The organism is Amycolatopsis sp. NBC_00348, from assembly GCF_036114655.1.
In the GTDB taxonomy this organism is placed as follows: Bacteria; Actinomycetota; Actinomycetes; order Mycobacteriales; family Pseudonocardiaceae; genus Amycolatopsis.
The window spans coordinates 10,469,923-10,526,363 of record NZ_CP107994.1 but is presented as its reverse complement, the minus strand read 5'-3'; the positions used below and the strand labels follow the sequence as shown (position 1 = coordinate 10,526,363).

Here is a 56,441-nt window from a genome sequence, read left to right as displayed (position 1 = left end):
CCGTCTCCGAGGACTCCGCCGTGTCCGTGTCGTGGACGCTGATCGCGCTCAGCTGACGCAGGCGGACCCGGAGGTCCACCCGATCCAGCAACGGGCCCGACAAGCGGCCGAGGTAACGGCGGCGGGCCATCGGGGAGCAGACGCAGTCCACGTCCTTCGGCGGGGCGCACGCGCACGGGTTCGACGCGAGCACGAGTTGGAACCGCGCCGGGTAGGTGATCGAGCCCTTGACGCGGGCGATGCGGACTTCGCCCTCCTCCAGGATCGTCCGCAGGGATTCCAGGCGCTGGCTGCCGAACTCGCAGACCTCGTCGAGGAACAGGACTCCGCGGTGGGCGCGGCTGATCGCGCCGGGGGACGCGAGGCCGCTGCCGCCGCCGATCAGGGCCGGCACCGAGATCGAGTGGTGCGGGGCGACGAACGGCGGGACCGTGACCAGTGGCGACGACTTCGACAGCGAACCGTCGACCGAATGCACCGCCGTGACTTCCAAGGACTCCTCGGACGACAACGGCGGGAGCAGGCCGGGCAGCCGCTTCGCGAGCATCGTCTTGCCCACGCCCGGCGGCCCGGTGAGCAGGAGGTGGTGCCCGCCCGCCGCGGCCACCTCCAGGGCCCAGCGCGCCTCCGGCTGGCCGACGACGTCGGCGAGGTCCGGGACCTGCGGTGGCACGACCGGGGCGGGCGGTTCCGGGGCGACCAGGCCGGCTTCGCCCTTCAGCCAGCCCACCAGGTCACGCAGGTGGGTCGCGCCCGCCACCTCGATGCCGTCGACCAACGCCGCCTCGACGAGGGAATCCGCCGGGACGACGGCTCGCTCGTAGCCGGCCGCGCGCGCCGCGAGCAGGCCCGGGAGGACACCGCGGACCGCGCGGACCCGGCCGTCCAAGGCGAGTTCGCCGAGCAGGACCGTGCCGAGCAAGCGCGTCGCCGGGACGGCGCCCGTCGCCGCGAGCACGGCCACCGCGATGCCGAGGTCGTAGGCCGAGCCGACCTTGGGCAGGTTCGCCGGGGACAGGCCGAGCGTCACCTTGCCGTCGGGCCAGGGCTGCCCGGAGTTGCGCACGGCGGAGCGGACGCGGTCCTTCGCCTCGCGCAGACCGGCGTCCGGCAGCCCGACGAGGGTGACGCGGCTCAGGCCGCCGCCGAGGTCGGCTTCGATCTCGATGACGCGGCCGTCGATGCCCAGCAGGGCGACCGACCAGGACTTGGCGATCGGCATCAGAACGCCGCCTCGATGTGCTGCAGCCGCGGGCGGGCGCCGGCTTCGGCGAGGATCGTGACGACGTCGTACCGGATGGGGCACCAGCCGATGCGGAACTCGCGCAGCCAGCGTTGCGCCGCGCGGCGGACCCGGCCGGCCTTCTCCTCGGTGACGGTCTCCGACGGCAGGCCGAACTCGGTTCCGGACCGGGTTTTGACCTCGCAGAAGACGACCCGGGTGCGGTCGGTGAGGACGAGGTCGAGCTCGCCCTCGCGGCAGCGCCAGTTGCGGGCGAGCAGGACCAGGCCGCGGTCCTGCAGGTGCCGCGCGGCCACGTCCTCGCCCCAGGTGCCGAAGTCGCGGCGGTGTCTCGCGAGCTGATCGGTGCCCGTCATCGTGTTTCGTCCCCTCGCCGCGCCGCGGCGGTCACCGGGGCGGTCCCGGTGATCACGGTGCGTGCGTGAACGACGTTGCCAGGGCGCGTGGTGGGGAGACCAGACCCGGATCGCCGGGTTGTGGACAACCGGGGGATGTGGACAACTGCCCCGCCCGGAGCCGGCGTGGGACCGGAAATGTCGGTGCGGCGTGCTAAGGGCACGGACCCCGACAAGGGGCCCGGAGACGACAAAACCGGCGAAACCGCGCCTGGTAGCGCGGTTTCGCCGGTGTGACGGGGAAGCTCAGCCCGAGAACGGGCCGTCTTCGGGAAGCCGGAGGTCCGGCTTGTCCAGCTCCTCGACGTTGACGTCCTTGAAGGTGATCACCCGCACGTGCTTGACGAACCGGGCGGGGCGGTACATGTCCCAGACCCACGCGTCGGACATGCGGACCTCGAAGTACACCTCGCCACCGCCGTCGCGGACCTGGACGTCCACCGCGTTGGCCAGGTAGAACCGCCGCTCGGTCTCCACCACGTACGAGAACTGGCCGACGATGTCGCGGTACTCGCGGTACAGCGAGAGCTCCATCTCGGTCTCGTACTTCTCGAGATCCTCTGCGCTCATGAAATCCGCGCCCCTCCTCGGGATCGTGCTCCTGCTCCGCCGGCGGAGCGTTCATTGTGACCTACGCCGGCGCTCGGGGCATGCAACGGCAGGCTGAGTTGTGGGTCCAAAGCTTCGTCGAGGACGGCGGCCAGGCTCGCACCGGCGTCCTTCTCCATGGCTTTCTCCAGTGCCGCGTAGGTCAGGACGACCGGACGCTCGGGGCGCATGCCGTGCGCGATCGCCGCCGTGGCGACGTTCGTGTACGACCAGCGGTGGACGTCGCTGGGTCCGTGTTCGCGCAGCGCCGACAGGTGGTCCGCCGTGCTGTATCCCTTGTGCACGTCGAAACCGTAGTGCGGCAGGTCGTCGTGGTGACCGGCCATGATGCGGTCCCGTGTCACCTTTGCCAGCACCGACGCGGCCGCGATGGCGGCCACCGTCCGGTCGCCCTTGATCACCGCGGCGTTCGGGGCGGTGAGGCCCGGGACGCGGAACCCGTCGGTGAGGATGTACCCCGGTGCCACGCGCAACGCCGCCGCGGCGCGGCGCATGCCTTCGAGGTTCATCACCCGGATGCCGTAGAGGTCGACCTCGGCGGTCGGGACGACGATCACCGAGTAGTCGACGGCCCGGGCGAGGACCAGGTCGTAGACCCGGTCACGCGCCTTGGCCGTCATCAGCTTGGAGTCCGTCAGCTCGGTGAGCCTCGCCGCGTCGCCTTGCTTGAGCACGCAGGCCGCGATCACGAGCGGGCCCGCGCACGCGCCGGCCCCGGCTTCGTCCACACCGGCGACCGGGCCGAGGCCGCGGCGGTCGAGTGCGCCCTGCAGACCCCAGAAGAGGTCGCCGCGCACCACGGCTCGCGGCGGCCGGATCGGCTCGGCCGCGGTGAGGGGAACGGGAAGTGTCAAGGCTGCATCACCCGTCTGCCGGCACGGTCCGGGTGGCTAGCTTTTCCGCCCGGCCGTCCGGCGCAGTCCGGACTTGAGCTTGCGCCCGAGGAACAGCGCCGGCCAGGCCGCCGCGATCCCGGCTCCGAGCGGGAGCCCGCTCTGCCACTCCGGCGCGCCGAGCGCCACCGGCTGAGCCGATTCCTGCGGGTTGTGGTCGGTGATCCCGCCCCACCGGCCCGGCGGCAGGACGATGATCCGCGCCTTGCCGATGATGTTGTCCACCGGGACCGCACCGTTCACGCCGCCGCCGCCCTGGAACCGCGAGTCGTCGGAGTTGTTGCGGTTGTCGCCCATCACCCAGACCATCCCCGCGGGAACCTTGACCGGTTCGAAGGGCTTCTCGTTCGGGTTGGACGGGTCTTCCCAGTAGACGTACGGCTCGTCGAGCGCCTTGCCGTCCACGATCACGCGGCCCTGCGGGTCGCAGCACTGGACGGTCTGGCCGCCGACCGCGATCACCCGCTTGACGAAGTCGCGCTCGTCCGGCGGGGCGAACCCGACCAGTGAGCCGAGGCCGCGGAGCCCGCGGACCACGATGTTGCTCGACTCCTGCGGCGGGATCTCGTTGTTGATCCACGCCTGCGGGCCCTTGAACACGACCACGTCGCCCGGTCCGGGCTCGGTGAAGTCGTAAGTGACCCGGTCGACGAGGATCCGGTCACCGGTGCATCCGGGGCACCCGTGGAGGGTGGCCTCCATCGATCCCGAGGGAATCATGAAGACCTTCGCCAGGAATGTCTGGATCAGGATCGTGAGCACCAGGGCGATCACGAGCAGGATCGGCAGTTCCTTCCAGAACGACCGTTTCTTGGCGGGCTTGGCTCGCCTGCGGCGGGCGCCCCCGCGCTCTTCGGAGCGAGACAGCCGGGGCTGGTTCTCCTCGGAGCGATCGGGGTCATCCTCAGGAGCGTTCTGGGACACGGGTTCGGCCACGTCGTCAGGCTACCGGTAACCGGGTTGTGACTCAGTTAGCCGTCTCGCGGTTCTCGCGACGCTCCTTGATCTTGGCCTTCTTGCCGCGCAGGTCGCGCAGGTAGTACAGCTTCGCGCGCCGCACGTCGCCGCGCTTGTGGACCTCGACCTCGGCCACGTTCGGCGAGTGCACCGGGAAGGTGCGCTCCACGCCGACACCGAAGGAGACCTTGCGAACGGTGAAGGTCTCCCGGATGCCGCCGCCCTGACGGCGGATCACGACGCCCTGGAAGACCTGGTTGCGCTCGCGGTTGCCCTCGATGACGCGGACGTGCACCTTGAGCGTGTCGCCCGGGCGGAAGGCCGGGATGTCGGAACGCAGTGACTGCTTGTCCAGCGCGTCCAGGGTGTTCATCGGTGGTCCGTCCTCGTCTTCGTATGGCTTGCGTACACATCCCGAAAGGCGCACCGCGCGCAACGATGCTGCTGCGGGCGACCCAAGGGGGCTGATGGCGGGCTCGTGAACGAGGAAGTCCACTCACGCCAACCTGTCAAGTATTACAGACCGGGGTTCCGGCGGGAGAACCGCCCCTAAGCCCGCTCGGGGTCGGCGGCGCTCAAGCCCTCCAGGACCCTGCGATCGTGCTTGTCCAGACTGCCTTCCGGCAGCGCGGCCAGTAGGTCGGGGCGACGGCGGGCGGTGCGGTCCAGGGCCTGGTCACGGCGCCAGCGGTCGATCAGTGCGTGGTTCCCGGACCGCAGCACCTCGGGCACGGGCAGCTCCCGCCACACCTCGGGCCGCGTGTAGCTGGGCCCTTCGAGCAGGCCGTCGGAGAAGGAGTCCTCGGCGGCCGAGCGGGCGTTGCCGAGCACGCCGGGCAGCAGCCGGACGACGGCCTCGACCATGACGAGCACCGCCGCCTCGCCGCCGACCAGGACGTAGTCGCCGATCGACACCTCGTCGACCGGCATCCGGCGGGCGGCGTCGTCGACGACGCGCTGGTCGATGCCCTCGTAGCGGCCGCACGCGAAGACCAGGTGCTTCTCCTCGGCGTACGCGTGCGCGAGCTCCTGCGTGAAGGGGCGCCCGGCCGGCGTCGGCACGACCAGCCGGGTCTCCGGACGGCAGACGTCGTCCAGCGCCGGGCCCCAGATCTGCGGCTTCATGACCATGCCGGGACCGCCGCCGTACGGCGCGTCGTCGACCGCGCGGTGGACGTCGTGGGTCCATTCGCGCAGGTCGTGCACGCCGACTTCGATGAGCCCGCGGTCGATGGCCCGGCCCAGCAGCGCGGCGCGCAGCGGGTCGAGGTATTCGGGGAAGATGGTGACGACGTCGATCCGCATCTCAGGCGTCCAGCAGCCCTTCCGGCGGGTCGAGCACGACCCGGCCGCCGGCGACGTCCACGGTGGGGACGATCGCCCGCACGAAGGGCACCAGCACCTCGCGGCCCTCGACGTCGAGCTCCAGCAGCTCGCCCGCGGGCGAGTGGAGGACCTCGACGACCTTGCCGAGGACGGTGCCGTCGAGCAGCTCGGCCCGCAGGCCGGCCAGCTCGTGGTCGTAGAACTCGTCGGGGTCGGTGGTCGGCGGCAGCGCGTCGGTGTCGACGAGCAGCAGCGCGCCCCGCAGCGTCTCGGCGACGTCGCGGGTCAGGACCTCCTCGAAACGCACCAGCAGCCGCCCGCTGTGTTCGCGGGCGGCTGCGATGGTGAGTTCCCTTTTGCTGCCGTCACGCAGCTTCGTCGTGACGGCCGCACCGACCTTGAACCGCTCTTCCGGCGAATCCGTGCGCACGTCGACCGCGAGTTCCCCGCGGATTCCGTGCGCCTTGGCGATGCGGCCTGCTACGACGTCCATCTGACCGTTCTCTGTGCCTGGATCAGCGGTCGGTGTCGACGACGTCCACGCGGACGCCGCGGCCACCGATGCCGCCCATGACGGTGCGCAAGGCGGTCGCGGTGCGTCCGCCCCGGCCGATCACCTTGCCGAGGTCGTCGGGGTGCACGTGCACCTCGAGCGTGCGGCCACGGCGCGTGGTCAGCAGCTCGACCCGGACCTCGTCCGGGTTGTCGACGATCCCGCGCACCAGGTGCTCGAGGGAATCAGCCAGAAAGCTCACTCGGCCTTCTCACCCTCGGTGGCTTCGGCCTTCTCGGCCTCGGCCTTCTTGGGGGCCGACTTCTTCTTCGGCGTGGTGGCCTCGGTGGTGGGCTCTTCGCCCGCCGCGGCCAGGGCCGCGTTGAACAGGTCCTGCTTGGACGGCTTCGGCTCGGCCACCTTCAGGGTGCCCTCGGCGCCCGGCAGGCCCTTGAACTTCTGCCAGTCACCGGTGATCTCGAGGAGACGCTGGACCGGCTCGGTCGGCAGCGCGCCGACACCCAGCCAGTACTGGGCGCGCTCGGAGACGACCTCGATGAGGCTCGGCTCCTCCTTCGGGTGGTACTTGCCGATCGTCTCGATGGCCTTGCCATCCCGGCGGGTGCGCGCGTCGGCGACGATGATGCGGTAGTACGGCGCACGGATCTTGCCGAGGCGCTGCAGCTTGATCTTGACGGCCACGGGTGTGGGTACTCCTCAAATCTCTCTGGTGCTGGGGTGGGCGCACGCGGTCCGAGTGGGGACACGGACGCGGGCACCCGAAGGTCACAGCTTTCGCGCGGTGAGAGGGTCCGGCGGAAGCAGGCAGTGCACCATTCTGCCAGATGGGGTCCGGGGCCCCTGAAAGCGGCCTGGGAAAACGGCCTCAGAAAGAGGCCACGCCGAGCGCGCCGAGCAGGATGGTGAGCGCCGGGAGGAAGTTGTTCACCTGGTGCGCGACGATGCTCGCGGGCAGCCGTCCGGTGACGAGCCGCGCCAGTCCGATCGGCACCGCGATGACCAGCAGCAACGTGGTCCGCAACGGCTCCAGGTGACTGGCCGCGAACACCGCTGTGCACAGCAGGAACGCGGCGAAGCGGCCCCAGCGTTCACTGCGCCACTGCAGCCGCTCGGCGGCGCCCCAGAGCAGGCCGCGGTAGATGATCTCCTCGCAGATCGGGCCGAGCAGCCAGAGGTAGACGAACATCACGACGGCCGCCGACACGGACATCCGCCGGTCCTCGACCAGCGAGCTGATCGCGGACGTCGCGTTGGCGTCGCCGACCAGCTGCGTCCAGAGGTACGCGGCGACGGTCGTGAAGACGAGGCCGATGCAGCCGTACTTGAACCCGACCCGCACGTCGGACCAGCGCCACTGCAGCCGCAGGTCGGTGAAGGGCCCGTTGCCGCGCACGTAGGTGACCAGCACCGCGACGCCGGCCGCGATCATCGTCGGCAGCATGGTGCCCAGCAGCACGACGCGGATCGGCAGCGGGCCGGGCCCGGTGTCGCCGACCAGCACGGACACGAACGCGGCCGACGCGAGCAGGACGACCTCGACGAGCAGGAACGCCCCGAACCCCCAGCGGTGAGTGGGCGCGGGCTCCAGGAACGCCGCGGCGGCGGGCTCCGGGGGCACCGGCGGGTCTTCGGGGGGCGGCAGCGCGTCCGGAAGGGGTTCCCGAGGCTGGGAAGTGGTCACGCCTGCCCTCCGCGGTCGCTCGGCTCCTCCCCCGAGCCTAGCGGCCGGAAAGTGATCGCACAGTATCCGTCCAGCTACTGTCCACGATCTTCGCAAGCGCTCAGTGCGCGACGAACAGCAGCACGGCGGGCGGCAGGTTGTTGGCGGCGTGCGCGATCACGCCGGCGCTCACCCGGCCGGACAGGTGCCGGGCCAGCCCGATCGCGATGCCCTGCCCGAAGAGCGCGATCGTGCGGGTGGGCTCCCCGTGCAGCTGGGCGAACACGAGCGCGGTGAGCACGAGCACCGCCCACGCCGGGATCCGGTGGAACGACAGCGCCTTCCAGAGCGTGCCGCGGACCAGCAGCTCCTCCGTGAGCGGGGCGCCGATGATGACGATCACCGCGGCCAGCACGAGCCAGACCGTGTCGCCGTCGAAGGTGTCGGCGAGGTCGGTGAGCGGGCTGTCGGAGACGTCGTCGGCACCGTAGACCGCGATCAGCACCAGGTTGAGCAGGTAGCCGACGACCAGCGCGAGCGCGCCGCAGGCGAGGCCGATCCGGACGTCGCGCCAGGTCGGCGTGAGCCCGAAGTCGGCGCGCAGCCCCTGGCCCCAGAGCCAGGAGCCGACGGCCGGGCCGAGGCCGAGCAGCAGGTTGGGCACGAATGCCAGGAGCAGGAGCGGGCCGATGTCACGCAGCTCGAGCGGGTCGAACCCGCCGACGTTGCGGTTGACCCCGGCGGCGATGGCGAGGTTGATCAGGTAGTAGCCGGCGATCCCGGCGAAGAACGCCACGAAACACCAGTGCGCCCCCAGTACGCGCCGTGCGCCGTCGTCGTCCGTCACGCGCCCAACGCTAAAGTGCCGGTCCCGCAAGGAAAACAGCGGGGGTCTACCTGTAGACGACGCCGCCGAGCACGATCTGCGCCGGATGCCGCAGGACGCCGAGGTCGTCACGCGGGTCGCTCGGGTAGACGAGCAGGTCGGCGGGCGCGCCGTCGGTGATGCCGGGGTGGCCGAGCCAGTCGCGGGCGGCCCAGGACGCGCTCGCGAGGGCCTGCTCGCGGGTCATGCCCGCGCGGTGCAGTGCCTCGATCTCGTCGACGAGCCTGCCGTGCTCGACCAGGCCGCCGGCGTCGCTCCCGGCGAAGACGCGTAGGCCCGCTTCGATCGCCGTGGCGACCATCTCGCCGACACCGGCGTGCAGCGCGCGCATGTGAGCCGCGTACGCCGGATACCGGCCCGCCTTGTCCGCGATGCCCGGGAAGTTCTCGATGTTGATCAGGGTCGGCACCAGCGCGACGTCATTGCGAGCCAGCTCCGCGAGCTGGTCGGCACTCAGGCCGGTGCCGTGTTCGAGGCAGTCGATGCCGGCCGCGATCAGGCCGGGCAACGCGGCTTCGCCGAACACGTGCGCGGTGACGCGGGCGCCGTGGTCGTGCGCGACCCGCACGGCGTCGGCCAGGACGTCGTCCGGCCACAGCGGCGCCAGGTCGCCGACGCCGCGGTCGATCCAGTCCCCCACCAGCTTGACCCAGCCGTCGCCGTCCTTCGCCTGCTCGGCGACGGCGGCGGGCAGCTGGGCCGGGTCGTCCAGCTCGATGCCGAGACCCGGGATGTAGCGCTTGGTCAGGGCGAGGTGCTGCCCGGCGCGGATGATCGTCGGCAGGTCGGCCCGGCGCTGCAGCGGCCGGACGTCGATCGGGAGGCCGCAGTCGCGGATCAGCAGCGTGCCCGCGTCGCGGTCGGTGCGGGCCTGCTCGGCCGCCTCCTCGAGCGAGACGGGCCCGCCGATGCCGATACCGGGGTGGCAGTGCGCGTCGACCAGCCCGGGCACCAGGAAGACGTCACGGCCCAGGGTCTCGGCGCCGGGGACCGGCTCGAGCGAGATCCGGCCGCCGGTGATCCAGAGCTCCCCGGACTCGCCGCCGGGCAGGATCACCCCGGCGGCGTGGAGCGCGGTGCTCACTTGTCCTTGGGGTTCTTCGGCAGCTTGAACTTCGTCGGGTCGAAGCCGGGGGCGTCGTTGAGGCCGCCGAGCTTGGACAGGTCGGGCATGCCACCCGGCATGCCGCCACCGCCACCCGGGGGCAGCATGGGCATGCCGCCACCGGGGAAGCCGCCGCGGACCTTGGGCTGCGTCGGGCCGCGGCCCTTCTTGCCCTTCTTGCCCTTGCGCGTCTTGGAGCCGCCGCCCCCGCCGCCGAAGCCGAACCGGCCGGCCATCTGGGCCATCATCTTGCGGGCCTCGAAGAACCGGTTGACCAGGTCGTTGACCTCGCGCACGGTGACGCCGGAGCCGTTGGCGATGCGCAGCCGGCGCGAGCCGTTGATCATCTTCGGGTCGTCACGCTCGGCCGGGGTCATGCCGCGGATGATCGCCTGCAGCTTGTCCAGGTGCTTGTCGTCGACCTGGGCCAGCTGGTCCTTCATCTGACCGGCGCCGGGCAGCATGCCCAGCAGGTTGCCGATCGGGCCCATCTTGCGGACCGCGAGCATCTGCTCGAGGAAGTCCTCCAGCGTCAGCTGGCCGCTGGACAGCTTCGCCGCGGCCTTCTCGGCCTGGTCCTGGTCGAAGGCCTGCTCGGCGTGCTCGATCAGGGTCAGCACGTCGCCCATGCCGAGGATCCGCGACGCCATCCGGTCCGGGTGGAAGGTGTCGAAGTCCTCGAGCTTCTCGCCGTTGGAGGCGAAGAGGATCGGCTGGCCGGTGACCTCGCGGACCGACAGCGCGGCACCGCCGCGGGCGTCACCGTCGAGCTTGGTGAGCACGACACCGGAGAAGCCGACGCCGTCGCGGAACGCCTCGGCCGTGGTCACGGCGTCCTGGCCGATCATCGCGTCGACGACGAACAGGGTCTCGTCCGGCTTGACGGCGTCGCGGATGTCCGCGGCCTGCTTCATCAGCTCTTCGTCGACACCGAGGCGGCCCGCGGTGTCGACGACGACGACGTCGTACTGCGCGTGCTTCGCCTCGGCGATGGCGCGGCGGGCGACGTCGACCGGGTCGCCGACGCCGTTGCCGGGCTCGGGCGCGAAGGTCGTGACGCCGGCGCGCTCGCCGACCACCTGCAGCTGCGTGACGGCGTTGGGGCGCTGGAGGTCGCAGGCGACCAGCAGCGGCGCGTGGCCCTGCTTCTTCAGCCACAGCGCGAGCTTGCCGGCCAGCGTCGTCTTGCCGGCGCCTTGGAGGCCGGCGAGCATGATCACCGTCGGCGGGGTCTTCGCCAGGTTGAGCCGGCGGGTCTCGCCGCCGAGGATCCCGACGAGCTCCTCGTTGACGATCTTGACGACCTGCTGCGCGGGGTTGAGCGCCTGGGAGACCTCGGCGCCCTTCGCCCGTTCCTTGATCCGCGCGATGAAGGTCTTGACCACGCCGAGGGCGACGTCGGCCTCCAGCAGCGCGATGCGGATCTCGCGCGCGGTGGCGTCGATGTCGGCGTCGGACAGCCGGCCCTTGCGCGTGAGCGTCTGAAGGGCGGCGGTGAGCCGATCGGACAGGGTGTCGAACACGGGTGTGCACGCTCCAGCTGGGTCGAGAGTGGCGCGCCGGACCAGGCCGGCCTCTCCAGAGTAGTCGCTGCGGCTTCCCGGCCTCACGGGTACGCGAAAGTCGCCCACGCGATTAGTACACCTACATGTACTACTGTGCGCGCGAGCTCACCTCGAAGTTGGCTTCAAGTTGCGAAATTCACTGGTGAGCCGAGCGAGATTCAGTACATGTGTGTATGACTTCTGCGACCAGAGCCCGGCCGTCGCTCGCCGAACCGACGTCCGACACCGACGAACCGGTCCCGCTCCGGCGGATCGCCGGCCTGTTCCGCCCGCACCGCGGGCCCCTCGCCGCGCTGTTCGCGCTGATCGTCCTGCAGGCCGGGCTCGGCGTCGTCTCGCCGTTCCTGCTGCGCGAGATCCTCGACGACGCCCTCCCCCACCGCGACACGCTGCTGATCAGCGTCCTGGCCGCCGGGATGATCGCCTGCGCGGTCGGCAGCGCGTCGCTCGGCGTCGCGACCACCGGGCTGTCCAACACGATCGGCCAGCACGTGATGAACGAGCTGCGCGTGTCGGTCTACGGCCACCTGCAGCGGATGTCGCTCGGCTTCTTCACCCGGACGAAGAGCGGCGAGGTGCTCTCGCGGGTCTTCAACGACATCGGCGGCGTCGACAACGTCATCACCACGACCGCCGGGTCGATGGTGCAGAACGCCACCACGACGATCGCCATCACGGTGGCGCTGATCCTGCTCGACTGGCAGCTCGCGCTGCTGTCGCTGATCGTCGTCCCGCTGTTCCTCCTGTTCACGCTGCGGCTGGGCAAGAAGCGGCGGACGCTGGCCCGCGGCCGGACCCGGCGGATGGCGCGGCTGACGACGATGGTCGAGGAGTCCCTGTCGGTCACCGGTGTGCTGCTCGCCAAGACGATGGGCAACGAGCGGGTCATGCGGGAGCGCTTCGGCGCGGAGTCACGGGAGATCGCGTCGCTGGAACGCGCGGCCGCACTGGCCGGACGCTGGCAGATCGCGTCGCGGGCGATGAGCCTGACGGTGATCCCGGCCCTGGTCTACTGGATCGCCGGGCTGGCGCTCGCGAACGGCGCGTCGCCGATTTCGCTCGGCACCGTCGTGGCGTTCACCAGCATGCTCAACCGGCTGGTCGCGCCGGCCAGCGCGATGCAGACGATCGGGCAGAACGTGGCGACGTCGAAGGCGCTGTTCGGCCGGATCTTCGAGGTGCTCGACCTGCGCGTGGAGATCGGCGACAAGCCCGGCGCCGGCACCCTGGACGTGCGGCGCGGCGACGTCTCGATGCGCGGTGTCGCGTTCCGGTACGACGAATCCGACACAGCCGGGCCGCCGACACTCGCGGACATCGACCTCGACGTCCCGGCAGGGACGACCACGGCGCTCGTCGGGTCGACCGGCTCGGGCAAGACGACGCTCGCCTACCTGGTCGCGCGGCTGTACGAGGTGAGCGCCGGGTCCGTGGAGATCGACGGCACCGACGTCCGCGACGTCACCCTGGCCTCGCTCGCCGCGGGCGTCGGGATGGTGTCGCAGGAGACCTACCTGTTCCACGACACCGTGCGGGAGAACCTGCGCTTCGCGAAGCCGGGCGCGACCGACGAGGAGATCGAGGCGGCCGCGAAGGCCGCGCACATCCACGACACGCTCGCCGGGCTGCCCGAGGGCTACGACACGGTCGTCGGCCAGCGCGGCTACCGCTTCTCCGGCGGCGAGAAGCAGCGGATGGCGATCGCGCGGATCCTGCTGCGCAACCCGCCGGTGCTCGTCCTCGACGAGGCGACCAGCGCCCTCGACACCCGCACCGAACGCTCGGTGCAGGCCGAGCTGGACCGCCTGGCCGCGGGCCGCACGACGCTGACGATCGCGCACCGGCTGTCCACTGTGGAGCACGCGGACCAGATCGTGGTGCTCCACGAAGGGCGGATCGTGGAACGCGGGACGCACGAAGAGCTGCTGGCGCTCGACGGGCGTTATGCCCGGCTGGTGCGCGGAACCGCCTAATGTGAGGCCCATGCACCCCGATTCCGACGTCACCTCGCGGGTCAGCGCGGATCCCGAGCTGGCCGACCTGGCGGGGCGGGTGCGCGAAGGCGTCGGGCGGCTGAACTGGCGGATGCGCTCCGAGCGCGACCCGAACGGCCCGGGCCCGGCGGTGCTGGCGGTGCTGAGCCGGCTCTACCGGGCGGGCACGCACACGCCGTCGGAGCTGGCCGCGGCGGAACGGCTGCAGCCGCAGTCGCTGACCCGCATCCTGGCCGGGCTGACCGAGCGCGGACTGGTGACGCGCACGCCGGACCCCGACGACGGCCGCCGGTCGCTGATCCGCATCACCCCGGACGGGCTGGCGGTGCTGCGGGAGTACAGCATCCAGCGGGAACGCTGGCTGGCGACGGCGTTGGAGTCGACGTTGTCGCCGACCGAGCGGCAGCTGCTGAAGCTCGCGTCGGAGCTGCTGATGCGGGTGGCGGACGCCTGAGTTCAATCAGCCTGATTGGCCCTGGTCTGAACCCAAGTCGGCACAGCGGTGTCACCCAATCCGACGAAATCCTTGACGATCCGCTCCTCGTCGAAGATCCGCTCGAGGTTGTCCACAACCGCTGAGCCGTAGTCGACGGGAATGATCGTGGCCTCGCGGTTCAGCTCGGTTGCGAGCATGGAGCTGACGATCTGGTCCGACGGCGGAAGGCTGAACCCGATGATCACGAGTTCGTCGGCTTGCTGGAGAGCTTCTGCCGCCTGACGCCAGAGAGCCCGAATCGTGTTGTTGACGTAATACGGGCTCTTGACGGCCGCAGGCGGGACGATCATGGGCACCTTATCGACAGTAAGTTCATCGACACCCATGTGTGATACCAGAGAATCCGCAGGACGCCATGCGTCTATCCGCGCCCCGTACAATTGATCACCCGGCGGACTCGACGGTCCGGAGTACCACCAGTTCAGGGACCCATGCAGCTTCAGACCACCCACGTTCCCGCTGCCGCCGAGGACTCCGGCGATCCGCGTGCCCAGTGGAGCAATAGGAACTGTGTAGATGTCTACCCAGCTGATGCCTTGAACCTCGGCAAGCAACGCCCTTTCGACAAGTAGATCGTAGTTGAATGTGATCACCGTTGTCCCCATCACCTGCCAGTACCGAACGAGCTGGAGCAGCCAATCTGGCGGCGAGTCAGTGGCAGCCCGAGTTTGGAGTGCAGACAGCACCGAATGGAGACCGTTAGCAACGTCGTTGAACGCAGCGCGATTTCGGTATTTATCCCCCTCGGACAACCACGGTGGGTCTTCAAGGAGATAGCTAAGCCACTGTTCGAAGTTGTCTGCCAGCGGCGAGTCGTGACCTGGAAGCAGTGGCACCTTTCGCGCCCTCAAATCGCTCTGGATCGCCACGGAAAGGCCAGCCATAGTCGGCATGTGCTTGCTGATTGCACGACTGAAACCTGAACCGAGCAGATAAACCGAGGACGTCACCGAACCTCCCATGTGACCAGTTCAGCGAGGGTACGCCTGAAGGCTGCCGCGGAGACCCTCGCTCCTCCGCGGCAGCCTTCAGAACTCCCCCTCGTGCGCACCGCCTCCCCGCGATGCGCCGCGGGTTCCGGGAACGGACCGCTCCTCCGTCGGCCCGCCCCGGAACCCTGGTGTCTGGACGGCACACCTCCCCAGGGGCCGTCCCGACCCCCTCACCAGCGGTTCCGGCATCCGCTGGCAGGACGAAGTCTGCCGCGCCCCGGCGGCCACCAGCAGTGGGAGAACCCTCAATTACCCGTGGGTAGTACTACTCAGGACGTCTTCGTGCGTCCCGGGCTGCGCGACGCGGCCCGCTTCGCCGTCGTACGCGCCTTCGCCGCCCTCGCCGCGGCGGCCTTGGCCTTCGTGACGGCCGCGTTGCGCGCGTCCTCGGCTTCGGCCGCGCTCTCCTGCAGCGCCGCCAGCAGCCGCGTGACGCCCTCGGACTGCTCGGCCGCCGTCGGCTGGACGACTTCGGCGCCTTCGATCTTCGCCCGGATCAACGCTTCGAGGGCCTCGCGGTAACGGTCGGGATAGCGGCCGGGGTCGAACTCGCCGGTCAGCTCCTCGACGAGGGTCACCGCGCGGCGCAGCTCGCCGGGCCGGATGTCGACGTCGGCGTGCCGGAACGGGAAGTCCGGGGCCCTGAGCTCATTGGGCCACAGCATCGTCTCCAGGAGGAGCACCTGGTCGCGCACCCGCAGCGCGCCGAGCACCTCACGCCGGCGCAGCGCGACGGTGACCAGCGCGATCCGGCCGGACTGCTGCAGGGCCTCGCTGAACAGCACGTACGGCTTCGTCCCGGCCGGTTCGGGTTCGAGGAAGTAGGTCTTCGCGAACCAGATCGGGTCGACGTCGGCCAGCGGCGCGAAGCCGCGGATGTCGATCGTGCGGCCGGGCATCGGGAGCGACGCGAGCTCGTGGTCCGACAGCAGCACGACGTCGCCGCCGGGGACCGGGTAGCCGCGGACCATCTCCTCGGGCGGCACCTCTTCGCCGTCGACCTCGCAGACCCGCTTCACCCGGACGCGGCCGCCGTCGGCGCCGTGCACCTGGTGCAGCGGGATCTCGTGCTCTTCGGTCGCGCTGTACGCCTTCACCGGAATGGCGTAACTGCCGAACCCGATCGTGCCCGTCCACACAGCGCGCATACGAGTCACCTCCGCAGCTCCAGGCTAGGCGGGCGGGCTTGCGCGACGACAGCTACAAACGGGTGTCGGGCGCGACGGATTCGCTCACGCATTCGAACGACGGCGTGACCTCGTCGAGCGCCTCGGCCGCGCAGCGGGCCGCGATGGCCGCCTCGCGCAGCACCTCGGTGACCACCTCGACGTCCAGCGGCGGAGCGGCGGCGAGGGCGTCCGTGCCGGCCTCGACGCGGCGGGCGAGCCCGGCGAGCGCGTGGGAGATGGCCTCCTGGCCGGCGACCAGCTGGGCGACGACGTCGATGAGCTCGGTCGTGGTGGCGCCCGGGCCGCCGCCGCGCAGGCCCGCGGCTAGCTCCTCGGCGCACGAGCGCAAGTGGGTGGCGACGACCGTCGGCGGCAGCATCAGCCGCGGCGAGTCCTGCATCACGCACCCCCTCAGGCCGGTCAGAGCAGCCATAGTGCCACCGCACCCGGCGTCACCGGACACGACACACCGCCGCTCACATATTTGACCGACCGTTCTCGATGCGGCTAGAGTTTTGATCATGTCCCGGGTCAAGGAGTTCGACGTCGACGAGGCGTGTGACGCCGCGCTCGCGCTCTTTCGGCGTCAAGGCTACGAAGCGACGTCGGTCAGCGACCTCGTCGCACACCTCGGCGTCGCGAAGGCGAGCTTGTATGCGACCTTCGGCACGAAGCACGACCTGTACGTCGCCACACTGAAGCGCTACGCGGAGCGGACGGACGCCCAGGTCGTGGCGAGCTTGTCTCGGCCCGGCTCCGGAGTGGCCGCGGTGCGCGGACTGCTGGAGGGTTACGTCGCCGACATCGCGGGCGACGCCGGACCCATCGGCTGCTTCGTGGTCAACGCGGCCATCGAGCTGCTCCCCCGCGATCCGGCGGTCGCGCGGCTGGTGGAACGCAGCTGGGACACCCTCGAAGTCGCGCTCACCATGACGCTGGAACGCGCGAAGGCGCAGGACGAGCTGCCCGAGGGCAGCGACCCGGCGACTCTCGCCCGGTTCCTGCTCACCGTCCTCCAGGGCCTGCGGGTCCTGGGCAAGGGCGCGGACGCGGCGGGCCGGCTGGACGCGGCCGTCTCGCAGGCGATGCGCATCCTCATTCGAGACTGATCAGACTAGAAAGAAGGCAAGCATGAGGGCACGGTTCGCGGGCAAGATCGTCCTGGTGACGGGCGGCAGCTCGGGCATCGGCCGGGCGACGGCGAAAGCGTTCGCCGCGGAAGGCGCGACGGTGGTCGTCGCCGGACGCGACGAGCAGCGACTCGCCTCGGCAGTGCAGGAGATCGGCGGCTCGGCGAGCGCCGTCGTCGCGGACGTCACCGACTCCGCGGACGTCGCGCGCATGGTCGAGACGGTCGTCGCGCGGCACGGCGGCCTGGACGTCGCGTTCAACAACGCGGGCATCCTCGGCGAGCCGGCGCCTACCGGGGATCTGCGCGAGGACGTCTTCGACGCCGTGATCGGCACCAACCTCACCGGCACCTGGCTGTGCATGAAGCACGAGATCGCGCACATGCGGGCGCACGGCGGTGGCGCCATCGTCAACATGGCGTCGAACATCGGCGCGCACGGCCGGATCCCGGGCATGGCCGCCTACGCGGCGTCGAAGGCCGCGGTGAGCGTGCTGACCCGCACGGCGGCGCGCGATCACGTCCGCGACGGCGTGCGCATCAACGCCGTCAGCCCGGGTCCGACCGACACGGAGATGTCGTTGCGGCCCGGCGAGACGGACGCCGACCGCGCCGCGCGGCTCGAGACCGCGATTCCGCTGGGCCGGGTGGGTGCCACCGCCGAAGTGGCCGCAGCGGTGCTGTGGCTGGCTTCGGCCGAGGCGGGGTTCACGGTCGGCCACGACCTGGTGGTCGACGGCGGCGCGACCGCCTGAGCGGCCCCACCCGGGCCCGCGTCGCTTCAGGATTCACGGTTGCGCATGGTGACGATCCCCTTTCGTGCCAGGACGAACGGTGGGCGGACGGGTTCAGGACTCGCGATTGCGCACGACGGCTCTCCTCTCGCGCGGGGCGGACGGCGGACTCGACATCAGGACTCGCGGTTACGCACAGCAGCTCTCCCTTCGAGCGCGGTGACGGACGAAAGCGGGGGTTCAGGACTCGCGGTTGCGCACGACGGCTCTCCTCTCGTACGGGGCGGACGGCGGACCCGGCTCAGGACTCGCGGTTACGCACAGCGGCACTCCTTTCCTGCGCGGTGACGGACGGGAGCGGGCTTCAGGACTCGCGATTGCGCACGACGGCTCTCCTCTCGCGCGGCACGGACTGCGGGCGGAGGGTCAGGATTCGCGGTTGCGCATGACGGCGGCCTCCCTTCACTGGTCCGATCGTGTGGCACCCATCGATCGCGGCCGCCCGGTGTGATGGGGTGGACGCTGATCGTCGGATCACCCACGGGAGTTGCACCGCCTTGAGTATGGACGGCGCCCATCCGGCCCAGCCCCGCGCGGGCCGTGATCGTGGCGTGCTCCATCCGGGTCAATGGACCCTCTGGCGGCAACGCGGGTCGCTGATCCGCTACGTCTTCCTGGTCGAGTCGGTGGCCCTCGTCGCCACCGTCTGGACCGCCGTGAGCGTGCCCGTACGGCTCTGGGACCTGATCGTCTTCGCGGTCCTGGGCGTCCTCGGCGTGCTGCAGGCGGAGCTGGGCCGGCAGATCGAGCGCGTCCGGCGGCTGGTGTCGGACACCCCGCACATCAACCTGACGTCGGTCTGGACGTTCGCCGGGGTCCTGCTCCTGCCGCCCGCGCTCGTCGCCGCCCTGGTCGTCGTCCTCTACGTGCACCTGGCGACGCGCAGCCTCACGCGGATGAAGCGCGTCCCGCCGTTCCGGACCGCGCTGAACGCGACGCTGGTCGTCATCACCTGCTACTCGGCCGAGTTCGCGCTGAACCGGCTCGGTGTCCCCGACATGTACGCGGCGCTGACGTCGGGCTGGCGCGGCGTCACGGCGATCACGCTGGCCGCCGTGACGTACTTCCTGTTCGCCGCGATCACGATCGTCCCGGCGCTGACGATCACCAAGCGCTCGGTGAAGGCGTTCTTCGGCGGCCTCGGCGACAACCTCCTCGAGGTCGCGACGCTCTGCCTCGGCCTGCTCACGGCGTTGACGCTGGCGACGCTGCCCGCGCTGGCCATCGCGATCGTGCCGCCGCTGCTGGTGCTGCACCGCGCGGTGCTGATCAAGCAGCTCGAGATCGCGGCGACCACCGACGAGAAGACGGGCCTGTTCAACACGACCGGCTGGCACCTGCTCGCGTCGCGCGAGCTGGCCCGGGCGCAGCGGAGCACGCAGAGCAGCTTCGGCGTGCTGATGATCGACCTGGACCACTTCAAGCTGATCAACGACGCGCACGGGCACCTCGCGGGCGACGCCGTGCTGCGGTCGATCGCGACGACGATCAAGAACGCCGTCCGCGACTACGACTCGGTCGGCCGCTTCGGCGGCGAGGAGTTCGTCGTCCTGCTCCCGGACATCGGCCCGGCGGCGGTGCTCGCGGTGGCCGAGCGCATCCGCGCGGCGATCGCGGCCCTCGAGGTCGAGTACGAGGACGGCACCCACGTCCGCGTCATCGACGCCCTGTCAGCGTCGATCGGCGTGGCGACCTACCCCGACGGCGGCACGGCCGTCGAGCGCCTGCTGCAGGCCGCGGACAAGGCCCTCTACCGAGCCAAGGACGCCGGCCGCAACAAGGTCGTCGACGGCACCGCGACCGCCTAGGAAGCTATCGGGATGCCTGGATCCAGTCGCCAGAGATCACCGAGGACCTTCAACAGAGTCTCTTGACGCTCCTCGAGGACGACCGGAGTCCACTCGGGGCTCGCAAGTACCTGTCCAGTCAGGACGAACGGCGGCCAACTCGTCTTTTCGAAGTACTTGGTCTTCTTCACTTCGAACTCGAGGTTGCCGGCTTGAGAGTTCTTGCGCTTTGAAAGCAGGACGAGGTTCGCCAGGCGGTGAACCCAAAGCGACCGCTCCAGCGGAGTGAACTCCGTGGCCCAAGCGCTGTCCACCGCGGGAGATTGGGGCAAAACGTGCTCCACGCTGATCAACGGGGAGTGGTCGTAGCTCGTTCCGCCGTCCGACAGCGCGGAATCGAGGCGCAGCAGCACGTAGAGACGAATCCGCGTGACCGTGTAGATCTCGGCGTCGAGCTTCGCGGCGGTCGCCGTGCGTTCGTCGGCGGACAGCTGGAGCGGTGACTCGTCCGAGTAGAGGTCGCACTCCCTTTCCATCCAGTCCAGGACTCGCCCGTAACGCTCGATCCGGCGGGTGATGTCCACCCGGCGGACGAGCATGCTCGCCGCGAGCCTCTCGAGGTCGACCAGGAAGCGAAGAAGCTCCGCGGAATCGGCGGTCGGACGACCGAAGTAGCTGATGGCCGGCGGAATCCAGTCCGTGTTGTCCAGCAGTTTCAGCCAGCCCAGCAGCCTGTTGATCGCTTCCGCGTCAGGTCCGCCGACGTAACTCGCACGCGTGACCGCCTCGAAAGCGTCCGAGTAGGGAACCAGCACGTCGTCGATGAACTTCTTACCGTCCACACGCTGCAGGACCGACGCGCGGAACTCCTTCAAGATCGACTCACGAGCCTTCGTCTTCGCGTACACCATGCGGATGTGAGAGAAGAGATCACCGAAGTCGTTGCGCCCGAGATCGTCCTCTTCCTGGGCCCACTTGGTGGTGTACGCGTCCTGGTCGGTCTCCGGGATGGAGCCGATGATCTCCGCCTTCAAGATGTCGGTGTGCGTGAGATCCAAGCCGCGCTCATTTAGCACCGAGAAGATGCGGTAGGCCGACTCGAAGTCGGCGGTCGAGACCACGACCAAGTACGTGTGCTGGTCGATGAACGAGACCAGGCGCTCGCGCTCCACAATCTCCAGTTCGCTCAGCCTGGACTTGAGCAGGAGCGCGTTCTCGACCAGGCGTGCCCGGCTGTCGGGTCGCACGTTCGTCAAGGAGGCGAGCAGACCGTTTCCTTCTCGCTCCTGGACGTATTTCCCGAAGAACCCCTGGTCCTGGTCCCGCAGACGGAGACGAGGTTGATCCGCGGTCTGCTTGATCGGGTCTCCCTTCTGGAAGATCCGGCTTTCCAGTGATGCGGCGAAGGGAGCCGAGACGCAGTCCCGGAGAACGCTCAGGAGCACCGTGAGGGTGGTGAGTCGCTGCTGCCCGTCGACCACCTCAGCCAGCGCTTGCTTTTCCGCTTTGACCAGCACGATGCTGCCTAGGAAATACGGATCGGCTTCGGTGAGCGAATCCTTGGCGCGAGAAGCGGCGAGAAGGTCGTCGAACATCTCCCCCGCCTGGTCGGTCGTCCACGCATAGGGGCGCTGATAACGAGGGATCGTGAAGTGGTAGTCGTCGGTGAAGATCTCGCCGACAGTGTGCTCCGCTGCTTGGATTTTTGTCCCGGCCATGCGGAAGATCTCGGTGGCGAGAGGCCGCTCGTTACAGAATCTGCCGCATCGTTCGGGTGGTCGGCTCCGCCCTGCCCGATGGCCAGGCCCCATCCCGGCTCACTGCCGCCGCTACGGGTACCACCGCGCACGAGCCCCCTTTCCTGGCCGTGACCAGGCGACTTGTCAAATTTGCTCGGCTGAGCTAAATTTTGCTCATGCGAGCAAGAACGTTCACCGAATCCGGCCGGCGGGCCCAGATCGTGCAGGCAGCGATCGAAGTGATCGCCGCGGAAGGCTTCGCCAAGGCGTCGTTCAGCCGGATCGCGAAGCACGCGGGTCTGTCGAGCACCGGCATGATCAGCTACCACTTCGCGGGCAAGGACGACCTGCTCACGGTGTGCGTCGCCGAGATCGAACGGGTCACCGGGGCGTTCATGCAGCCGCGCATCGACGCCGCCGTCGGGCACGTCGCGCAGCTGCGCGCCTTCGTCGAAGCCAACGTCGCGCTCGTCGGGGAGCACCCCGACGCGATCCGGGCGCTGATCGACCTGGTGAAGAACGCCGGCTCGCAGAGTGACGCCGTCAACGGGCGGCTCGCGTTGTTCGAGGAGCACTTCCGCACCGGACAGGCGGCCGGCGCCTTCGGCCGCTTCGACCCGCGGACCGCGGCACTGGCGCTCACCAGCGGCCTCGACGCCGTCGTCGCCACCGCGGCCGCCGCCGTACCCGAACCATCCGAGCTCGCGCGCATCGGCCGTGAGCTCGCCGACCTCTACGTGCGGGCGACCGCACCCGAGTCCACTGGGGAATCCGCATGATGATCGAGGAAAAGACCGCCAAGCCCGAGCCCGACGCCGGTCTGCGGCGGGTGATCCGCGCCAACGTGCTGACCGTCGTGTTCGAGGTGATCGTGCCGATGGCGCTGTTCTACGGCCTGCGCGCGGCGGGCGTCAGCCAGTGGTGGGCGCTGATGGCCGGCGTCCTGGTGGCCGCGCCGTACGTGCTGTGGACCATCGTGCGCAACCGCAAGGTCGACCTCGTCGCCCTGGTGACGCTGAGCGTCCTGGTGCTCTCGGTCGTGCTCGGCCTGCTGTCCGACGACCCGCGCACCCTCGCCATCCGGGAGGGCTGGACCGCCGCGCTGGGTGGCGTGTTCGGCGCGTGGATGCTGGTCACGGTGTTCATCGGCCGGCCGGCGCAGCTGACGCTGGGCCGCACGATCGCCGAGGTCAAGCGCGGTGCCGAGGGCGCGAACGCGTGGGCGGCCCGCTGGGACACCGACGCCCGGTTCCGGCGCGGGATGCGGATCAACACGGCCGCCTGGGGCGGTGTGCTGCTGATCAGCGCGATCGCGCACGTCGTGCTCGTCTACACGCTGCCGATCGACCTGATCTCGCTGGTCACCAACGTGCAGTGGTTCGCCATGCTGGCCGCGCTGCTCGTCTGGCACGTCTGGTACCTCAAGAAGGAGAACCTCGATGCCTGACGTCCTCGTGGCGGGGGCCGGCCCGACCGGCCTGCTGGCCGCGTTCGAGCTGGAACGCGCCGGGCTCGACGTGCTGGTCCTGGACCGCGACGCCCGGCCCACCACGCAGTCGAAGGCGCTCGGCCTGCAGCCCCGGTCCGTCGAGGTGCTGGCGGACCGCGGCCTGCTCGTTGCGATCGAGCCGTACACCGAGGCCCGGCTGCCCGGCGGGCACTTCTCGGGCATCCACATCGACTACACCGACCTGCCGACGCCCTTCCCGCACCAGCTCGGCGTCGAGCAGGTGCACGTCGCGGCGGCGATCGAGGCGCGGCTGCGCACACCGGTGCTGCGCGACGCGGCCGTCACCGCCGTGGCGCAGGACGACGACGGCGTCACGGTCACCGCGGGCGGGCGGGAGCGCCGGGCCGGCTGGCTGGTGGCGGCCGACGGCGGCCACAGCACGGTCCGGACGCTGCTGGGGGCGGCGTTCCCCGGTCGTTCGGCGCGGATTTCGCTGGTCGTCGCCGACCTCACGCTCACCCGCAAGCCGGCCGGGTTCGCCGACGAATGGCGGCTGCCGACGAAGTCCGCTGGGTTCCTGCTGCCGCTGTCCGGCGGCCGCCACCGCGTGGTCGTCGTCGGTGAGGAGCAGCAGCGGCTCGGCCGCGACGAGCCCGTCACGGCCGGCGAGCTGCAGCGGGCCCTGACCGCCCTGCACGGGCCGGGGTTCGAGGTGGGCGAAGTGCTCTGGGCGTCCCGGTTCGGCGACGCGTCCCGGCAGCTGGAGCGCTACCGCCACGGCCGGGTGCTGTTCGCGGGCGACGCCGCGCACATCCACCTGCCGGTGGGCGGCCAGGGACTCAACCTGGGCCTGCAGGACGCGGTGAACCTCGGCTGGAAACTGGCCGCGCACGTCCGTGGCCACGCTCCGGCCGGCCTGCTCGACAGCTACCACGACGAGCGTCACCCGGTGGCCGCCCGCGTGCTGGTCAGCACCCGCGCGCAGGCGGTGCTCGGGGTGCCCGATCCCGACGCGGCGGCCGTCCGGGAGATCGTCACGGGGCTGATCGCCGTCCCCGAGGCCCGTCGCGCGGTCGCGGCGGAGATTTCGGGCATCGGCGTGACGTACCCGGGGATTTCCGGTCGTGCGACGGGGATCCCGGTCGCCGAGGACGGTCGCGCCGTGCTGATCGGCGCGGAACTGCCGCCGGGGTGGGCGGACCGCGTCGAGACCCGTCCCGGCGCCGAGCCGCGGCTCGTCCGGCCCGATGGTTACGTGGTCTGGGACGGCGGACCGGGCTTGGAAGACGCGCTGAGCACGTGGTTCGGCGAGCCCGCGATCGCGCTGGTGTGACTTGCCTGAGCCGAGTGACGGCTCGGCTCAGGCAAACCGCTCAGGACGCCGCGGCCAGCACCGCCTGCTCGACCTCGCGGCGCCAGCCCGGCTCGATGCGGCCGCTGCGGGGCGTCACCGCGAACGAGTCGACCACCGCGCCGCCCAGCGTCGCCACCTTGGCCCAGCGGACCTCCGCGTCGCAGCGGCGCAACGCCCCGGCGACGCGGAACAGCAGGCCGATCCGGTCGGCCGCCCGGAGTTCGAGGACCACCGTGTCCGGGCCGCTCGTCTCGTCGTCGAACCACAGCACCTTCGGCGCGACCGACGCCGCGTCGGGTGAGCCGTAGTCGCGTTCCTTCGCCGCCAGCCGCTGCGTCAGCGGCAGGGTGCCGGCGACCGCGCGGGCGAACTGCTCGCGCAGCAGCGTCACCTCCGGCAACGAGCCGAACTTCGGTGACGCCGTGAACAACCCGGCGCGCCCGCCGTCGTGGCCGCGCAGGATCGCCGAGTGCACCTCCATCGAGTTCAGCGCCAGCACACCGGCCGCCGGAGCCAGCAGCTCCGCGCGGGCCGGCACGGCCAGCAGCACCGTGACGACCTTGCCGTGCGTGCTGATCCGGACCTCGCCGTTGCCCGAGGCGACGGCCTGGGCGACGAGCTCGCGCTGTTCGGAGTCCATCGGCTCGGGGGCGGTGAACCCCTTGCCGCGCAGCACTTCCTCGCACCCGGTGACCAGCTCGGCGTGCAGCCGGGCCTTCCAGTCCGTCCAGACGCCGGGGCCGGTGGCCAGCGAGTCGGCCTGGGTGAGCGCGTGCAGCAGTTCGACCAGGACGATGTCGCTGTCCAGGGTCTTCACCACCCGCGCCACCGTCGCCGGCTCGCTGATGTCGCGCCGCGTCGCGGTGTGCGGCAGCAGCAGGTGGTGACGGACCATCGCCGACACCGTCGCCGCGTCCGCCGCGTCCAGCCCGAGCCGGGCCGCGACCTGGGCGGAGATCTTGGCGCCCAGCTCCGAGTGGTCGGCGTCGCGGCCCTTGCCGATGTCGTGCAGCAGCGCGCCGATCAGCAGCAGGTCCGGCCGCGGCACCGTGGTGGTCAGCTTGGCCGCCTCGACGCAGGTGCGCACGAGGTGCCGGTCGACCGTCCACTGGTGCACCGGCGAGCGCGGCGGCAGGTCGCGGACCGCGCCCCACTCGGGGAACAGCCGTGACCACAGCCCGGTGCGGTCGAGCGACTCGACCGCGTCGACCAGGCCCTCCCCCGCGCCCAGCAGCTCCACCAGGGCGTTCAACGCCTCGGCGGGCCACGGTGCGCGCAGCTCGGGGGCCGACTCGGCCAGAGCTTTCAGGGTGCCGAGCGCGATCGGCTTGCCGGTGCGCGCCGACGCCGCGGCGACCCGCAGCAGCAGCGCGGGATCCTTCGCCGGGACGGCGTCGCGGGCGAGCGCGACCTCGTTCCCGTGCAGCACCACGCCTTCGGCGAGCGGCGTGCGGGACGGCCGCCGCCCGAACCGCGCCTTCGGCGGGTCCACAGTGGACCGCAGGGCTACGTCGAGCGCGTACGCGATCGTGCGGCCGGCGCCGGACAGCTTGCGCGCCAAGGTGAAGCGGTCGCCGAAGCCGAGCTCGGAGGCGACCAGGTCGGCCTCCGGCGCGGACAGGACGTCCCGCTCGCGCCGGATCTCGCGCCGCAGCTCGGTCCGGACGTCGAGCAGGAGTCCCTTGGCTTCCAGGAGCTCCTCGCCCGGGCGGGCGGTGAGCTGCGCCGCGGCCAGCGCTTCCAGCACGGCGAAGTCCCGCAGCCCACCCCGCCCGTGTTTGAGATCGGGCTCGGCGGACTGCGCGATCTCGCCGCTGCGGGTCCAGCGCTGCCGCACCGACGCCGTCAGATCGGGGATCTGCTTGCGCGCGGTGCGGCGCCACTGGTCCCGTGCCGCCGTGACCAGGCGGCCGGACAGCTCGGCGTCCCCGGCGAGGTGCCGGGCGTCGAGCAGGCCCATCGCCGTCCGAAGGTCCTCCGAAGCGACCTTCAGTGCTTCGCCGGGTGTGCGGACCGAGTGGTCCAGCCCGACTTTCGCGTCCCACAGGGGATACCAGAGCGCGTCCGCGATCTCGCCGACCTTGCTGTTGCCGTTGTGCACCAGCAGCAGGTCGAGATCGGAGAACGGCACCAGCTCCCGGCGGCCGAGCCCGCCCACGGCGACCAGCGCGACCCGCGGTTCCGCGGTGTCGACGCCGGCCGCCGAGGCACCCCTGCTCAGCCAGAACTCATAGAGGTCGACCAGGGCCGCCCGCAAAGCGGACGCCCCCAGCCTCCCGTGCCTGCCCTCGAGCAACCGCTCGGTGGCCTGGACCAGTTCGCCCCCGTCGGCCATCCCGGACGCCTATAGCGCGTCCGTGCCGCGCTCGCCGGTCCGTACCCGGATGACGGTCTCGACCGGCGTCACCCACACCTTGCCGTCACCGATCTTGCCGGTGTGCGCGGCCGTGGTGATGGCGTCGAGCACCTTCTCCACGTTGGTGTCGTCGGTGACGACCTCGATCTTCAGCTTGGCCACGAAGTCCACCGAGTACTCGGCGCCGCGGTAGACCTCGGTGTGGCCCTTCTGGCGGCCGTACCCCTGGACCTCGCTGACCGTCATGCCCAGCACGCCCAGCTGCTCCAGCGCGGAGCGGACATCGTCCAGCGTGAACGGCTTCACAATCGCCGTGATGAGCTTCATGCCTTGCTCTCCTCGAGTTTCGCGGCCGACGTGGTCTTGACCGGAATGGTGGACGGAGCGCCACCGCCGGACAACCCGGTGAAGTCGTACGCGCTCTCCGCGTGCTGGGCCTCGTCGATGCCGCCGACCTCGTCCTCCACGCTGACGCGGAAGCCGCCCGCCTTCTTGATCGCGAACCCGATGATGAAGGTCAGCACGAAGGAGTACACCAGCACCGCACCCGCGGCCGCCGCCTGGCGCCCCAGCTGGGTGAAGCCACCGCCGTAGAACAGGCCGTCGGCGCCGAGCGAGTTCACGCTGGTGGTGCCGAAGAAGCCGATCAGCAGGGTGCCGACGATGCCGCCGACCAGGTGGACGCCCACGACGTCGAGCGAGTCGTCGAAGCCGAACCGGTACTTGAGCGAGACGGCCAGCGCGCAGACCGCACCGGCGATGAGGCCGATCGCGATGGCCCCGATCGGGCTCACGAAACCACACGCCGGGGTGACGGCGACCAGACCGGCGACCGCGCCGGACGCGGCGCCGAGGGTGGTCGGCTTGCCGAACTTGAGCTGCTCGACCACCAGCCAGCCGAGGACGGCGGCGGCGGTGGCGACGGTGGTGTTGGTGAAGGCGACCGCAGCGAGGTCGTTGGCGGCCAGCGCCGAACCCGCGTTGAAGCCGTACCAGCCGAACCACAGCAAGCTCGCGCCCAGCAGGACGAACGGCACGTTGTGCGGCCGGCCGGTGTCCTTCGGCCAGCCCTTGCGCTTGCCGAGCACGATCGCCAGGGCCAGACCCGCGGCACCGGCGTTGATGTGGACCGCGGTACCACCGGCGAAGTCGAGTGCCTTGAGGTTGTTGGCGATCCAGCCACCGACGGCGTCCGCGCCGATGAAGCCGTTGAACGAGAACACCCAGTGCGCGACCGGGAAGTACACGACCGTCACCCAGATGACGACGAACAGCGTCCAGCCCCAGAACTTCGCGCGATCCGCGATGGCGCCGGAGATCAGCGCCGGCGTGATGATCGCGAACATCAGCTGGAACATCACGAATGCGAGCACCGGCAGCGCGTCCGAGCCCGGCCACGCGACCTCCGGCGAGGTGCTCGTGGCGGCCGTCACGAAGCCGGCGAGCTTGCCGACGGTGTCGCCGAGCCCGGCGAGGTCGAAGTTACCGACGAAGCCGCCGAAGGCGTCGTTGGAGAACGACATCGAGAAGCCGTACAGGGCCCACAACACCCCCACCACGGCCAGCGCGATGAAGTTCATCATCAGCATGTTCAAGACGCTCTTCGCGCGGACCATGCCGCCGTAGAAGAAGGCCAATCCCGGTGTCATGAGCATGACCAGCGCGGCGCTGGCCAATACCCATGCGGTGTCTCCTGCGTTCAGCACATCGTCCTCCCGTGCCCTGGGTTATGCGAAGGGAGTTTTGGCGCGCGGTGTTTCACGGGGCGGCTCGTCAGGTTTCACCCGCGTGAACTGTCCACGCCACGTTGTTACGTCCAGGTTTCCCGGGACCTGTGCTGAAGTGTCCGGTTGTGAAACCTCGTGGTCGAATATCCCCATGACCCCAGCCGACGGCGGGAATGACCCACTGCCACCCCAGGTCGTGGAAGCGTTGCGATGTTCGGTGTGCGGCGACCCGATCGGGCTAGCCGAACGCACGCTGCGTTGCGGCAACCGCCACTCTTTCGATCTAGCGCGACAGGGTTACGTGAACTTGTTGCACGCGCGAATCCCGGCCGGAACGGCGGACACCGCGCCGATGGTGACGGCCCGCGCGGACTTCCTCGCGTCGGGCGCGTACCGCGCGCTGGCCGACGAGCTGGCGAGGGTGTGCGCGGAGGCCGACGGCCTGGTGATCGACGCGGGCGCGGGCACGGGCTACTACCTGGCCCACGTCCTCTCCGCGGCCCCGGCGGCGACCGGGCTGGCCCTGGACGTCTCGGCGGCAGCCCTCCGCCGCGCGGCCCGAGCCCACCCCCGCCTGGGCGCGGCGGTCTGGAACCTGTGGGAGCCGTGGCCGGTGGGCGACGAGGTGGCGACGGTCCTGCTGAACGTCTTCGCCCCACGCAACGGCCCGGAGTTCCACCGGGTCCTGCGCCCGGGCGGCCTGCTGACGGTCGCCTCCCCGACCCCGGACCACCTCCGCGAGCTGGGCGACCTGGTCCTGACGGTCGACGACCGCAAGGAGGAGCGCCTGGACGGCACCCTGGGCGAGTACTTCACCCGCACGGCCCGCACGGCGGTACGCAGCAAGGTGGAGCTGACACCGGAACGCATCCGCCAGGCGGTGGAGATGGGCCCAGCAGGCCACCACCTGGACCGCGACGGCCGTAGGGAGCGTCTGGCGGCAGTGAGTGAGCCACAGGAGGTCACGGTGTCGTTCTCGGTCTCCACGTATCGGCGCCTGTGATATGACCGGCGCGGCGCCCTCGGCGGACCGGCCGCGCGCCATCGCCACAGCCACCCACGGCGGCCAGTGCCATCGTCGCGGCTGCCCGACCCTCCGCACCCGCAACGTCGCCGACGCGCCCGACCCGGTCCTGTGCACCGCGCCCTCGCCGATGCGCCCTCGTCGGCGGCCCGACCTCCGCGCACCGCAGCCTCACCAGCACGCCCGTCGGTGACCCGACCTCCCTCGCACCGCAAGCCCGTCGGCGCGTCCGGTCAACGACCTGACCTCCGCGCACCGCGACTTGCCGGCGCGCTCAGCCAGGCCCAGGCGAGGCCACCCCCGATCGAGATGGCCCATCTCCGCTCGGCGATGCCCCGGTCGCCCCCGCCGAGGTGAACTCGTCTCCCGCTCTCCCGTCCGCCGCGACTTCCCGTCCGCTCGCGCCGCGTAACCGGCCTCGTCCACACCGCGTCTCCCGCCTGCCTGCACCGCGTCTTCCACCAGCCCGGCACCGCGCCTCCCCGCCAGCCCGCACCTCGTCTCCCTGCCCGCCCGAACCGCACGTACTCCGCGCGCGCCTGGCGCGTCTGGAAGGGTGGAGGCGTGAAGCCCGACTGGACCGCCCCCGCGACCCTGCTCGCGGACCCGGAGTGGGTACGGGCCCGCATCGGCGGCGCGGCGAAGCTCTACGGCTGCGCGCGGCCGGAGGTTCTCGGCACGATCTGGTGGTACTCCCTCTCCTCGATCCTCGTGGCGCCCGCGCTCGAAGGCCTGGTCGCGGGCACCCTCGTCGATCCGGCGCTGGCGGCCACGGAGCTGGACCTCGTCGCCGACGGCCGGTTCCTCGGCGCCCGGTCCACCCGTCCGCTGGCCGGCGGGCTGCCCGAACTCGGCGCGGCGTTCGCCAAGACGCTCGGCACCGCGATCGCGACGATCGCCGCCGTCACCGGGGCCCGCGAACGCGCGCTGGGCGCGATCGCCACCGACTCGATCGGCAACCGGCTGCTGTGGACGCCGGATCCGGAGCGCGCGATGGCCCTGGCCGAGCCACTGGTGGCGGCGATCGACCTCGACTTGCCGAAGCCGCGCTTCGTCCGCGTCGGCCGCACACCCGCCGTCCGCCGCGCGTCGTGCTGCCTGATCTATGAAGTCGGCAACCCCAAGTGCGTGAGCTGCCCGCGTCAGACGCCCTCGGAGCGCGAAGCACGCCTTCGCGCCGCCCTGGGCTGACCGGGGTCAGTCCAGCACGGCGACCTCCAGCCCGAGCAGCCGCTCCGGGTCCGCGATGACGTCGATGCCGGTGATCCGGTCATCGTCGATCGTGAAGGACAGGACGACCGACAGCCGCCCGTCGCGCACCATGAGCAGACCGGGAACGCCGTCGACAAGGGCCAGCTCACTGGCGCGGGCCCGCGCGGAGGCCAGCAGTGCGCCGTCGCGGACGCTGGCGACCCCGCGCAGCACGACGGGCGCCGGGCTCGGCCCGACGAAGCGGTCGGCGTGCAGGACGACGTCCGGGTCGAGCAGCGACAGCAATGCCTCGAAGTCGCCGCCGCGCGCAGCGGCCAAGAACGCCTCGACGACCTTGCGGCGGCGAGGCACGTCCGCGTCCGCCGCGGCACCACCCTTGACCCGTCGACGGGCACGGCTCGCGAGCTGCCGCGTCGCGGCCGGGGTCTTGTCGATCATCGGGGCGATGTCGTCGAACGGCACGGCGAACATGTCGTGCAGCACAAAAGCGACCCGCTCGGCCGGCCCGAGCGAGTCGAGCACCACCAGCAACGCCAACCCGACCGAGTCGGCCAGTTCGGCTTCCTGCTGGGGATCGCGGACGTCCGCGTCCGGCTCGGGCTGCAGTTCTAACGGTTCCTCGCGGTGGTTGCGCCGGGTGCGAAGCATGGAGAGACACACTCGAGCGACGACAGTGGTCAGCCACGCGCCGAGGTTCTCGACGTCACCGGTGTCGGTGCGGTCGAACCGCAGCCAAGCTTCCTGGACGGCGTCGTCGGCCTCACTCGCCGAGCCGAGCATCCGGTAGGCGACCGCCCGCAGCCGGGGCCGCTCGTGTTCGAACCGCTCGGTCAGTGCATCCACCGTGTCCCGTTCCTTCCGCGCCGGAGTCGTAGCAGTAGACCCCGCGGCAACGACCGATGTGACACGAACGCCGCAGCGCCCGGCGTGATCTCGGTCATCGGCATCTCGGTCACTACTCCTCGGTCATCGGCACCTCAGTCATCGGCGCGATCCGGCACCCCGGTGGCCACCCGGCGCAGGGCCTCGGCCAGCAGCGCGGCCGGTTCGGAGAGCGGCCCCGGCAGCCGGGCCAGCACCACGCGCCGCCGTTCCGACGGCCCGCCCCGCACCGTCACGACCCGCACCCCCGGCGGCACGGCCTCGACGAGCGAAGCCGGCAACGTCGTCAGGCCGCAACCGGCGGCGACCAGGTTGAGCTTGGCGAGCCAGTCACGCGCGGTGTGCGCGATCTCGGGACGCTCGTCGAGCCCGGGCCACACGCCCATCAGCGTGTCCTCCCCCGACGGGCCCGCGATCCACCGCTGTCCACGGAGGTCGGCGACGTCGACCGCGTCCGCGCCGGCCAGCGGGTGCCCTGCGGGCACGGCGAGGCAAAGAGTGCGCTCGGCGAGGGTTTTGAGCCGCAGCGCCGGAGTTTCGGAGTCCGGCGGCCGGAACGGCGGCACCGAGCCCAGCACGGCCAGGTCCACCGTGCCCGCGCGCAACGCCCGCACCAGAACCGGCGTCGTGCCCTCCCGGGTGGTGACGCGCACCGCGGGGTGGGTGCGCCGCAGTTCCGCGACCGCCCGCGGCACCAGGACGGCACCCGCGCTGGGGAACCAGCCGAGCCGCACGCTCCCGCCGTCGGCGGGCAGCCCGGCCAGCTCACGCCCGGCGGCGTCGATCTGGTCCAGCACCGCGATCGCCCGGCGCAGCACGACATTCCCGGCCGCGGTCAGGCGGACCCCGCCGGGACGCCGGTCCAGCACCGGTGTCCCGGCCACGCGCTCGAGCGAGGCGATCTGCCGTGACACCGCGGACTGCGTGTAGCCCAGGGCCGCCGCAGCCGCTGTAAGTGTGCCGCGTTCGGCGACCTCGCGGAACACGCGGAGGGCCACCAGGGAGACGTCGCCGAAGTCCATGACGTTCACGCATACCAGGCTTGCCGATCTCTCGCTGGGCGCATGGCTCGGACGGACCTAGCGTGGCGGCATGACACGTACCGCTGTGGTGACCGGAGCCAACCAAGGCCTCGGCTTCGCCCTGACCCGAGGACTCGCCACCCGCCTCGGCCCGGACGACCTCGTCCTGCTCACCGGCCGCGACACCGAGCGCGTGGCGGCCGCCACCGAGCGCGTCGCCGCGAACCCCGCGACGCGCGCCCGGGTGGAAGGCCGCGTCCTCGACGTCTCGGACGCCGACGCCGTCGCCCGCTTCGCCACGGACCTCGGCCCGGTGGACATCGTGCTGTCCAACGCCGTCGGCCCGCTCCATCCCGGACGGCCCCAGGCTGAGCAGGCCGACGTCTTCCTCGACGTCGCGAACGCCGGCACCCACGCGGTGCTGCGCTCGTTCGGCCCGATCCTGCGCCCGGGTGGCCGGCTGCTCGTCGTCGCCAGCTCGCTGGGCACGCTCGGCCACCTGCCCGAAGCCTTGCGGCCCCGGTTCGACGGAGTGTCGCTCGACGACGTCGAGCAAGCCGTCGAGGACTGGCGCGCCGCGATCCACGACGGCCGGGCGAACGAGCTGGGCTGGCCGGAGTGGATCAACGTGCCCTCGAAGGTCGCCCAGGTCGCCGCCGTACGCGCGGTGGCCGCGGAGCGCCGGGAGCGAGACCTCGCGGACGGCACCCTGGTCGCGGCGGTCTGCCCCGGCCTGGTCGACACGCGGGCGTCACGCCCGTGGTTCGCCGACTTCAGCCAGGCCCAAACGCCCGACCAGGCCGCACGTGCGGTGCTCGACCTGACGCTCGGCGACCTCGACCCGTCTACCTACGGCGAACTGGTCCGGTACGGCGCCGTGCTGCCGTGGCACAGCGGCAACCCGACGCGACACGAGGAGCTGATCGGCTAGCCGCGCCTCGGCAGGCCCACGCGCGACCGCCGGCCCGAGTCCCGTACGGCGACCGGTGACGATGACCACCGGTCACGCGCGGTTCGGCGGCACCGGCTCAGAGCACGCAGAACTCGTTGCCTTCGGGATCCGCCATCACGACGTGGTCCGGGCGGCCGCCCGCCTCGTGCTCCTGCTGCACCGTCGCGCCCGCCGCGATGAGCCGGGCGATCGCCTCGGCGACCCGCTCCCACCGCGTCTCCCAAGGCACCTCGCGACCGCCTCCCGCCTGGATGTCCAGGTGCAGCCGGTTCTTCACGACCTTGTCTTCGGGAACCTTGAGGAAGCTCAGGCTCGGCAGGACACCTTCCGGGTCGGCCAGGTACGCGCCGTCGTCCCATTCGTCCTCGGGTACTCCGAACTCCGTCAACCAGGCTTCCCAGCTCGCGAACCCGGCCGGTGGTGGCCGCTCGATGTAGCCGAGGGCCACCGCCCAGAACCTCGCCAGCGCGCGGGGCGCCGCGCAATCGATCGTCAGACTCCAGCGCACCGTCACCGGCGCAGCGTAGCCGCCAACAGCGCCACCGCCCCCCTTGCGACCGCGATTCCTCGTGCCGCGACGTGATTTTCGTCCAGAGGCGCCACCGGGTCCGACACCATAACGCTGGTGACCAGTGACCGGCCGTCGGCCGTCCGGACCAGGTAGTTCAAGGTCAGTACGCCGGGTTCGCTGCCGCCCTTGAACCAGACCTCCGGGAACTTCGCCTTGTCGAGGCCGAGCCCGCCGTCGTTGAGCGACAGCGCGTGCCCGATCTCCGGTTGGTTCTCCTTCTGCAGCCCGGAAAACGCCCGGCAGATGTCGTCCGGGGAACCGAACCACTCGAGCTGGTCGATCTTCTCGGGCCTGGGCCAGGAGGTGAGTCCGGTGAGCGGGAGCCGTTCGAGTCCCGCGACCGCGGCGGGACGTGCCCAGCGTGGCAACGCCAGGTAGGCGTCGGCGCGGGCCGGGTACTGCGTCGCCTTGAGCTCGAACAGCGCCTTGGTCGTCAAGAACGGGATGTTCGCCGACGGCCGCTGGTTGCCGAAGGCGGTGACCTGCCGCTGCACGGCGTCGCGACCGAGCCGGTGGATCAGGTGGTCGGCAGCGGTGTTGTCGCTGATCGAGATCATCTTGTCGGCGTATTCCGACAGCGGGAGCCGGGTGCCGGCCGGCTGGTTCTGCAGCACGCCCGACGGCAGGCTCTTCCAGTCGTCGCGGATAGCGAGCTGTTCGGTCCAGGACGCCTTGTGCTCCGCGACCGCGGTGCCGAGCGCACCCAGGACGTAGAGCTTGAACGCCGAGCCCAGAGGCCGTTGCACGTTGTCCCGCACGCCGTGTACGTCACGGCAGCGCCCGTCCGGCAGGATCTCCGACGCGCCGAACGAGACGCGCCCGCCGAGCGCCGCGAGCTGGGCGTCCACTTCCGGCCACGACGACGGCACCGGGTCGTCCGCGGTCGCCCGCAGCCCGTCGATCAGCCCGGCCTGGTCGACGTGGAGATCCAGCAGGTAGTCGTCCGCCGGGCCGTGGACCACCGCCTCGACGTGGTCAGGCGCCTCGGTGACGACCCGCTCCACCTCGAGCCGGCCGAGCCCGGTCAGTGCGGCATTGATACCCGCCGTGCCTCCCGCCGCGGTCACCAGGACCTGCGCGATGTGCTGCTGTAACTCGGCATCGGACACCGGGACGCGCCCGGTGGCGTCGACGACCCATTCAAGCTGGTCCCCCGCCGTGGGTACCTCGGCGGCGTGGGCGGCCGGGGCCACCAGCGGTGCGAGGACCGCGATCACGCCCGCGATTGCTGTCTTCATCGTTCCCCCTGTTCACAACTGCGCTCACAACTGTTCGGCCGACCGGATCCACAGCCCGGCCACCTGACCGTCCTCGCGGTAGGTCACCTGCACGGTCCGCTCACCGGCCTCGAAGGCCACCGGCAGGTGGACGATCGTGTAGTCCCCCGCCGACCGTGCGTATGCCTCTCCCATCCGTTCGTAGCGTCCGACCGATCCGGCCAGCTGCGTCCAGGCGAGCTGCAGCTCTTCTTCGCCGACCGACGCGAGCATGCGGTCGTCGAAGTCCCGGCGTACCTCGTGCCACCGGCACCCGACGAGCTCGAACACAAGCTCCTCGGCGAGGTGGATCGCGTCGGGCCGCTTCAGTTCCGTCATCGACGCGCCCGTTGCCGGATCGACCGGCCGGCCGAACCGCTGGAACGCGGCCTGTCGGCTGGTGCCCAGCAGGTCACCGATCTCCTGCCAGGTGTGCCCGGCCGCTCTGGCCGCGTCCACGGTGTCCCGCAGTGCGGCTTCCGCGTCGCGGACCTTCCGCAACGCCGCACCGACCGCGGCCAAAGGTTCGTCCGGCACGGTGTCAAGAGTGGATTGACGACCGGAAGTTGTCAAGTCGTTCTTTACGTGCGTTCGCTGCCTGCGGGCAGCGCTCCGGCACGTGGCGTCGCAGTACTGGCGATTTCGCCCAGCTCCGCGACGAGGTGGCAACGGCTTGCCACACACGGCACATTTCATACGTTAGAGTGTAGCGCACGGAATATCAAACCGTGCTAACGTCGACAGCACGAAATGACCGCGCCCACCACCTGGGAGGCGTGGCCGACCGAAGGGGAGGACGGTTACGGTGAGGACCGATGAGTGAACGCACCTGGGGCTTCCGGACCCGCGCATTGCACGCGGGCGGAACGCCCGACCCGGCGACCGGTGCGCGTGCCGTGCCGATCTACCAGACCACGAGCTTCGTCTTCGAGGACGCGGCCGACGCGGCGAACCTGTTCGCGCTGCAGAAGTACGGCAACATCTACAGCCGGATCGGGAACCCGACCGTGGCGGCGTTCGAGGAGCGGATCGCCAGCCTCGAGGGCGCGATCGGCGGTGTCGCCACCGGCAGCGGGCAGGCCGCGGAGTTCCTCACTTTCAGTGCGCTCGCCGAGGCCGGCGACCACATCGTGTCGGCGAGCGGCCTCTACGGCGGCACGGTCACCCAGCTCACCGGCACGCTCCGGCGATTCGGCGTGGAGACGACGTTCGTCAGCGGCGGCATCGACGACTACGCCGCGGCGATCACTGATCGGACCCGACTGCTCTACACCGAGGTGATCGGCAACCCGGGTGGCGGCATCGCGGACCTCACCGCGCTGGCGGACCTGGCGCACGCCCACGACATCCCGCTGGTGGTCGACGCGACGCTGGCGACGCCTTACCTCTGCCGGCCGATGGAGCACGGCGCGGACATCGTGCTGCACTCGGCGACGAAGTTCCTCGGCGGCCACGGGACGACACTCGGCGGGATCGTCGTCGAGTCGGGGAAGTTCGACTGGGGCAACGGGAAGTTCCCCCGGATGACCGAGGCCGTCGAGAGCTACGGCGGCCTCAAGTACTGGGAGAACTTCGGCGAGTACGCGTTCTGTACGCGGCTTCGCGCGGAGCAGTTGCGGGACATCGGCGCGGTCCTCTCGCCACACTCGGCTTTCCTGCTGCTGCAAGGTGTCGAGACCCTGCCCCAGCGGATGGACGCACACGTCGCCAACGCCCGCGCCGTCGCCGAACACCTCGACGCGGACCCACGCGTGGCCTGGGTGTCCTACGCGGGGCTGCCGGCGCACCCACACCACGACCTGGCGAAGAAGTACCTGCCCGCCGGGCCAGGGGCGGTGTTCTCCTTCGGCATCAACGGCGGGCGCGCGGCGGGCGAAAGGTTCGTCGAGTCGGTGGAGCTGTTGTCACACCTGGCAAACGTCGGGGACGCCCGCACGCTCGTGATCCACCCGGCGTCGACGACCCACGCGCAGCTGTCCGAGGAGCAGCTCACGGCCGCGGGCGTGGGCCCTGACCTGATCCGACTGTCGGTCGGGCTGGAAGACGTCGAGGACATCCTCTGGGACCTCGACCAGGCCCTGGGCAAGGCGGTGGCCGGATGACGTATGCCGTGGGCGCTGTCGAGCGGCGCGCGATCCTGAACCGGGCGAAGTCGGTGACGCTGGTGGGAGCGTCCGCGAACCCGTCTCGGCCGAGCTACTTCGTCGCGACCTACCTGCTCTCGTCGACGCGGTACGAGGTCAACTTCGTCAACCCGCGCCTGGACACCCTCTTCGGGAAGCCGGTGTACGCCTCACTGAAGGACGTGCCGGGCGAACCGGACCTCGTCAGTGTGTTCCGGAAACACGATGACTTGCCTCAGGTGGCCGAGGACGTGATCGACGCCGGCGCGCGGACGTTGTGGCTGCAACTCGGGTTGTGGCACGAACCGGTGGCCGACCGGGCTCGGGAGGCGGGGCTGGACGTCGTGATGAACCGGTGCGTGAAGATCGAGCACGCGCGGTTCGCCGGGGGCCTGCACCTGGCCGGGTTCAACACCGGCGTGATCAGCTCGCGGAGGCAGTCGGCACCCTAGGGAAGAGCGCACCCGTTCCCGTCGTTGGCCCCGGTATGACCGAGAAGCTCGGGATCACCCTGTCCGGTGGTCCGACCGCACTCCTGGAACTGGGCGGCGTCCGGCTGCTCACCGACCCGACGTTCGATCCGCCGGGTGATCACTCGATCGGCCAGCGCGTGCTGGTCAAGACCGAGGACTCGGTGCTGACCGAGGACGCCGTCGGCGTGGTGGACGCCGTGCTGCTGTCCCATGACCAGCATCCGGACAACCTGGACGATCGCGGGCGCGACTACCTCGAGACGGTGCCGCTGACCCTGATCACCCCGAGCGGCGCCGAGCGGCTGGGCGGGACTGCGCGGGGCCTGGAGCCGTGGGAGGAGACGCAGGTCGGGCGGCTCACGGTCACCGCTGTCCCGGCGTTGCACGGGCCGGAAGGAGCGGAGCAGCTCGCCGGTGACGTCACCGGCTTCGTGCTCAGCGGCGAAGGCCTGCCGACGGTGTACGTCAGCGGGGACAACGCGTCGGTGGACCTGGTGCGGGAGATCGCGTCGCGGTTCAGCGTCGACATCGCGGTGCTGTTCGCCGGTGCCGCGAGGACGAAGCTGTTCGACGGTGCTCCCCTGACGTTGACCAGCGAAAACGCCGCCGCGGCGGCGAAGGTGCTCGGCTCGGCGAAGGTCGTCCCGTTGCACTTCCGGGGCTGGCAGCACTTCAGCGAAGGTCCTGACGTACTGAGGAAGGAGTTCGAGGCGGCCGGCCTGACCGACCGACTGGTGCTGCTCGAACCCGGGGAGCGCGCAGAGGTCTGATGTGGACCCGTGAGAGGCTGGCGGTATGGCCAAACCGACGCCGCTGCAGTTCCGGAACATCCTCGTCGCCCTCCTGGCGGCGGCGGGCTTCGTGTGGAGCATCGTGGCGGGCCTGCCGTGGTGGGTAAGCGCGATCATCGGCTGCGCGTGCGTCCTATCGCTGGCCTCGGCCTACCTGAACCGTCCCGACGCGGGCTGACCACGGGCCGTCGACGAGGTGTACGGCACTCGTCGACGACCCGCGAGTTCGGGCAGGGAGACCGCGCCGGGGCTCGGACGCTGGGCTGACGTGCTCCGCTGAAGTGTGACGCGATAGCCGCACGGCTCGGCAGAGAACACGCGACTCGTCAACCTGACGTGGGTGACCCAACCGACTTGCGCGACTTGTCGCACACGACGCCGACTCCCAAATGCGGGCCGTACGAGCCTCAGCGGGTTTTGGCGAATCGGGCTTTCACGTTCGCGCGGCCCGTCTCCGTCAGGCGGCCGAACAGGCGCAGCCTGGCCAGGCCGCCGTCCGGGTAGATGTCCAGGCGGGCCTCTGTCACCTCGGGGCCGTCCGGTACGGCGAAGCGGTGGCGGGTGTCCGGCTGCAGGCGCGTCTTCGGCAGCAGCTCCACCCACTCGCCGTAGGTGTCGCGGCCGCTGATCGACGCCCAGCCCGGGGCGTTGCCCTTGAGGTTGCTCGTGTCCAGCTCGACAAACCGGACGGTCCCGGCGCCGGCCAGTCTGAAGGTCGCCCAGTCGTTGCCGTCGTCGCGGCGGCGGGCCGTCTCCCAGCCCTCCGCCTGGTGGGCCGCGAGACCCGGCGAGAGCATGTTGTTCGGCGACGAATAGAACATGTTGCTGCACCCCGTCACCAGGGCGCCGTTCTCCAGGGCCGCCAGATCCAGCGCGTCCAGGTCGAGCAGGTCCGGGTCCGGGATCGGAGCGCCGTGGACGCGCAGGCGGGCGACGCCGCCGTCGGGGTGCTGGGTCAGGCGGACGTGGGTGTACCTACGGGAACCGTTGACCGTGTGGAAGTTCTCCGTGTGGCCCGCCGCGGGCGCGCGGTCGACCAGGATGTCCCAGTCCGCTGTCGCCAGCTCGGCCGCGCTCGGGTAACCCGGCACCGAAGCCGCTTCGACCGAGACGAACGGCGGGTAGTTGCCCTTGAAGAACGCCGTGTCGACGACCACACCCGTGACCGTGCCCGCCAGGCCGAGCCGGAGGATCGCCTGGTCGTCGCCCGGTTCGCGGTGGCGGCGGGTCTCCCAGCCGTCGTAGACCTGGCCCTTCGGGCCGAACGTCTCGGCGCGGTGCGCCGGCGTCCACGGGTTGACCAGGTTTTCCTTCTCAGCGAACAGCTCGTCGGTCGCCCACATCACGGTCCCGCCGAAGCGACGTGAAGCGAGGTCGGGCAGCTCTGTCCACTCAGGACGGTCAGACAACACAGCCTCCATCTCAGCAGTTCCCCCGGTTCAGCAACGCCCCGAAGGGCGCGTCGCCGGTGATTTCGGTGCCGCGCAACCAGGTCGAGCGGACCACGCCGGCGAGCGGGCGGCGGTCGTAGGCGCTCACCGGGTTGCGGTGCTTGAGTTTCGCGACGTCGACGACGAACGCCTCGTCCGGCGCGAACACGCAGAAGTCGGCGTCGTAGCCGACCGCCAGGTGGCCCTTGCGACGCATCCCTGCCTGCGCGGCGGGGTGCTCGGCCATCCAGCGGACGACGTCGGTGAGCGCGAACCCGCGTTGCCGCGCCTGCGTCCAGATCGCCGGGAGACCCAGCTGCAGGCTCGAAATCCCGCCCCAGGCCTGCCCGAAATCGCCGCTGTCGAAGCGTTTCAGCTCCGGCGTGCACGGTGAATGGTCGCTGACGACGCAGTCGATCACGCCGTCGGCGAGCCCCTGCCACAGCTGTTCGCGGTTGGCCGCCTCTCGGATCGGCGGGCAGCACTTGAACTGCGTGGCGCCGTCGCGGATCTCCTCGGCGACGAAGCTCAGGTAGTGCGGGCAGGTCTCGGCGGTCAGCGCGACGCCGTCGCGGCGGGCCTCCGCCACGAGCGGCAGTGCTTCCGCGGACGACAGGTGCAGGATGTGCGCCCGCGCCGAGTTGCGGCGGGCCGCCTCGATCACGTGCGTGACGGCCAGATTCTCCGCCGCCCGCGGGCGCGAGTACAGAAAGTCGACATAGCGACCGCCATGCGGCTCGGGCGCCTCGTCGATCTCGTGCGCGTCCTCGGCGTGGACGATCATCAGCGCGTCGAGGGAACTCAGCTCCCGCAACGCTTCGTCGAGCCCGGCCGGGTCGAGCGGCGGGAACTCGTCGACGCCGGAGTGCAGCAGGAAGCACTTGAACCCGAAGACGCCGGCCTCGTGCAGCCCGCGCAGGTCCGAGACGTTGCCGGGGATCGCGCCGCCCCAGAAACCGACGTCGACGTGCACCCGGCCGGTCGCCGCCTTGCGCTTGACCTCCAGGGCCGCGACGTCGACCGTCGGCGGCAGGCTGTTGAGCGGCATGTCCACGATCGTGGTCACCCCGCCCGCCGCGGCCGCGCGGGTGGCCGTCTCGAAGCCCTCCCACTCGGCGCGGCCGGGATCGTTGACGTGGACGTGCGTGTCGACCAGTCCGGGCAGCAGCACGACGTCGTCGCCGAGTTCGACGACGCGGTCGCCGATCAGCGAAGCACCGCCGGGTTCGACCGCGACGATCCGGCCGCCGTCGACGCCGAGCGTCACCGGGACCTCGCCCTCGGCCGTGACCGCCCGGGCTGCGCGCACCACAAGATCCATCCGAGAACCCTTCGCCGGGAGAAGTGACCACCGCCGATTTCACAGTACGGAAAGACGGTTTCGCACAACGACACTAACCACGGCTCGCGTCGCTCGTCAACGACGGACGCGGCGCGTTACGGTCACCTCGTGCGGCTTGAAGCGGAGTTCACCAGCGAACCGTTCCACGGCGAAGGTTCGCCGCCCGAGCACGCGCTCGCCGCGCGCGACGCGGCCGTGGAAGCGGGGCTGGACACCGACTTCGGGCCGCTCGGCACGCTCGTCCGCGGTGACGCGAAGGCCCTTCTCGAGGCCTTGCCCAGGATCACGCAGGCGGCGCTGGACGGCGGCGCCACCCAGGTCACGCTGCAGGTGCGCCAGGTCGCCGCGGCGGACGCCGGCGCCGCGGCCGAGGAGGGAGATCGACCCGGCGGACCGACCGAGCCGGAGGTCGTTTCCGCCGCCGACCAGCGCGATCCGACGACTGCCCGAGCTGCCGAACCGCACACGACGGACGGTCCTGTGGTCGCTCCACACGCGACGGGCGATCCGGCAGGCAAGCTGCACGCGGCGGGCGGTCCAACAGGCAAACCACACGCGACCGGCGGCCAGGCAGGCAAACTGCACGCGACCGGCGGCCAAGCAGGCAAGCCACACGCGACGGGCGATTCAGCAGACAAGTCGCACACGGCGAGCGGCCTGGCAGGGAAACCGCGCTCAACGGGCGATCCAGCAGGTAAACCGCACACGGCCGACAGTCGAGCAGGCGGAACGAACACGACGGGCGGCCAGGCGGGTGGCCCGAACACGGCGGGCAGTCAGGCGGGCGAATCGCACGGCGTCGACAGCGCCCCGTCCGTCGAGCTGAACGATGCGCTCGCCCGGCTGATCGCCGATGTCGAGCGCGAACTCGGCGCCGAACTGGGCGATCTCGACCGCGCCGGGAAGCAGCGTGCAGTGCGGCTGCTGCGCGAACGCGGCGCCTTCGGCCTGCGGAAATCCGTCTCGTCGGTGGCCGACGCGCTGGGCGTCACACGGTTCACCGTCTACAACTATCTCAACCGCGAAGCCGACTGACCAGCGCATTCAACAAAATGTTGACGGAACTCCGGCGCCGACGTACGGTCAGCGGGACGCCACTCACGAGGAGTTCCCCGTGCCGCTCACCCTCACCGATTTCAACACCGCCGACGCCGGCGACGTACGTCCGGCGTTGACGGCCTGCCTCGCCGTCCCCCGCTGGGCGGACGCGGTTCTCGACCGCAGGCCCTACGACAACCTCGACGCGCTGCAAGCCGCCGCGGACCTGCCGTTGAGCAGTGACGAGATCCGCCAGGCCATGGCCGCGCACCCCCGGATCGGCGAAAAGCCGAAGCAGCAGGGGACCGAGGCCGACTGGTCCCGCAGCGAACAGTCCGGTGTGGACAACGCCGACGAGTTCGCCGCCGCGAACGCCGAGTACGAAGCCAAGTTCGGGCACGTCTATCTCGTCTGCGCCAGCGGACGCAGCGGCGACGAACTGCTGAAGATCCTCCGCGAGCGCATCGGCAACGACCCAGCGACCGAGCTCGGCGTCGCCGGGCAGGAGCTGCTCAAGATCGCCGGCCTGCGGCTGGCCAAGGCGGTGACGGCGTGAGTCTGGTGACGACGCACGTGCTCGACACGGCGCAAGGCCGGCCCGCAAAGGGAATTACCGTCCGTTTCGAAACCGCCGAGGGCAAGCCGATCGCCGACGGGCGCACCGACGACGACGGCCGCGTCCGCGACCTCGGCCCCGAGACGCTGGAACCCGGCGTCTACCGGCTGGTCTTCGACACCGGCGCCTACCTCGGCCCGGACGCGTTCTTCCCGGAGGTGGCCCTCACCTTCCGGATCTCCGACGGCACCGCGCACCACCACGTGCCGCTCCTGCTCAGCCCGTTCGCCTATTCGACTTACCGAGGGAGCTGAACCGTGGCCATCACCCTGGGCCCCAACCAGTACGGCAAGGCGGAGGTCCGCCTGGTCACGGTGCGCCGCGACGGCCCCGTCCACCACCTGAAGGACCTCACCGTGTCGACGTCGTTGCGTGGCGAGCTGGCCGCGACGCACCTGACCGGCGACAACGCCGCGGTGCTCGCGACCGACACGCAGAAGAACACCGTGTACGCCTTCGCGAAGGAGGCGCCGGTCGGCGAAATCGAGGACTTCGGCCTGCGCCTGGCCCGGCACTTCACCGGCACACAGGAGAGCATCTCCGGCGCCCGGATCAAGATCGACGAGCACAGCTGGGACCGGATCACCGTCGACGGCGCGCCGCACGACCACGCGTTCAGCGGCGCCGGCAACGAACGGCGCACCACGGCCGTCACGATCCAGGGCGACCGCGCGTGGGTCGTGTCCGGGATCGACGGCCTGGTCGTGCTCAAGTCGACCGGCTCGGAGTTCCACGGCTTCCCGCGCGACGAGTACACGACGCTCGCCGAGACCGACGACCGGATCCTCGCGACCGCCGTCACCGCGCGCTGGCGCTACCAGGGCGACGGCATCGACTGGGCGGAGAGCCACCGCGAGGTCCGGCGCGCGATGCTGGAGACCTTCGCGACGAAGCACAGCCTTTCGCTGCAGCAGACGCTGTACGCGATGGGCCAGTCGGTGCTCGAACGGCGGCCCGAGGTCGCGGAGGTGCGGCTGTCGCTGCCGAACAAGCACCACTTCCTTGTGGACTTGAGCCCGTTCGGGCTGAAGAACGACAACGAGGTGTTCTACGCCGCCGACCGCCCGTACGGGCTGATCGAAGGCACGATCCTGCGCGACGACGCCGAGGACCCCGGCCCTGCTTGGGACATCCACTAGCGAGCGCTCGCGCCTGACGCCGCCCGCCTGCAAAAAGCAGCCCCCGCCCTCTCCGGGGGACCGGCCCCGCTTCCAGCGTATCGGGACCCTCCGACGGAAAGCCGGAAAAGCCGATGTCGGGGCCGGTTTGTCCACATCACGGGTGGGGTGTGGATAAACCGGGCCGGAGTAGCAAGTCCCAGGTCGGGGCGCGGATGGGTAGGCCGAGTGTGGAACGGCTTGACTGAGGGCGCGGACACGATTGGTGGGATCGGCGGGATCGGCCGGACCGGCGGAATTTGGCGCCATTGGCGGGATTGGCCAGATCGGCAGGAGTTGGCGGGGATCGGCAGGAACGGCCAGATCGGCGCGATCGGCAGCAACGGCGCGATCGGCAGAACGGCGCGATCGACGGGATCGGCGGCGAACGCGAATCCGGCGAGCGCGGGCCCGAGGTGAAGCGCCTCGAACGGCCGGGCGGTGCGGGGCGAGCCAGGTGGGTTGTGGACAGCTGCCGGGGTAGGCAAGGGCTTTGGCCTGAACCACACCTCGCCGGGCGTGGGCGAGCCCCGGTTGAGGCGTGGACATGCCGATCGGGCGTGAACCCGCCGCCGAAACGTGGGCGACAGACCGCACATGGCGAGCCGATCGAGAGGGGAGCAGACTGCCGAGGCGCGAGCGGCCGATCGAGCGTGGAGCGGACTGCTGAGGCATGGGCGAGTCGGCCCAGCGGGGAACAGACTGCGAGGCGCGGGCGAGCAGACCGCGCGTCGATCCCGCCTACGAGACGTGGGCGAGCCGACCGAGCGGGACCGCCTGCAAGCGCGGGCGAGCCGACCGAGCGTGGATCCCGCCCGTCGAGCCGCGGAGCCGGCCGCCGGGAGTTGATAGAACGCTCTAACGACCGCGTATCCTCTAACCGTGGCAGGGACCAAGGAACGCATCATGGCCGCCGGGGCTGAGCTTTTTCGGCGCAATGGGTACAGCGGTACCGGGCTCAAGCAGATCGTCAGTGAGGCGAATGCTCCCTTCGGCTCGCTCTACCACTTCTTTCCCGGCGGGAAGGAGCAGCTCGGTGCCGAGGTCGTCCGGAGTTCCGGGCTTGCCTACATCCAGCTGTTCGACCTCTTCATCGACCCGGCACCCGACCTGATCAGCGGGATCGAGGCCTTCTTCGCCGCCGGGATCGCGACGCTCGAAGCCACCGACTACGTCGAAGGCTGCCCGATCGCGACCGTTGCCCTCGAGGTCGCGAGTACCAACGAACCGCTGCGGGAAGCCACCGCTGACGTCTTCACCGCGTGGATCGACGCCGGGACCGAGAAGTTCGCCCGGTTCGGGCTCAGCCAAGATGCCGCACGGACGCTCACCATCTCCGTCGTCAACAGCCTCGAAGGCGCCTTCGTCCTCTGCCGGGCGCTGCGGGACACCGAAGCCATGGCCGTCGCCGGCGCAACCAGCGTGGACGTCGCCAAGCGACTTCAGGGCGAGCAACTTTAGTCGGGAATCCAACAAGAATACTCAAAATGGCGCTTGACCGATCAGCATCGGACATCAAGGCTGCAGAGTGGTCTAGTCCTCCTGCCTCAACACCGTCGTTCGGTTGGAGCCGCCATGCGCCGTGTCCTCGCCGTCCTCGCCACCGCCGTCGCCGTCATCGGGATCACCAGTCAGCCTGCCGATGCCCTGGAAAACGGGCTCGCGAGAACACCCCCGATGGGGTGGAACACCTGGAACACCTTCGAGTGCAACATCAACGAGACGCTCGTCAAGCAGACCACCGACCTGATGGTCAGTTCCGGGATGCGCGACCGCGGTTACACCTACGTCAACCTCGACGACTGCTGGATGACCAAGAACCGGGACGGCGCGGGTAACCTCGTCGCCGACCCGGCGAAGTTCCCCAGCGGCCTCAAGGCGCTCGGTGACTACATCCACGCGCGCGGGATGAAGTTCGGGATCTACGAGAGCGCCGGCAGCGAGACCTGCCAGCACTACCCCGGCAGCCTCGGCCACGAGCAGACCGACGCCAACAGCTACGCGAGCTGGGGCGTCGACTACCTCAAGTACGACAACTGCGGCAGCCCCGGCGGCGAAACCCAGCAGGACTACGTCCGCCGCTACTCCGCGATGCGCGACGCGCTCAAGGCCACCGGCCGCCCGATCGCCTACAGCATCTGCGAGTGGGGCAACTTCTCCCCCTCGACCTGGGCACCCGACGTCGGCAACCTGTGGCGCACCACCGGCGACATCACCAACAACTGGGGCAGCATCGACTCGATCTACCGCCAGAACGTCGGCCTCGCGTCCGCCGCGAAGCCCGGCGCCTGGAACGACCCCGACATGCTCGAGGTCGGCGACGGCATGGACTTCCAGGAGGACCGCGCGCACTTCACGCTCTGGGCGGCGATGGCCGCGCCGCTGATCGCCGGCGCCGACCTGCGCTCCGCGAGCGTCGCGACCTTCTCGACCTATCTCAACTCGGACGTCATCGCCGTCGACCAGGACTCTCTCGGCAAGCAGGCGACACGCATCTCGTCGAGCGGCGGGCTGGACGTCCTGCGGAAGCCCCTCCAGGACGGGGACGTCGCCGTGGTGCTGTTCAACGAGAACACCACCACGAAAACCGTCTCAACGACGGCCGCCGCGGCCGGGCTGCCCAGCGCGTCGAACTACCGGCTGACCAACCTGTGGTCGAAGGAGCTGACCACCAGCACCGGCACGATCAGCGCCGCCGTCCCGTCGCACAGCACCGTGATCTACCGCGTGAAGGCCAACGCGAGCGGCTCCAGCATCGGCACGGCCAAGGCGCTGCAGGGCGCGTCGTCGTCGCGGTGCGTCGACATCAACGGCAACCTCACGACGCCCGGCACCAAGGTCGACATCTGGGACTGCGACGGCGGCTCCAACCAGTCCTGGACGTTCACCAGCGCCGGTGAGCTGAAGGCCAACGGCCTCTGCCTCGACGCCGACGGCGGTGCGACCGCGGCCGGGACGAAGCTGATCGTCTGGACGTGTCACGGCGGCACGAATCAGCAGTTCAAGCTGAACGTCGACGGCTCCATCACCGGCACGCAGTCCGGCCTGTGCGTCGACGTCACCGGCGGCGACAAGCCCGCCGGCAACGTCAACGGCACTCAGCTCGAACTGTGGGGCTGCAACGACGACGCCAACCAGAACTGGTCACTCAAGTAACTCAGGTCCCCGTCAGGTGTTCGGGCCGCACCGGGACGCGCGTGAGCGCGAGCCCGGTCGCGGCCCGGATCGCCGCCACGATCGCCGGGGTCGACGAGATCGTCGGCGGCTCCCCCACCCCGCGCAGGCCGTACGGCGCGTGCGGGTCCGGGCGTTCCAGGACGTCGATGCTCATCGGCGGCATGTCCAGGACCGTCGGGATCAGGTAGTCGGTGAAGGAGGGGTTCCGGATCTTCCCGCCGGAGGTCTGGATCTCCTCCATCACCGCGAGCCCGAGCCCCTGCGCCGAACCACCCTGGATCTGGCCCAGCACGGCCTGCGGGTTCAGCGCCTTGCCGACGTCCTGCGCGCAGTCCAGCGCGACCACCTTGACCAGGCCCAGCTCGACGTCGACGTCGACGACGGCCCGGTGCGCGGCGAACGCGTACTGCACGTGCGCCATGCCCTGCCCGGTTTCCGGATCCAACGACGAAGTAGGCCGGTGCCGCCACTCCACCGTCTCGTCGTAGACGTCGTCGGCGAGGACGTCCACCAGGTCGGCGAGCACCTGGCCGTCGACCGCGACGAGCTTGCCGCCGACGACGCGTGTCTTCCGGTCGAACCGGGACAGCAGCCGCGCCCGCACCGCCACGCAGGCGGCCTGCACCGCGCCGCCGGTCACGTACGACTGGCGTGACGCCGACGTCGAGCCGCCGTTGCCGATCGAGGTGTCCATCGGCAGCACCGTCACCTGCTCGACGCCCAGCTCGGTCCGGACGATCTGCTGCATGATCGTCACCAGGCCCTGGCCGACTTCGCAGGCCGCGGTGTGCACGGTCGCCGCCGGCTCGCCGCCGACCAGCTGCAGCCGCACCCGCGCGGTCGAGTAGTCGTCGAAGCCTTCGGAGAAGCAGACGTTCTTGATCCCGACGGCGTAGCCGACGCCGCGGACGACGCCTTCGCCGTGCGTCGTGTTGGAGACGCCGCCCGGCATGTGCCGCAGGTCGAACGGCCGGTCCGGGGGCATCGGCTTGGCGCGCACCAGGTCCAGCAGCTCGGCGACCGGGGCGGCGGAGTCGACGGCCTGGCCGGTCGGCATCAGCGCGCCTTCGCTCATCGCGTTGCGGACGCGGATCTCCACCGGGTCGAGGCCGCAGGCAGCCGCGAGCTTGTCCATCTGCGACTCGTAGCCGAACGCCGCCTGCACCGCGCCGAAGCCGCGCATCGCGCCGCACGGCGGGTTGTTCGTGTAGGTGCCCCAGCAGTCGACCGCCACACTGTCCACTGTGTACGGTCCGACGCCGAGCGTCGCGGCGTTCGCGACGACGGCACCGGTCGAGGACGCGTACGCGCCGCCGTCGAGGAACAACCGCGTCCGCACGTAGACGAGCCGGCCGTCGCGGGTGGCGCCGTGCTCGTAGTACATCTTCGCCGGGTGGCGGTGCACATGCCCGTAGAAGGACTCTTCGCGGTTGTAGACCATCTTCACCGGCTTGCCGGTGTGCAACGCCAGCAGGCACGCGTGGACCTGCATCGACAGGTCCTCACGCCCGCCGAACGCGCCCCCGACACCGCCGAGCGTGAGCCGTACCTTCTCCACCGGCAGGCCCAGCGCGGCGACGATCTGCTGCTGGTCGACGTGCAGCCACTGCGTCGCGACGTACAGGTCGACGCCGCCCTCGGTGTCCGGCACGGCGAGCCCGGACTCCGGGCCGAGGAACGCCTGGTCCTGCATGCCGACCTCGTAGACGCCGGACACGACGACGTCTGCGGAAAGATCCTGCGGCCCGCGGCGGATCTTCACGTGCCGGACGACGTTGCCGCCGTCGTGCAGCGAAGCACCTTCGCCGGCGACGGCCGCTTCGGAGTCCGTTACGGGAGAGAGTTCTTCGTAGGAAACGACGATCCGCTTCATCGCGCGCCGCGCGGTCTCCGGGTGGTCGGCGGCGACCAGCGCGACCGGCTCACCCTGGTACCGCACAACGGAAGAAGCGAGCACGGGCTGGTCGGTGTGCTCCAGCCCGTAGCGGTTGACTCCGGGGACGTCCTCGTGCGTCAGCACGGCGTAGACCCCGGGCACCTTCAGGGCGTCGGTGATGTCGATCCCGGTGATCCGCGCGTACGGGTGCGGGCTGCGCAGGGTCACGCCCCACACCATGTCCTCGTGCCACAGGTCCGAGGAGTACGCGAACTCGCCGCGCACCTTGACCGTCCCGTCGGGACGCCGCGGCGAGGTGCCGACGCCGTTGCCCGTCTGCGTGCCGACGGTGGCGGTCATCGGTCCTCCCGCAGTCTGGCGCTCGCCGACTTCAGCTCCGACGCGATCTCGGACTCGTCCGCCTCCCGCAGCGTGCCGTCCTCGACGACGGCCTTGCCACCGACGAACAGCCGCCGCACCGGCGGTGTCGTGCCCAGGACCAGCGCCGCGACCGGATCGGTGATGCCCGCGTAGTTCAGGCCGGTCAGGTCCCAGATCGCCAGGTCGGCGAGCTTGCCGGGCTCGATCGAGCCGAGGTCGTCCGCCCGGCCGAGGCAGCGGGCGCCGCCCATCGTGCCCATCCACAGCGCCTCGCGCGTGGTCAGCCCGCGCGGGCCACCGCGTTGCCGCGCCTGCAGCAACGCCTGGTGCAGCTCTTCGCCGAGCCCGCCGGACTCGTTGGACGCGGCCCCGTCGGCGCCGAGGCCGACCGCGACGCCCGCGTCGAGCAGGTCGCGGACCGGGGCGATGCCGGCGCCGATGCGGCCGTTGGACGTCGGGCAGTGCGCCGAGCCGGTGCCGGTCGCGCCGAAGCGGCGGATCGCGTCGGGCGCGAGGTGGATGGTGTGCGCGAGCCAGACGTCGTCGGCGAGCCAGCCCAGCTTGTCGGCGTATTCGGCGGGCGTGCAGCCGACTTCGGCCAGGCACTGCTGCTCTTCGTCGATCGTCTCGGCGAGGTGCGTGTGGAGCCGGACGCCCTTGCTGCGGGCCAGTTCGGCCGCGCCGGACATCAGCCGTTCGGTGACCGAGAACGGCGAGCACGGGCCGACGGCGATCTGCAGGTGCGCTTCCGCCGAGTCGTCGTGGAAGCGGCCGATCGCCGCTTCGGTGCCGGCCAGCGCGTCGTCGGTCGTCTCGACGAGGTTGTCCGGCGGCAGCCCGCCGTCGGACTCGCCGCGGTCCATCGAACCGCGCACGACGTGCAGCCGGACGCCGATCCGCTGCCGGGCCGACGCCAGCGCGGCCACCTGGTCGCCGCCGTCGCGGGGGAAGACGTAGTGGTGGTCGGCGACGGTGGTGCAGCCGGTCAGGGCCAGCCGCGCCATCCCGGCCGTGGCGGCGGCGTGCGTGATCTCCGCGTCGAGCCGGCCCCAGACCGGGTAGAGCGCGACCAGCCACTGGAAGAGCGTGTGGTCGGCGGCCATCCCGCGGGTCGCCCACTGGTAGAGGTGGTGGTGGGTGTTGATCAGGCCGGGCGTGACCAGGCAGCCCGACGCGTCGACGCGCTCGTCGAACTCGCCGGTGTAAACGCCTTCGCCGACTTCGGCGATCCGGTCGTTCTCGACGACGACGTAGCCGCTGGCGTACTCCTCGCCGCTGACCGTGGCGATCGCCCCGCCGGTGATGAGTGTCCTCACGCGACCCCGCCCTTCGCCACGGCGCGCACGGCGTCGAGGATCTTTTCGTAGCCGGTGCAGCGGCAGAGGTTGCCGGCCAGCGCTTCGCGGATCTCTTCGTCGCTCGGATCGGCGACGCGGTTCAGCAGGTCGTGCGCGGCGACGACCAGCCCCGGCGTGCAGAACCCGCACTGGACGGCACCCTGGTCCACAAAGGACTGCTGGATCGGGTCGAGGACGTCGCCGTCGGCCAGACCCTCGACCGTGCGCACCACGCGGCCCTCGGCCTGTCCGGCCGCGACCAGGCAGGCGCACACCGGAACGGCGTCGAGGTAGACCGTGCAGGAACCGCATTCGCCCTGCTCACAGGCGTTCTTCGAGCCCGGCAGGCCGAGCCGCTCGCGCAGCACGTAGAGCAGGCTTTCGCCCTCCCAGACGTCGTCGGCCTGCCGTTTCTCGCCGTTGATCGTGACATTCAGGCGCAAACCCGCTCCCCCGTCCGGTGCTCGTCCCAGGCCCACGTCAACGTACGCCGCGCGAGCACCGACAGCGCGTGTTTGCGGTACGCGGCGCTGCCGCGGACATCGTCGATCGGCGACGTCGCTTCGGCAACCAGGTCGCCGAAGCGGCGTTTCAGGGAGTCCGGCAACGGCTCCGGCGAGCCCCACGGCAGCTCCGCGGTGAGGAACTCCTCGGCGGCGCGGGCCCGGCGCGGCGTGGGTGCGGCAGACCCGATGGCCGCGCCGACGTCGCCGTCGCGCAGGGCCAACGCGAAGGAGCAGACCGCGATGACCATCGCGTTGCGCGTCCCGACCTTGGCGAACTGCTGCGGCCCGGCGTGCGCGGGCAGGTGGACGGCGGTGATCAGCTCGTCCGGCGCCAGCGAGTGGCGCTTCACCCCGACGTAGAACTCCTCCGCGGGGAGGATCCGGCTCCCTCGTACGGAGGCGACTTCGACCCGCGCGTCCAGGGCCAGCAGCACCGGGTGGGTGTCGCCGGCGGGTGAGGCGGCGCCGAGGTTGCCGCCGACCGTGCCGCGGTTGCGGATCTGGGGCGAGCCGACCGTGCGCGAGGCCATGGCCAGCGCCGGGACGAGTTCACCCACTTCGGCGATGACGCGGGAGTACGGGACGCCGGCGCCGAGCCGGACCGTGCCGTCCGCTGTGGACCACTCCGCCAGTTCAGGCACGCGGGTCAGGTCGAGCAGGGCGTCCGGGCGGCGGTGGTCGAAGTTCAGCTCGACCATGACGTCCGTGCCGCCGGCGATGGGGACGGCGTCCGGGCGCTCGGCTTTGTGGGCCAGGGCCTCGGCGAGCGTCGTGGGACGCAGGAACTCCACTCGTGCTCCTTTTCGAAGAGGGCGATAGACCAGTAGACGCCCAACCGGGCGGGGCGGCAACGGCGCGGGCCATGAAACGCACCCGAGCGGAACCCCGCGCGTTTGTGCTTTCCTACAAGCCTGATGACGACCGTGAAAACTCTGCTGGACCTGCCGGGGCTGCGGCTGCGCCCGCGGGCCGGGGCCGACCTGCTCGACCGGCCGGTGACGCGCATCTACGTCACCGAACTGCCCGACCCCGGACGGTACCTGTCGGCCGGTGAGCTGGTGCTTTCCGGCTTGCTCTGGTGGCGCGGGCCGGGGGACGCCGAGCCGTTCGTGGCCGCGCTGGCCCGCTCCGGCGCGGCGGCGCTGGCCGCGTCCGGCGCCGACTCCGACGGCATCCCGGACGACGTCGTCGACGCCTGCGAGCGGCACCGGATCCCGCTGCTCGAAGTGCCGATCGACCTGTCGTTCTCGGTGGTCACCGAGCAGGTGGTGCTGGCGCTCGCGGCCGCGTCCGACAGCTCCCGCAAACGTTTGCTGGCCGCCGCGGACGCCCCGGTCGGGACGCTGCTGGAGAGCGCGTCGGCCGAGCTGGGCCTGCCCTGCTGGGTGCTGTCGACGCTGGGCCGGGTGGTCGCCGGGACGGCGCCGCTGCCGATGCCGGTCGAGGACGTCGTCCAGCGGTACGCCGCGAGGCAGGACACGGCGGGGCCGTTGACGCTGACGCCGGTGGAGGGCCGGCACGCCGTGCCGTGGCTGATCGCCGTCGGCGGGCCGCTGAGCACCGCGCAGACCGAGCTGACCGAGGAGCTGGCGGGGCTCGTCGGCGTCACCCGGGCGCGCGCGAAGCCGTCCGAAGCCGACCTGACCGGCGACGTGCGTGTGGTCGCGTTGCGGACCGAAGGCAGCGACGAGAGCCGGGACGTCCTGCGGGAGCTGCTGCCGGACGCGACGCTCGTCGAACCCGGCGGCGAGACGACGTACGCCGTGACCGCGCGGTGGCCGTCGGACGCTTTCACGGCTCTGTCCACAGTGGAGCCATTGCTCGCGGCGCGCCGGATCGTCTGCGGGGTCGGCGATGCCGCGCCTCGCGATGAGGCACGCGAGGTCGCGGCCTACGCGCTGGCGGTGGCGTCGCGGCGCCCCGGGCGGGTCGTCGTGGTGCCGGGTGAGGAGATCGGCGTGCACCAGCTGCTGCTCGCCGGGGCGCCGGACGGGCTGCGGGCCGCGCTGCGCCGGCGTGTCCTCGGGCCGCTGCTGGATTACGACGCCGAGCAGCACACGGACCTGGTGCACACGGTGCGGGTGTTCCTGGAGTGCTCGGGCTCGCCGACCCGGGCGGCGAAGGCGCTGCACGTCCACGTCAACACCCTGCGCTACCGCATCGGCCGGGCCGGCGAGCTGCTCGGCGCGGACCTGACGGAGTTCACCGACCAGCTCGACGTCTACCTGGCGCTGCGCGCCGGGGACCAAGCAGGATGATGGGGAGCGTGGAACCCGAAATCACCTCGGCGCGGCAGGCGGGGCACGACCCCCGCGTGCTGGCCTTCGGGCGGCTCCAGGGCGCGGCGAACCGGCTCGAATACCTGCTCGGCCGCGCGCTGGAGAAGGAGTGCGGGATCACCCACCTGATGTACGAGGTGCTGCTGATCGTCGGGCGCGCGGGCGACGACGGGCTGACGATGCGCTCGATCGCCCAGGAGCAGGTGCTGACGACCGGCGGCGCGACCCGGCTGGTCGACCGGATGGAGGCCCTCGGCCTGGTGACCCGCACGGCCCACCCGCGCGACCGGCGCGTCCAGCTGGTGCGCCTGACCGAGCTCGGCGAGCGGACGACGGTGCGCGCGAGCCGGCTGCACGTGGCGAACATCGAGCAGTACTTCTTCTCGCCGTTGCCGGAGGAGCACCGGGAGCGGTTCGCCGACGACCTGCGGCGGCTGAGCCACGCGGCCCGCGACGCCCTCCCCCGGCTGCGCTGAGCGAGTTTTCCGATCGAGGGGTTGAGAAGTGGGTAAGCAGAAACGCCGGGCGGCCGTCGAGGACGTCCCGGCGCCCCGGACGGCCGGGGAGTTCGGCGACGCCCTGCTCGCCGCGGCCTACGACGTCGCGCGCGGCGTTCCCGGCGCGGCCAAGGCGTCCGCGAAGAGGCTCGCGAAAGGCTTCGAACCGGCACCGGAACTCGCGGAAGGCGCGGACCTGGCCGCCCGGCGGGCGATCACCCGGCCCTGCCGCAACGGCTGGCTGCCCGAGGACGTCGACCAGGCGGCCCGGCGGCGGGTCGACGAGTTCGCCGTCTCGTACGTGCTCGACACGCTCGCCGGCTACGCCGGGCAGTTCGCGACCCTGCACCCGGGCTGGCGGGAGCAGCTGGACGACGTCGGCGCCGTCGCCTGGTGGTCGACGTCCGAGCCGCACTTCACGCAGTGGGCGGCGAAGCACATCCTGACCCCCGCCGAAGCGGTGACGACCGTCGTCGAAGCCCTCGGGCTCCTGGTGTCGATGCCGGCGCTGAACCCTGTCCTTCCGGTACCCGGGACGCCTTATCGGCCACCGGTCCACCACGCCGTGGACGAGAAGAAGCTGGGCCGGGTCCGCGCGCTGCTGGCCAAGGCCGAGTCGAGCTCGTTCCCGGAGGAGGCCGAGGCGCTGTCCGCGAAGGCGCAGGAGCTGATGACGCGGTACGCGCTCGACCGCGTGCTGGTGGAAACGTCGGTCCCGGACGTGCCGGCGTCGCGGCGGCTCTGGCTCGACACGCCGTACCTCGACGCCAAGTCGCTCCTGGTCCACGTGGTCGCGACGGCGAACCGCTGCCAGGCCGTCTTCGACCCGCGCTGGGGGTTCGTCACCGTCGTCGGCGACGAGAACGACCTGGACGCCATCGCGCTGCTGACGACGTCACTGCTGGTCCAGGCGACGCGCGCGATGATCGCCGACCCGGCCGGCCGCTCACGCGCGTTCCGGCAGTCGTTCCTCGTCTCCTACGCGACGCGGATCGGCGAGCGGCTGGAGAAGGCCGCCAAGGCGACCCTGTCGTCCTCGCCCGACTCGGACCGGCTGCTGCCGGTGCTGGCGTCCCACGAGCTGAAGGTGAAGGCGGCGTTCACGGAGCTCTTCCCGGAGGTGGTGGGCAAGTCGGTGACGGTCCGCGACCTCGACGGCTGGGACGCCGGACGGTCGGCCGCCGACCGTGCCCGGCTTCAGGGCTCGTGAGTGTTTAGGGCGGTTCTAACCGCCCTAAACACTCACGAGCCTCAGGCGAGCCGGAGCGCGTACTTCTCCAGCACCGGGCGTCCGAACGGCAGTTCGCCTTCGTCGAGAGCCCCACAGTCCAGGCCCCGCAACAGGTACACCGCCAGCGCCTGCGCCGTCGCCGGTTCGTCCAGCACTCCCCCGGACGTCTTCTCCGCGTACGCGCGCAACCGGTCCACCGCCGACGGGAAGTTCTCGCGGTAGAACGTGTATGTCGCGGCGAAGCGGGTCGGCAGCTGGTGGGCGTGCAGGTCCCAGCCCTGGTAGAAGCCGCGTTCCAGGGACCGGCGGACCAGGCGCAGGTGCTCGGCCCACGCCGACGGGAGAGCGTCGCCGAGGGGGAGGCGGTTGGTCGAGCCGTCCGAGAGGCGGACGCCCGTGCCCGCCGCCGAGACCTGCATCAGCTGCTTGGCCAGGTCGGCCGCCGGGTGCTCCATGCTCTGGTACGCCGCCGCGATGCCGAGGCCGGCGCTGTAGTCGTACGTGCCGTAGTGCAGGCCCGAACAGCGGCCGTCCGCGGCGTGCACGATGCGGGCCACCGCCAGCGTGCCGTCGGCGTCCACAATGGACTGCGTCGTCTCGATCTGGACCTCGAAGCGCAACGTCCGCTCGGGCAGGTCGTACGCGGATTCCAGGCGGGCCAGCACTTCCGCAGCCACCGAGACCTGGTCGACCGCCGTCACCTTCGGCAGCGTGACGACGAATCCGGACGGCAGTGGCCCGTGCTCCAGCAGGCTGCCCAGGAACAGGTCCAGGGTGCGGATCCCGCGGTGGCGCGTCAAAGCCTCGAAGCTCTTGAAGCGGATGCCGACGAACGGCGTGCCGCCCGTGGTCGCGAGGGTCTGGCCCGCCGCGCGCGCCGCCGCGTCCTCGACGTCGTCCGGGACGCGGCCGAAGCCGTCCTCGAAGTCGATCCGCAGGTCCTCGATCGGCTCGGTGAGCAGCTTGGCCCGGACGCGCTCGTAGACGTCGGCGTCCAGGCCCAGCAGGTCTTCGTGCTCGACGAAGACCCGCATGGCCTGTTTGCCCCAGTCCGCGACCAGCCGCGTCCGGTACTGCGACGCCGGGACGTACACGGTGTGCACCGGCTGCCGCCCCGGCCGCTCCCCC

At 70.9% G+C, this 56,441-nt stretch carries 56 protein-coding genes and 2 pseudogenes (2 of these 58 only partly in view); 25 read left to right on the top strand and 33 right to left on the bottom strand.

The genetic code is table 11. The features are described 5' to 3' along the window. From OHS58_RS47715 to ffh, 14 genes are all read right to left on the bottom strand, one after another. Positions 1-1,222: the 5' portion of a YifB family Mg chelatase-like AAA ATPase gene (locus OHS58_RS47715; protein ID WP_328646648.1), read on the bottom strand. The gene continues 290 nt to the left of window position 1, outside the view; 1,222 of the gene's 1,512 nt are visible here — the first part of the coding sequence; its start codon is at positions 1,220-1,222; its stop codon lies beyond the left edge, outside the window. Next, positions 1,222-1,599 (bottom strand): YraN family protein, encoded by a 378-nt coding sequence (locus OHS58_RS47710; RefSeq protein WP_326947174.1) that lies wholly within the window; start codon positions 1,597-1,599, stop codon positions 1,222-1,224. The genes OHS58_RS47715 and OHS58_RS47710 overlap by 1 nt, the downstream gene beginning before the upstream one ends. A 285-nt stretch (positions 1,600-1,884) precedes the next feature. Beyond that, a complete protein-coding gene (locus tag OHS58_RS47705; RefSeq protein ID WP_003096226.1) occupies positions 1,885-2,208 on the bottom strand; it encodes a DUF2469 domain-containing protein in 324 nt (107 codons plus the stop codon). Beyond that, a complete protein-coding gene (locus OHS58_RS47700) occupies positions 2,205-3,047 on the bottom strand; it encodes a ribonuclease HII (protein ID WP_247064058.1) in 843 nt (280 codons plus the stop codon). The genes OHS58_RS47705 and OHS58_RS47700 overlap by 4 nt, the downstream gene beginning before the upstream one ends. A gap of 90 nt (positions 3,048-3,137) precedes the next feature. Then, a complete protein-coding gene (gene lepB, locus OHS58_RS47695) occupies positions 3,138-4,076 on the bottom strand; it encodes a signal peptidase I (protein ID WP_326947173.1) in 939 nt (312 codons plus the stop codon). Positions 4,077-4,107: 31 nt separating this feature from the next. Continuing rightward, positions 4,108-4,470, bottom strand: a complete 363-nt coding sequence (gene rplS, locus OHS58_RS47690; protein ID WP_247062376.1) for a 50S ribosomal protein L19 — start codon at positions 4,468-4,470, stop codon at positions 4,108-4,110. Positions 4,471-4,646: 176 nt separating this feature from the next. Beyond that, positions 4,647-5,402 carry a tRNA (guanosine(37)-N1)-methyltransferase TrmD gene (gene trmD / locus OHS58_RS47685; protein WP_326947172.1) on the bottom strand — a complete coding sequence of 252 codons (756 nt, stop codon included), beginning with the start codon at positions 5,400-5,402 and terminating at the stop codon, positions 4,647-4,649. A 1-nt stretch (position 5,403) separates the two neighbouring features. Further along, a complete protein-coding gene (gene rimM, locus OHS58_RS47680) occupies positions 5,404-5,916 on the bottom strand; it encodes a ribosome maturation factor RimM (protein WP_328646647.1) in 513 nt (170 codons plus the stop codon). Positions 5,917-5,938: 22 nt separating this feature from the next. Next, the gene (locus tag OHS58_RS47675) at positions 5,939-6,178 is read right to left on the bottom strand and encodes an RNA-binding protein (protein WP_003103110.1); all 240 of its coding nucleotides are present in this window, start codon (positions 6,176-6,178) and stop codon (positions 5,939-5,941) included. Beyond that, positions 6,175-6,618: a 30S ribosomal protein S16 gene (gene rpsP, locus OHS58_RS47670; RefSeq protein ID WP_247062372.1), complete on the bottom strand. Its 444-nt coding sequence runs from the start codon at positions 6,616-6,618 to the stop codon at positions 6,175-6,177. The genes OHS58_RS47675 and rpsP overlap by 4 nt, the downstream gene beginning before the upstream one ends. A gap of 184 nt (positions 6,619-6,802) precedes the next feature. After that, entirely contained in the window at positions 6,803-7,618 is an 816-nt protein-coding gene (locus OHS58_RS47665; protein WP_326955226.1) for a CPBP family intramembrane glutamic endopeptidase, read from the bottom strand. Between the two features lie 100 nt (positions 7,619-7,718). Then, a complete protein-coding gene (locus OHS58_RS47660) occupies positions 7,719-8,444 on the bottom strand; it encodes a CPBP family intramembrane glutamic endopeptidase (RefSeq protein ID WP_326947170.1) in 726 nt (241 codons plus the stop codon). Between the two features lie 46 nt (positions 8,445-8,490). Further along, positions 8,491-9,567: an amidohydrolase family protein gene (locus tag OHS58_RS47655; RefSeq protein WP_328646646.1), complete on the bottom strand. Its 1,077-nt coding sequence runs from the start codon at positions 9,565-9,567 to the stop codon at positions 8,491-8,493. Beyond that, entirely contained in the window at positions 9,564-11,111 is a 1,548-nt protein-coding gene (gene ffh, locus OHS58_RS47650) for a signal recognition particle protein (RefSeq protein ID WP_326947168.1), read from the bottom strand. The genes OHS58_RS47655 and ffh overlap by 4 nt, the downstream gene beginning before the upstream one ends. 215 nt (positions 11,112-11,326) lie before the next feature. On the opposite strand from ffh, the gene OHS58_RS47645 reads away from it, so the two are divergent. Together OHS58_RS47645 and OHS58_RS47640 are read left to right on the top strand one after the other, a co-directional pair. Then, positions 11,327-13,126 (top strand): ABC transporter ATP-binding protein, encoded by a 1,800-nt coding sequence (locus OHS58_RS47645; protein ID WP_328646645.1) that lies wholly within the window; start codon positions 11,327-11,329, stop codon positions 13,124-13,126. A 10-nt stretch (positions 13,127-13,136) separates the two neighbouring features. Then, on the top strand, positions 13,137-13,601 hold the full coding sequence (locus OHS58_RS47640; protein WP_328646644.1) for a MarR family winged helix-turn-helix transcriptional regulator: 465 nt from the start codon (positions 13,137-13,139) through the stop codon (positions 13,599-13,601). Positions 13,602-13,603: 2 nt separating this feature from the next. On the opposite strand, the gene OHS58_RS47635 is transcribed toward OHS58_RS47640, so the two are convergent. The 3 genes from OHS58_RS47635 to OHS58_RS47625 all read right to left on the bottom strand — a co-directional run bounded on the left by OHS58_RS47635 (position 13,604) and on the right by OHS58_RS47625 (position 16,237). Beyond that, positions 13,604-14,593, bottom strand: coding sequence for a hypothetical protein (locus OHS58_RS47635; RefSeq protein WP_328646643.1), 990 nt, complete (start codon positions 14,591-14,593; stop codon positions 13,604-13,606). A 311-nt stretch (positions 14,594-14,904) separates the two neighbouring features. Next, entirely contained in the window at positions 14,905-15,783 is an 879-nt protein-coding gene (gene ku / locus OHS58_RS47630; protein WP_328646642.1) for a non-homologous end joining protein Ku, read from the bottom strand. Positions 15,784-15,835: 52 nt separating this feature from the next. Further along, entirely contained in the window at positions 15,836-16,237 is a 402-nt protein-coding gene (locus OHS58_RS47625; RefSeq protein WP_442875506.1) for a hypothetical protein, read from the bottom strand. 88 nt (positions 16,238-16,325) lie between these two features. Here OHS58_RS47625 and OHS58_RS47620 point away from each other — a divergent pair, with 88 nt between their 5' ends. The 3 genes from OHS58_RS47620 to OHS58_RS47610 all read left to right on the top strand — a co-directional run bounded on the left by OHS58_RS47620 (position 16,326) and on the right by OHS58_RS47610 (position 19,535). Then, entirely contained in the window at positions 16,326-16,913 is a 588-nt protein-coding gene (locus OHS58_RS47620; RefSeq protein WP_328646641.1) for a TetR/AcrR family transcriptional regulator, read from the top strand. Between the two features lie 22 nt (positions 16,914-16,935). Then, positions 16,936-17,688: a glucose 1-dehydrogenase gene (locus tag OHS58_RS47615; protein WP_328646640.1), complete on the top strand. Its 753-nt coding sequence runs from the start codon at positions 16,936-16,938 to the stop codon at positions 17,686-17,688. Positions 17,689-18,230: 542 nt separating this feature from the next. Continuing rightward, positions 18,231-19,535 carry a GGDEF domain-containing protein gene (locus OHS58_RS47610; protein WP_326947162.1) on the top strand — a complete coding sequence of 435 codons (1,305 nt, stop codon included), beginning with the start codon at positions 18,231-18,233 and terminating at the stop codon, positions 19,533-19,535. Here OHS58_RS47610 and OHS58_RS47605 read toward each other — a convergent pair. Beyond that, positions 19,532-21,232 carry a DUF262 domain-containing protein gene (locus OHS58_RS47605; RefSeq protein ID WP_328646639.1) on the bottom strand — a complete coding sequence of 567 codons (1,701 nt, stop codon included), beginning with the start codon at positions 21,230-21,232 and terminating at the stop codon, positions 19,532-19,534. The two genes, OHS58_RS47610 and OHS58_RS47605, sit on opposite strands and share 4 nt — an antisense overlap. 197 nt (positions 21,233-21,429) lie before the next feature. Between OHS58_RS47605 and OHS58_RS47600 the strand changes: the two genes are divergently transcribed. Genes OHS58_RS47600 through OHS58_RS47590 form a run of 3 tightly spaced genes read left to right on the top strand, consistent with a single transcriptional unit; the run spans position 21,430 to position 24,036 of the window. Further along, positions 21,430-22,032: a TetR/AcrR family transcriptional regulator gene (locus OHS58_RS47600; RefSeq protein WP_328646638.1), complete on the top strand. Its 603-nt coding sequence runs from the start codon at positions 21,430-21,432 to the stop codon at positions 22,030-22,032. Next, entirely contained in the window at positions 22,029-22,700 is a 672-nt protein-coding gene (locus OHS58_RS47595; protein ID WP_328646637.1) for a VC0807 family protein, read from the top strand. Before OHS58_RS47600 ends, OHS58_RS47595 begins: the two co-directional genes overlap by 4 nt. Continuing rightward, positions 22,693-24,036, top strand: a complete 1,344-nt coding sequence (locus tag OHS58_RS47590) for an FAD-dependent monooxygenase (protein ID WP_328646636.1) — start codon at positions 22,693-22,695, stop codon at positions 24,034-24,036. Before OHS58_RS47595 ends, OHS58_RS47590 begins: the two co-directional genes overlap by 8 nt. A gap of 40 nt (positions 24,037-24,076) precedes the next feature. Here OHS58_RS47590 and OHS58_RS47585 read toward each other — a convergent pair whose 3' ends face one another. The 3 genes from OHS58_RS47585 to OHS58_RS47575 are packed head-to-tail and all read right to left on the bottom strand — an operon-like array spanning position 24,077 to position 28,119. Then, positions 24,077-26,392 (bottom strand): [protein-PII] uridylyltransferase, encoded by a 2,316-nt coding sequence (locus OHS58_RS47585; RefSeq protein WP_247062351.1) that lies wholly within the window; start codon positions 26,390-26,392, stop codon positions 24,077-24,079. A gap of 9 nt (positions 26,393-26,401) precedes the next feature. Continuing rightward, a complete protein-coding gene (locus OHS58_RS47580; protein WP_003103060.1) occupies positions 26,402-26,740 on the bottom strand; it encodes a P-II family nitrogen regulator in 339 nt (112 codons plus the stop codon). After that, positions 26,737-28,119 carry an ammonium transporter gene (locus tag OHS58_RS47575; RefSeq protein WP_326947158.1) on the bottom strand — a complete coding sequence of 461 codons (1,383 nt, stop codon included), beginning with the start codon at positions 28,117-28,119 and terminating at the stop codon, positions 26,737-26,739. The genes OHS58_RS47580 and OHS58_RS47575 overlap by 4 nt, the downstream gene beginning before the upstream one ends. 172 nt (positions 28,120-28,291) lie before the next feature. Between OHS58_RS47575 and OHS58_RS47570 the strand changes: the two genes are divergently transcribed. Together OHS58_RS47570 and OHS58_RS47565 are read left to right on the top strand one after the other, a co-directional pair. Continuing rightward, on the top strand, positions 28,292-29,143 hold the full coding sequence (locus OHS58_RS47570) for a putative RNA methyltransferase (protein ID WP_328646635.1): 852 nt from the start codon (positions 28,292-28,294) through the stop codon (positions 29,141-29,143). Between the two features lie 585 nt (positions 29,144-29,728). After that, complete coding sequence (locus OHS58_RS47565; RefSeq protein ID WP_247062347.1) at positions 29,729-30,355, top strand: (2Fe-2S)-binding protein; 627 nt, start codon at positions 29,729-29,731, stop codon at positions 30,353-30,355. A 6-nt stretch (positions 30,356-30,361) separates the two neighbouring features. Here OHS58_RS47565 and OHS58_RS47560 read toward each other — a convergent pair whose 3' ends face one another. Both OHS58_RS47560 and OHS58_RS47555 read right to left on the bottom strand, forming a co-directional pair. Next, on the bottom strand, positions 30,362-31,219 hold the full coding sequence (locus tag OHS58_RS47560) for a sigma-70 family RNA polymerase sigma factor (protein WP_328646634.1): 858 nt from the start codon (positions 31,217-31,219) through the stop codon (positions 30,362-30,364). Positions 31,220-31,353: 134 nt separating this feature from the next. Next, a complete protein-coding gene (locus OHS58_RS47555; protein WP_328649977.1) occupies positions 31,354-32,280 on the bottom strand; it encodes a LysR family transcriptional regulator in 927 nt (308 codons plus the stop codon). 70 nt (positions 32,281-32,350) lie between these two features. On the opposite strand from OHS58_RS47555, the gene OHS58_RS47550 reads away from it, so the two are divergent. Further along, entirely contained in the window at positions 32,351-33,211 is an 861-nt protein-coding gene (locus OHS58_RS47550; protein ID WP_328646633.1) for an SDR family NAD(P)-dependent oxidoreductase, read from the top strand. A gap of 97 nt (positions 33,212-33,308) precedes the next feature. On the opposite strand, the gene OHS58_RS47545 is transcribed toward OHS58_RS47550, so the two are convergent. The 3 genes from OHS58_RS47545 to OHS58_RS47535 are packed head-to-tail and all read right to left on the bottom strand — an operon-like array spanning position 33,309 to position 35,596. Next, positions 33,309-33,746 (bottom strand): VOC family protein, encoded by a 438-nt coding sequence (locus OHS58_RS47545; RefSeq protein WP_328646632.1) that lies wholly within the window; start codon positions 33,744-33,746, stop codon positions 33,309-33,311. Then, positions 33,743-35,041, bottom strand: coding sequence for a serine hydrolase (locus tag OHS58_RS47540; RefSeq protein WP_328646631.1), 1,299 nt, complete (start codon positions 35,039-35,041; stop codon positions 33,743-33,745). The genes OHS58_RS47545 and OHS58_RS47540 overlap by 4 nt, the downstream gene beginning before the upstream one ends. Positions 35,042-35,065: 24 nt before the next feature. Next, a complete protein-coding gene (locus OHS58_RS47535) occupies positions 35,066-35,596 on the bottom strand; it encodes a DUF3887 domain-containing protein (protein ID WP_247062340.1) in 531 nt (176 codons plus the stop codon). Positions 35,597-35,874: 278 nt separating this feature from the next. On the opposite strand from OHS58_RS47535, the gene OHS58_RS47530 reads away from it, so the two are divergent. Genes OHS58_RS47530 through OHS58_RS47515 form a run of 4 tightly spaced genes read left to right on the top strand, consistent with a single transcriptional unit; the run spans position 35,875 to position 38,624 of the window. After that, entirely contained in the window at positions 35,875-37,161 is a 1,287-nt protein-coding gene (locus tag OHS58_RS47530; protein WP_328646630.1) for an O-acetylhomoserine aminocarboxypropyltransferase/cysteine synthase family protein, read from the top strand. Beyond that, positions 37,158-37,634 (top strand): CoA-binding protein, encoded by a 477-nt coding sequence (locus OHS58_RS47525; RefSeq protein WP_326947149.1) that lies wholly within the window; start codon positions 37,158-37,160, stop codon positions 37,632-37,634. The genes OHS58_RS47530 and OHS58_RS47525 overlap by 4 nt, the downstream gene beginning before the upstream one ends. Before the next feature lie 35 nt (positions 37,635-37,669). Beyond that, entirely contained in the window at positions 37,670-38,425 is a 756-nt protein-coding gene (locus OHS58_RS47520; protein ID WP_328646629.1) for an MBL fold metallo-hydrolase, read from the top strand. 25 nt (positions 38,426-38,450) lie between these two features. Beyond that, entirely contained in the window at positions 38,451-38,624 is a 174-nt protein-coding gene (locus OHS58_RS47515; RefSeq protein WP_247062336.1) for a hypothetical protein, read from the top strand. 229 nt (positions 38,625-38,853) lie between these two features. Here OHS58_RS47515 and alc read toward each other — a convergent pair whose 3' ends face one another. Then, on the bottom strand, positions 38,854-39,867 hold the full coding sequence (gene alc / locus OHS58_RS47510; RefSeq protein WP_247062335.1) for an allantoicase: 1,014 nt from the start codon (positions 39,865-39,867) through the stop codon (positions 38,854-38,856). A gap of 1 nt (position 39,868) precedes the next feature. After that, positions 39,869-41,197, bottom strand: coding sequence for an allantoinase AllB (gene allB, locus OHS58_RS47505; RefSeq protein WP_328646628.1), 1,329 nt, complete (start codon positions 41,195-41,197; stop codon positions 39,869-39,871). Between the two features lie 129 nt (positions 41,198-41,326). On the opposite strand from allB, the pseudogene OHS58_RS47500 reads away from it, so the two are divergent. The 7 genes and pseudogenes from OHS58_RS47500 to OHS58_RS47470 all read left to right on the top strand — a co-directional run. Next, positions 41,327-41,590, top strand: a pseudogene (locus tag OHS58_RS47500) (helix-turn-helix domain-containing protein); the annotation flags it as partial. A 429-nt stretch (positions 41,591-42,019) separates the two neighbouring features. Continuing rightward, a pseudogene (locus OHS58_RS47495) lies at positions 42,020-42,253 on the top strand (helix-turn-helix domain-containing protein); the annotation flags it as partial. A 79-nt stretch (positions 42,254-42,332) separates the two neighbouring features. After that, positions 42,333-42,812, top strand: a complete 480-nt coding sequence (gene uraD, locus OHS58_RS47490; RefSeq protein ID WP_326947145.1) for a 2-oxo-4-hydroxy-4-carboxy-5-ureidoimidazoline decarboxylase — start codon at positions 42,333-42,335, stop codon at positions 42,810-42,812. Next, complete coding sequence (gene uraH / locus OHS58_RS47485; protein ID WP_326947144.1) at positions 42,809-43,126, top strand: hydroxyisourate hydrolase; 318 nt, start codon at positions 42,809-42,811, stop codon at positions 43,124-43,126. The genes uraD and uraH overlap by 4 nt, the downstream gene beginning before the upstream one ends. A 3-nt stretch (positions 43,127-43,129) precedes the next feature. Next, positions 43,130-44,011, top strand: a complete 882-nt coding sequence (gene pucL, locus OHS58_RS47480) for a factor-independent urate hydroxylase (protein ID WP_328646627.1) — start codon at positions 43,130-43,132, stop codon at positions 44,009-44,011. Positions 44,012-44,911: 900 nt separating this feature from the next. Continuing rightward, on the top strand, positions 44,912-45,490 hold the full coding sequence (locus tag OHS58_RS47475; RefSeq protein ID WP_442875505.1) for a TetR/AcrR family transcriptional regulator: 579 nt from the start codon (positions 44,912-44,914) through the stop codon (positions 45,488-45,490). Positions 45,491-45,604: 114 nt separating this feature from the next. Beyond that, positions 45,605-47,185 (top strand): glycoside hydrolase family 27 protein, encoded by a 1,581-nt coding sequence (locus OHS58_RS47470; RefSeq protein WP_328646626.1) that lies wholly within the window; start codon positions 45,605-45,607, stop codon positions 47,183-47,185. 1 nt (position 47,186) lies between these two features. On the opposite strand, the gene pucD is transcribed toward OHS58_RS47470, so the two are convergent. The 4 genes from pucD to OHS58_RS47450 are packed head-to-tail and all read right to left on the bottom strand — an operon-like array spanning position 47,187 to position 52,097. Then, positions 47,187-49,442, bottom strand: coding sequence for a xanthine dehydrogenase subunit D (pucD, locus tag OHS58_RS47465; RefSeq protein WP_328646625.1), 2,256 nt, complete (start codon positions 49,440-49,442; stop codon positions 47,187-47,189). Further along, positions 49,439-50,779 carry an 8-oxoguanine deaminase gene (locus OHS58_RS47460; RefSeq protein ID WP_328646624.1) on the bottom strand — a complete coding sequence of 447 codons (1,341 nt, stop codon included), beginning with the start codon at positions 50,777-50,779 and terminating at the stop codon, positions 49,439-49,441. The genes pucD and OHS58_RS47460 overlap by 4 nt, the downstream gene beginning before the upstream one ends. Further along, positions 50,776-51,243 (bottom strand): (2Fe-2S)-binding protein, encoded by a 468-nt coding sequence (locus OHS58_RS47455; protein ID WP_326947138.1) that lies wholly within the window; start codon positions 51,241-51,243, stop codon positions 50,776-50,778. Before OHS58_RS47455 ends, OHS58_RS47460 begins: the two co-directional genes overlap by 4 nt. After that, positions 51,234-52,097 (bottom strand): FAD binding domain-containing protein, encoded by an 864-nt coding sequence (locus tag OHS58_RS47450; RefSeq protein WP_328646623.1) that lies wholly within the window; start codon positions 52,095-52,097, stop codon positions 51,234-51,236. The genes OHS58_RS47455 and OHS58_RS47450 overlap by 10 nt, the downstream gene beginning before the upstream one ends. Before the next feature lie 123 nt (positions 52,098-52,220). On the opposite strand from OHS58_RS47450, the gene OHS58_RS47445 reads away from it, so the two are divergent. Genes OHS58_RS47445 through OHS58_RS47435 form a run of 3 tightly spaced genes read left to right on the top strand, consistent with a single transcriptional unit; the run spans position 52,221 to position 55,292 of the window. Further along, on the top strand, positions 52,221-53,564 hold the full coding sequence (locus OHS58_RS47445) for a PucR family transcriptional regulator (protein ID WP_328646622.1): 1,344 nt from the start codon (positions 52,221-52,223) through the stop codon (positions 53,562-53,564). 8 nt (positions 53,565-53,572) lie between these two features. Then, positions 53,573-54,061 carry a MarR family winged helix-turn-helix transcriptional regulator gene (locus tag OHS58_RS47440; protein ID WP_326947135.1) on the top strand — a complete coding sequence of 163 codons (489 nt, stop codon included), beginning with the start codon at positions 53,573-53,575 and terminating at the stop codon, positions 54,059-54,061. Positions 54,062-54,089: 28 nt separating this feature from the next. Continuing rightward, positions 54,090-55,292, top strand: coding sequence for a DUF2786 domain-containing protein (locus OHS58_RS47435; RefSeq protein ID WP_328646621.1), 1,203 nt, complete (start codon positions 54,090-54,092; stop codon positions 55,290-55,292). A 41-nt stretch (positions 55,293-55,333) separates the two neighbouring features. Here OHS58_RS47435 and OHS58_RS47430 read toward each other — a convergent pair whose 3' ends face one another. Further along, positions 55,334-56,441: the 3' portion of a DUF6986 family protein gene (locus tag OHS58_RS47430; RefSeq protein ID WP_328646620.1), read on the bottom strand. 80 nt of this gene lie beyond the right edge of the window; the window shows 1,108 of its 1,188 coding nt (coding positions 81-1,188); the start codon falls outside the window, past its right edge — the gene reads right to left on this strand; the stop codon is at positions 55,334-55,336.

Coding starts and splice junctions, on each gene's coding strand:
- allB (WP_328646628.1), bottom strand. CDS start 41,197: ATGGATCTTGTGGTGCGCGCAGCCCGGGCGGTCACGGCCGAGGGCGAG.
- rplS (WP_247062376.1), bottom strand. CDS start 4,470: ATGAACACCCTGGACGCGCTGGACAAGCAGTCACTGCGTTCCGACATC.
- OHS58_RS47520 (WP_328646629.1), top strand. CDS start 37,670: ATGACCGAGAAGCTCGGGATCACCCTGTCCGGTGGTCCGACCGCACTC.
- alc (WP_247062335.1), bottom strand. CDS start 39,867: ATGGAGGCTGTGTTGTCTGACCGTCCTGAGTGGACAGAGCTGCCCGAC.
- OHS58_RS47550 (WP_328646633.1), top strand. CDS start 32,351: ATGACACGTACCGCTGTGGTGACCGGAGCCAACCAAGGCCTCGGCTTC.
- OHS58_RS47445 (WP_328646622.1), top strand. CDS start 52,221: ATGACGACCGTGAAAACTCTGCTGGACCTGCCGGGGCTGCGGCTGCGC.
- OHS58_RS47640 (WP_328646644.1), top strand. CDS start 13,137: ATGCACCCCGATTCCGACGTCACCTCGCGGGTCAGCGCGGATCCCGAG.
- OHS58_RS47610 (WP_326947162.1), top strand. CDS start 18,231: ATGGACGGCGCCCATCCGGCCCAGCCCCGCGCGGGCCGTGATCGTGGC.
- OHS58_RS47705 (WP_003096226.1), bottom strand. CDS start 2,208: ATGAGCGCAGAGGATCTCGAGAAGTACGAGACCGAGATGGAGCTCTCG.
- OHS58_RS47605 (WP_328646639.1), bottom strand. CDS start 21,232: ATGGCCGGGACAAAAATCCAAGCAGCGGAGCACACTGTCGGCGAGATC.
- OHS58_RS47615 (WP_328646640.1), top strand. CDS start 16,936: ATGAGGGCACGGTTCGCGGGCAAGATCGTCCTGGTGACGGGCGGCAGC.
- OHS58_RS47585 (WP_247062351.1), bottom strand. CDS start 26,392: ATGGCCGACGGGGGCGAACTGGTCCAGGCCACCGAGCGGTTGCTCGAG.
- OHS58_RS47530 (WP_328646630.1), top strand. CDS start 35,875: ATGAGTGAACGCACCTGGGGCTTCCGGACCCGCGCATTGCACGCGGGC.
- OHS58_RS47540 (WP_328646631.1), bottom strand. CDS start 35,041: ATGAAGACAGCAATCGCGGGCGTGATCGCGGTCCTCGCACCGCTGGTG.
- ku (WP_328646642.1), bottom strand. CDS start 15,783: ATGCGCGCTGTGTGGACGGGCACGATCGGGTTCGGCAGTTACGCCATT.
- OHS58_RS47515 (WP_247062336.1), top strand. CDS start 38,451: ATGGCCAAACCGACGCCGCTGCAGTTCCGGAACATCCTCGTCGCCCTC.
- OHS58_RS47595 (WP_328646637.1), top strand. CDS start 22,029: ATGATGATCGAGGAAAAGACCGCCAAGCCCGAGCCCGACGCCGGTCTG.
- OHS58_RS47525 (WP_326947149.1), top strand. CDS start 37,158: ATGACGTATGCCGTGGGCGCTGTCGAGCGGCGCGCGATCCTGAACCGG.
- OHS58_RS47710 (WP_326947174.1), bottom strand. CDS start 1,599: ATGACGGGCACCGATCAGCTCGCGAGACACCGCCGCGACTTCGGCACC.
- trmD (WP_326947172.1), bottom strand. CDS start 5,402: ATGCGGATCGACGTCGTCACCATCTTCCCCGAATACCTCGACCCGCTG.
- OHS58_RS47600 (WP_328646638.1), top strand. CDS start 21,430: ATGCGAGCAAGAACGTTCACCGAATCCGGCCGGCGGGCCCAGATCGTG.
- OHS58_RS47470 (WP_328646626.1), top strand. CDS start 45,605: ATGCGCCGTGTCCTCGCCGTCCTCGCCACCGCCGTCGCCGTCATCGGG.
- pucD (WP_328646625.1), bottom strand. CDS start 49,442: ATGACCGCCACCGTCGGCACGCAGACGGGCAACGGCGTCGGCACCTCG.
- OHS58_RS47645 (WP_328646645.1), top strand. CDS start 11,327: ATGACTTCTGCGACCAGAGCCCGGCCGTCGCTCGCCGAACCGACGTCC.
- OHS58_RS47555 (WP_328649977.1), bottom strand. CDS start 32,280: ATGGACTTCGGCGACGTCTCCCTGGTGGCCCTCCGCGTGTTCCGCGAG.
- OHS58_RS47590 (WP_328646636.1), top strand. CDS start 22,693: ATGCCTGACGTCCTCGTGGCGGGGGCCGGCCCGACCGGCCTGCTGGCC.
- rimM (WP_328646647.1), bottom strand. CDS start 5,916: ATGGACGTCGTAGCAGGCCGCATCGCCAAGGCGCACGGAATCCGCGGG.
- OHS58_RS47625 (WP_442875506.1), bottom strand. CDS start 16,237: ATGGCTGCTCTGACCGGCCTGAGGGGGTGCGTGATGCAGGACTCGCCG.
- OHS58_RS47620 (WP_328646641.1), top strand. CDS start 16,326: ATGTCCCGGGTCAAGGAGTTCGACGTCGACGAGGCGTGTGACGCCGCG.
- OHS58_RS47580 (WP_003103060.1), bottom strand. CDS start 26,740: ATGAAGCTCATCACGGCGATTGTGAAGCCGTTCACGCTGGACGATGTC.
- OHS58_RS47570 (WP_328646635.1), top strand. CDS start 28,292: ATGACCCCAGCCGACGGCGGGAATGACCCACTGCCACCCCAGGTCGTG.